Origin of the sequence: Longimicrobium sp. (assembly GCA_036389135.1) — a bacterium.
GTDB lineage: Bacteria > Gemmatimonadota > Gemmatimonadetes > Longimicrobiales > Longimicrobiaceae > Longimicrobium.
In genome coordinates this window covers 1-57,179 of record DASVQP010000087.1, presented here as the reverse complement: position 1 = coordinate 57,179, position 57,179 = coordinate 1, and the positions used below count along the sequence as shown (strand labels likewise).

Sequence of the window (57,179 nt, the reverse complement as noted above, 5' to 3'; positions counted from 1 at the left end):
CGGCGGGCGCTTCTACGTGCTGCTCGGCTCGCACCAGTTCGGCACCGGCTTCGCCTGCGACGGGCCGCTGCCGACCGTGAACGTCGCCAGCCAGGCGAGCTGCCCGCGTGCGTCCGAGATGGTGGTCAGCCTCCACAGCGCCGAGCGGTTCGCAATGCCGCAGAACCAGAATGTGAGCTACGCGGCGGGGATGTTCCTTCACGAGTACGCCCACAACGCCTGCCAGCCGCCGCGACCGCACGGCCAGCATCCTGAGCGAGCGGGCTGGCCACGCTCGCTGATGGAGACGATCAGCCGCATCGGCTCGGGGAGACGGGCCACGCGGGATCTCGCTGGAGCTCGTGTCGATGGCGCCGGCGGCGCGCATCGTCCGGCTGACCCGGCTGCGCTGAGCGGCTGCCCCGGCGGCTACCGGCGGCGCAGCGTGGTCGAATTGACAGAGGCAGGAGTTGCGCGGCGGCTGGAGAAAATCATTCACCAGGCAGGATCGTATGAAGAAGCTTCCGATCATACCGGTTCTGGCGGCTGTGCTGTTTGCCGCCGCATGCGACGGCGATCCGTCCGGCGCGCCGGTGCCTGTCGGCAGCATCACCCTGCAACCCGCGCCATTGCTTCTCGTAGCCGGGAGCACCGGCCAGCTCACGGCGATCTTTCGCGACGCGAGCGGCGCCGTGCTCACCGGCCGCGAGGTCTCCTGGTCCACCAGCGCGCCTAACATCGCCACCGTGAACCAGGGGTCGATATCAGCGATGACGCCGGGCGTGGCCACCGTCAGCGCGACGAGTGACGGGATCACGGCACGGGTGGAGGTCACCGTCACGCTGCCCGTGGCCACGGAGCTGTTCACGCGCCCATTCTCGGGAAACTTCCCCGTGAGCAGCCCTTTCGATCACGACGTGCCGCTGCAGTTCCAGACGCAGTACAACAACGGGATACTGCGGGCGTTCTGGGGCGAGGACGTGAGCGGAATCGACGGGCACAACGGCTACGACTGGGCCCTGCCCACAGGTACGCCGCTGCGCGCCGTGGCGCCGGGTCAGGTGCTGTTCGCCGGCAGCGAGACTCCCTTCTTCTGCCCGCTGCTCAACTCCACCGTCGCGGGGCTGTGGGTGCAGCTCGAGCACCTGCTGCCCAGTGGCGAAACGGTCCGCACGCAATACGGCCACTTCAGCCAGCTGAGCGTCTCGAGTGGCCAGATGGTGACGGCGGGGCAGGTGATCGGGCAGTCTGGGAATACGGGGTGCAGCACCGCGCCCCACCTGCACTTCACGACGCTGCGCAAGCGTGCGAGTGGAGCCTGGAGCGCCACGGACCCGTACGGATGGACCGCTCCGTTCACCGATCCGTGGAGCACGCACTCGCTTGGCGTGCCGAGTCAGGAGCTGTGGGGCGCAGGGAGCCGCGTCCAGCTCTATCGCGAGATCGGGTTGCCCCCGTTCAATGGGAATGGAGAGCAGTGGCCCGTCGGGATCGCACGCATCCGCTTCATGGGTGAGAACGATGCGTCGAATCCGAACAACGAGTTCGTCGAGATCGTCTCCGACGCGCGCTACGCAGGGTCGTCGCACGACGTGAGCGGCTACCGGCTCCGCAACAACGCGGGAGACGAGTTCAGCTTTCCGGCAGGCTTCCGCATCGAGGCGGGGAGGAACGTGCGCATCTTCAGCGGCTCTGGCGTCGGCACGCCGACCGAGCTGTACTGGGGTCGCGCCGCGCCCGCCTGGGGCAACCGCGGTGACTGCGTGCGCGTTCTGTACCCGGGCGGCACGCGGTGGACCTGGCGGTATGGCAACTCGAACGGCTGCCCCGAGCCCTTCGACGGCACCCTGGCACGCGCGGTCGGCTCGGCACCGGCGCCGATGCCGCTGGACTGGTCGCCGCGTGGCGCCCCGCAGCACTAGTCGCCCCGGGCGAAGGGCGGATCGGGCGGTTTCCGGCTGATCGGCTTTCCGCGCTGCTCCCGACGCGCGCCGCCGTGTTGATGAAACGCGCAGGAGCGTTGATGACTCGGTTGTTCGCCGCTGCACTCCACCCACCAAACACACGGGGATCCATGCGTGAACGTGTATCCTTTTGCCTGCGTCGTCCCGTGAGACGCGCGCGCGGCGGCTCCGGCAGATCGATTACCATCACGGCCGCAAGGATCGCCTGCCTCGCGGGTCTGCTTTCCTGCAGCGATGAGCCGACTGCGCCGCCCGTCACTCCTCCGGTTACGCCTCCCGCGGAACAGGAGATCCCGATCAGCGGCGCCGCGGTGCCGGGAATGGGATCCTACGATCAGGCGATCGCCGGTTTCATGCGGAAGTACGCCATTCCCGGGGGCGCGGTCGCCGTGCTGCGCGACGGCAAGCTGATCTATGCGCGAGGCTTTGGCTACGCGGATGTCGCGGCCAAGACGCCGGTGCAGCCCGACGCGCTCTTCCGGATCGCCAGCGTGTCCAAGCCGATCACCAGCGCCGCCGTCATGACGCTGGTGGAAGAAGGCAAGCTCAAGCTCGACGATCGCGTGGCGCCACTCATCGCGCACCTCACCCCTGCGCCGGGAGCGACGGTCGATCCGCGGTGGGAGCAGATCACCATTCGGCATCTGCTCAACCACACCGGGGGCTGGGATCGCGCCAAACCGAATGGCGGATTCGATCCCATGGATCGGCCGGGGATCGCCGCGGCCGCGGTCAACGCGCCGGCTCCCGCTTCCGGTGAAACGATCATCCGCTACATGAAGGGAATGCCGCTCGACTTCAATCCGGGCGAAAGGTACGTCTACTCGAATTTCGGCTACGCCATTCTCGGCCGCGTGATCGAGCGTTTGAGCGGCATGCGGTACGAGGATTACGTGCGCGCACGCGTGCTGCTGCCGGTGGGCGCCAATCGCACGCGGTCGGGCAAGACGCGCATGGGCCACGCGCTCGCAGGCGAGGTGAAGTACTATCTGCCGGGGGAACCCGGGCTGGGCATGACCGCGCCGATGGTGCCGTCCGTGTTCCCGGGCGAAGGCACGGCGCCCATTCCGTACGGCGGCTTCCACATCGAATCGTTCGATGCAAGCGGCGCCTGGGTCTCGTCGACCGTCGATCTCCTGCGATTCCTTGCCGGCGTCGACGGCCGCGCCAATCGCCCGGACATCCTCAGCGCCGCAATCGTCTCGGAGATGACCAGCAGTGGCCCCACGGTCTGTGCCAGTGGCGCGTGCTACTACGCATTCGGATGGCTGGTTCGCCCAGCCCAGGGCGACGCCACCTGGTCGCACGGGGGAGCGCTGCCCGGCACCACGAGCATTCTCGTGCGCTCGTACCACAACTTCTCGTGGGTCGCGCTGTTCAACGCCCGCTCCTGGACGCCCAACTTCGACAACGAGCTCAACGCCGCGCTATGGGATGCGCTCGCGGGCGCCACATCGTTTCCGGCGCACGACCTGTTTTCGACCTTCCCGTGACGTGAGCCGCGGAGCCGTCTGAGAGCGCAGCGTACCAGCCACTTTGGAGAGTGTGGATGAAACCGGCAAAGGCAATCGTCGCCGTGACGCTGGCGGCAGCGGCGTTCCTGGCGTGCGGCGATAACCCGGTCGAACAGGCCGGCGATCCGCAGCTCACGCTTTCCCCGGACAGCGTGGTCGTGGGCGTATACGAATCGTCCGCGCTGAACGCCACGGTGCGCAACGCCGGCGGGGCGATCCAGTACGTCTCTCGCGATCAGAGTGTGGCTACCGTGAACGCCAGCGGCGCCATCAGCGCCGTGGCGGCAGGGTCCACTTACGTCGTCGCCGCGCTCCTGGACCGCCCGGAGGTGCGTGACTCCGTCCGGGTTCGCGTGCACGCCGACTCGTGTACGGGCGCACGCCCCGACTTCGGCGGGATGGCCACCGCGGAAGACCGAAAGCTGTTCAGCTACGACGTCGATGCACCGCTGAATCTGCAGAAGACGGCCGAATCCACGATCAATGGCGTGGAGGTCAGCAACATTTCCTTCAGCAGTCCGGACGGCGGTCTGGTGAGCGGAAAGATGTGGGACCCGGTCACGCGCGCGGGTCTCCGCCCCGGCATGGTGCTGATGCACGGGCTGCCCGGCGATGCGAGCTCCGTTACGTTCCAGGCGCAGAGCTACGCACAATACGGTGCGGTAGTAATCGCGATCGATGCGCCCTGGAATCGCCGCGCGACACCGCCCTACCTGACGATAACCGAGCAGGATCGGACCGAGCAGATCCAGGTGATCAAGGACCTGCAACGCGCCGTGGACGTGCTGCGCTCACGTCCCAATGTAGACGATGACCGCATCGCCTTCGTGGGCTTCAGCTGGGGCGGCGCGACGGGTGCGCTGTTCGCCGGCATCGAACGGCGCCTCAAAACGGCGGCGCTCGTGGTGGGGCACGGCGGCCAGGTCTCGCACGCCACCGGCCCCGAAGGCTTCAAGCTCATCTCCGGTTTCCCGTGTGCCAGACGCGTCGCCTGGATTCGAGCGATGGCACCCATAGAGCCGATCCGGTTCGTCGGGCACGCCAACGTCCCGTTGCTGCTGCAGAACGGGACGGCGGACCCCTTCATACCCGCTGCCGACGCGGCGGAGCTGCACGCAGCCGCGCCGCAGCCCAAAACGGTTCGCTGGTATACGGCGGGACACAACCTCAGCCAACAAGCCTTGTACGACAGGCATGATTGGCTGGTGGAAACGATTGGTATCGACCCCAGACAGCCCGCACCCACGGCTAGCAAAGCGGTTCGATGAAGCATCACACAGAGACACAGAGGGAACGGAAAGGCCACAGGAGGTTCCTTCTGCTTTTCTCTCGGTTGCCTCTGTGGCTCTGCGTGAGGCCATCTGTTCACTTTTTCTTCGACACGGAGGACGCGATGCGGATCGTTGCTGCCCTTGCCCTGCTGGCCTGCGCCGCGTGCGGCGCCGGCGAGCCCAACGTACTCGGACCGGACACCGCCCAGGCGTCGCCCGACTCGGCCTTCGTTGCCGCGCTCCGCGCGCACCTCGAGACCGTCACGCAGGCGGGCCAGTTTTCCGGCGCCGTGCTCGTCGCCCGCAACGGACAAACGGTGTTCGAGGGCGCCTACGGCCTCGCCGACCGGGAGCGGAACATCCCGAACACGCCGCTCACGCAGTTCCGCGCCGGGTCTATGTACAAGATGCTGACCGCGGTCTCCGCGATGCAGCTCGTGCAGGCCGGAAAGCTGCGCCTGGACGTGCCGCTGGGCACCTACCTCACGGACTACCCGAACGCGGACGTGGCGTCCAAGGTCACGCTGCACCACCTGCTCACCCACACCGGCGGCACGGGCGACATCTTCGGGCCGCAGTTCGTGGCGAACCGCACCCAGCTTCGCAACACGTCGGACTACCTCCAGCTTTACGGCACGCGCGGCCTGCAGTTCGAGCCGGGGGCGCAGCACGTGTACAGCAACTACGGCTTCATGCTTCTCGGCGCCGTCGTCGAGCGGGTGGGCGGAATGGGCTACGACGACTACGTCGCCTCACGCGTGCTCGCGCCGGCGGGGATGACGGCCACCGGCACGGCACCGGAGGACTCGCTCGTGCCGGGGCGGTCGGTCGGCTACATGCGGCAGGGGGGGGCGTCCGGCCCGCTCGTGTCGAACGCGCCGACGCTGCCCTACCGCGGCACGCCCGCGGGGGGCGGGTACTCCACCGTGGGGGACTTCGCGCGCTTCGCCGTCGCGGTTCGCGAGCGCCGGCTCCTGGACTCGGCGCACACGGCGCAGCTCCTTGCCGGCAAGGTTCCGGTCAACCCGACGATTCAGTACGCCTATGGGTTCATGGACCGCATGGTGGGCGGCCGGCGGTTCGTGGGGCACGGCGGGGGCGCGCCGGGGATGAACGGGGACCTCGTGTTCGAGCCGAACGGCGGGTACGTGGTCGTCGTTCTGTCGAACTTCGACCCGCCGGCCGCGACACAAGTGGTGGGCTTCATCCTCAACCGCCTTCCGGCCACGCCCGCCGGGGGCTGACGAGGCGCAGAGAGAACTGCAACTGCATGGCTCACACAGAGCCACAGAGGAACAGAGAGAACCGCAAAAGTTTTTTCTGAAGCTTTCAGTTCCTTCTGTGGCCCCCGTGTGATGCTTTTCTCCGTTGTTCTCTCACTGCTTCGATGACCCTCTCTGGAGAGTGCTCATGAAACCGGTGATCGCGATGCTCGCTTTGTTCGTTTCCGCATGCACGGGGTCCTCGGCCACGGAGCCGGGCCCCACCGCCGATTCCTGTGCGGTCGCACGTCCTGACTTCGGAGGCGTGGCGACCGCCGCGGAGCGGGACCTGTTCGCGTACGACGCCAACGCGCCACTGAACCTGCAAAAGGCGGTCGAATCCACGAACAGGGGCGTGGAGGTCAGCACCATCTCCTGGCAGTCCGGACGGCGGATCGGCGACCGGATTGATGTTCGATCCGGTGAATCGCTCGGGTCTGCGCCCCGGCATCGTGCTCATGCACGGCATGCCCGGGACTGCGCGCGGCATGGCGAACACCGCGCAGATGCTCGCGGAGCACGGTGCGGTGGTGATCGCGATCGATGCGCCGTTTGCCCGCCGCGCCGGACAGCCCGTCCGGTTCAGCACCGCGGATCGGGCCGAGCAGATCCAGCTGATCAAGGATCTGCAACGCGCCGTCGACGTGTTGCGCGCGCGGCCCAACGTCGACGATGATCGCATCGCCTACGTGGGCATCAGCTACGGCGGCGCGATGGGTGCGCTGTTCGCCGGCATCGAACGGCGCCTCAAAGCCGCGGTACTCGTGGTGGGAGACGGCGGTCTCGTCTCGCACTTCACCGGTCCGGAAGATTCCAACTTCATGGCCAGCCTGCCCTGCGCGACACGCGCCGACTGGTTCCGGGAGATGGTACCCATCGAGCCGATCCGGTTCATTCCGCACGCATCCACCGCGCTGCTGCTGCAAAACGGACGAACGGACACCCTGGTGCCCCCGGCCGATGCGGAGGCGTTGCACACCGCCGTGCCGGAGCCCAGGACGATCCGCTGGTACGACGCGGGACACGGACTCAATCTACAGGCCGCGCAGGATCGGCATGATTGGCTGCACGCGCAGATTGGTCTCGATGCCCGGCAGTAGCCCTGTCGCTGTGTACGTCTGATGGCGTGGAGATCGGGCGGCGCCGCTCAGCCGGTTAGGCCGCGGGCCGAGGCGGGTGTGTGGTGCTGCGCCGACGAGAATCCGCTCAGGAACCCGGCTTCGCCCACCCGTTCTACGATCTTCGCGAGCCGGTCGGCGCCATTGAACCAGTTGGTACGCACCGCACGCTCCGCGACCTCCGCGTGCCCCGACTCGATCGCCGCAACGATCGCGTCGTGCTCCTCGAAGGTTTCCTCGAAGCCCTCCGAGCCGTGGAGCGGACCGTAGAAGTACTCGTACCGATCGAGGTGCGAACGCAGCCCGTCCAGCAGCAGGCAGAGGCGCGGCCCGGCGAGCCTGGCCCTCAGCAGCCCGTGAAACGCGTGGTGCAGCTCGAACAGCCGGTCCCAGTCAGGTGTGCGTTTCGTAGCCTCGCGCCGGAATGCCGCCTGCGCCTTCGCCAGCTCCGCCGCAAGCGCAAGCCGCTCGTCCGCATCGCAATCCTTCACGTTGCGGACGATGACGCCCTCCAGCGCGCCCGCCGCGGTGCCCAGCTCGCGCGCCTCGCCGGCCGTCATCGGCGCCACGGCGAGGCGCACCTTGGCGCCGTCGCTCGCCCCCGTCGGCACGAGCAGCCGCTCCTGTTGCAGGCGCCGCAGCGCTTCGCGGGCGGGCGTGCGGCTGACCCCCAGCTCCTTTGCGACGTCCGCCTCAGTGACTCGCGTACCCGGCAGGATCCGGCCGCACACGATAAGGGCGCGGACCTCGTCGTAGATCGCGAGCGAGACGGTCGCGGGAGCGTCGGTGCGGGGCATTCGGCTCGGGGAGGGGGGTGAGAGGTTGCCGGAAATTATCGGCGCCGAACGCCGCCCGCCATACCGGTGCAGTGACGGCGTCGGCGTCCTGAACGGCGCGTCACACAGAGCCACAGAGGGAAACGGAAAGAACGGAAGGAGCTCCGTGTGAGGCCATCCGTTCTCGTCCTGATGTACCAGGTGCGCGAAGTAAGCGGTGGGGTGGAAATATTGCCAGACGGTATGTATCTTGTTGTGGTGCCTGCACTAAAGTCGTCCTGGATACTGTGGCGCGCCGCGTCCCGGGGAGCTTCATCCATGGGCGGCCTCCATTCTTCCGACACGCGTGTAATGTCTTTGGGAACCAGACCGCGGCGTCAGTGCGCCGCGGCGCTTCTGTTGGCGGCGACTGCCGCATGCTCCGGGGATTCCACCGGGACGCCGGAGCCGGGCCAGCCCGGAGTCAACATCATATCGGGTGCGGCGCTGACGGACACGATCCTCGCCGTTCCGGCGTCGCCCCTGCGCGTGCGTGTGCGCGGAGCGGACGGCAAAGCACGTCCCGGGCTCGAGGTTCGGTTCCGCGGCGGATTAGACCTGGGGATGACCCTGGTAGACGGCGCAGGGCGGATGCTGGGGTTCGGGGTGGATACCACCGATGCGCAGGGCTACGCATCGGCCCTGGTGCGGTTTGGAACGCGCGCGGGTCCGGCGCACGTGATCGTAACCGTGCCCGCGCTGAGCGCCGAGGACACCGCGTCCTACACGGTGCTGCCCGGTGCTCCGGCCATCGTGTCCGTGGGGCCGGCCGACAGCGTGGTGTACGTGGGCGGCAGCTACCGTCTTCGGGCGGCCGTGACCGACCAGTCGTTGAACCCGCTCAACATGCAGCCGGTGTTCACCGCGCTTTCGGGCGCGGTAGCCGTGCGCGATGGCATCGTCAGCGGGGAACAGTTCGGCCGCGCGCGGGTGGTGGCCCGTTCTGGAACGCTCACCGACACGGTGGATGTGAGCGTGGTGCCGCGGGGAGTGCTCGCCGTGCGTACGTACAACGGCATCAACGGCACCGCGACGGACGTGGCGACCTTTCAGCTCGACGGGTCGCAGATGCGCGCGATCGCTCCCGGGCTCAACCGAACCGGGCGGCCGGCGCAGGGTGTGGCGTGGTCGCCCAACGGCGCGGAGGTGCTCCTCTCGCAAGCCACGGGTCTCACGCTGGTCGATCCCGCGGGCGCCGGATCGCGCATGGTCCTGGGGCAAGTGACTCGCGGTGCCCGTTTCTCCCGCGACGGGCAGTGGATCTACTTCAGCAACATGACCATCCTCTTCCGCGTGCGGCCGGACGGTTCGGGGCTGGAGCGGGTCAACCCGGCCCACGACACTCCTTACAACGCCACCTACAACTACGCGCCTTCTCCTTCGCCGGATGGACGGTACCTCGCCTACGTCGCGAACCCGAACTATACGGATGGTGAGACCTTTGTCCGGATCCTGGACCTGGCGACGCTCACGCGGGTGGGGTTTTCGCTGTCGGGGTCCAGCATCGGGTGGTCGCCGGCTGGTGACCTGGTCTACCACGACCGCAACGAGGTGCTGCGCCTCATTCGCCCGGACGGCACGCTGATCCGTGACCTGGGCGCATACGGCGGGCGCGTCGCGTGGTTCGACTGGAGCCCGGACGGGCGGTGGCTTCTGGTCGCGGCGGAGTGGGGCCCGCCGGTGATCCTGATCGACGTCACGACGGGGATGCGGCTGCCGCTCGCGTGGACGTCATCGATGAGCGAATCCGCCTGGCGCCCGTGAAGCGCCGACCGAGACACGCGGGGGCAGGTGAGGAAAGAAGGAGGGAGCCCCGCACCGGGGCTCCCTCCTCTTCGTTGGTCTTTCGGTTTTCCTCTGTGGCTCTGTGTGAGGCCCGTTGTTGTCGTTGTTACCTCTCCTCAGTCCGCTCGCAGCGCCTCGCTGGGCTGCACGCGGAGCGCGCGGCGGGTGGGCACCACGCAGGCGAGCATGCAGATGGCCAGCATGACCAGCGCGTTGGCCACGAGCAGCGCGATGTTCCCCAGCGTGAGGGCCGCGTCGGGGTCCCTCGGCGCGCCGTCGGGGCGGTGGCCGACCGCGACGTACGCCGCGGCCGTCACCAGGATGAACCCGATCATGATCCCGGCACCCACCTGCGTGAGCGGCTTGCGGAAGATGGCGGCGACGACGCGGGCGCGCGGGGCGCCCAGCGCCACGCGCACGCCGATCTCGCGGGTCCGCCGCGCCACGGTGAACGACAGCACCGCGTAGATGCCGGCGAGCGAGAGCAGGAGCACCACACCCGTCAGCAGGAGCGTGATCTTGAACCACATGCCGAGGAGCCAGAGCATCGCGCTGGTGACTTGGTCCAGGGGCTGGAGCTCCGTAAGCCGCAGCATGGGATCCACCTCGGCCGCGATCTCGCGGATGCGCGGGGCCAGCGACATCGGGTCGCCCGGCACGTGGACGATCATGTTGAGCGGGAGATCGCCGCCCGGTGCGGCCGGCAGGTACACCCCCGCCGCGCGCTCTTCGTCCAACGCGGAGGTCATCCCGAGATCCCTTACGACGCCGACGATCTCGTACCAGGGGGCAGAGGGGTCCGGGGTCTGCTCGCCGCGCTTAAGGAAGCGCACGTGCCGGCCGACCGGGCTGCGCCCCTGCAGCATGCGGTCGACGAACCCCTGGTCCACGATCACCACGTGCGCGTCCAGTCCGAGATCGGCGGCGCCGAAGCCGCGGCCGGCCAGGACCGGCGCCTTCAGCACGTCGAAGTACGAGGGATCGATGGACGCGGTGCGCACCAGAGGATTGGCCAGCGGCGGGCCGGCCGCCGCCGCGGGGCCGGAGGGGGCGTCCAGCTCGATCCGCCGCCCCCTGTGGTGGTCGAGCGGCACGACGTCCACAAAGGTGGCCCCCGCGACACCGGGCTCCGACTCCAGGCGCCGGCGCAGCGTCTCCACCGTCGCCGCGAAGCGGGCCATCCGCGCGGCCGAGTCCGCGCCCATCTCGGTGTCGAGCTGCACCCTCAGGTACTCCTGCGACGCGAACCCCGCGTCGAGCGAGCGCACCCGCACCGCCTCGCGCTGCACCGTGAAGGTGACCGCGGGGAAGGCGACCGTGAGGGCGACCTGCATGACGATCACCGCCGTCCACACCCCTCCAAACCGCACCCCGCCGCCACCGCCCGTGCCCTGCTTGAGGCTCGAGCCCAGGCCGCGGGTGATCTTGCGCGCGGGCACCATGCCGGCGATGGCGGCGCCGAGCAGGGTGAGCACGCAGGCGTAGAGCACGGCGGCGGGCGACAGGTTCACGTCGAACCAGAAGGGGAGCGCCCCCAGGTTGCGCTCCAGGAACTCGATGCCCCAATCGCGGAGCGCGAGCTGCGCCAGGGCCAGCCCCACCACGGCCGCCACGGCCCCCAGCACGAGCGCCTCGGCCACGAGCTGCGCCACGATGCGGCCGCGGCTGGCGCCCAGCGCGCTGCGCACCACCAGCTCGGACTCGCGCCCGGCCGCGCGCGCAAAGAGCAGCAGCGCCACGTTGGAGCAGATGACGACCAGGAGCATGATGGCGAACACGTTGAACGAGCCCATGAGGGCCATGTCCGCCTGCGACACGGGGAACGGGTCCGTGTATCCCGTGAGGTGCGGCTGCAGGTGGCGGTGCGTGTCTGGCCACTCGGCGGCGGCGCGGCGGCCCATGGCGGCCAGCTCCGTTCTCGCCTGCTGCATGGTGACGCCCGGCGCCAGGCGGCCGAAGACCTCGATGCCCGGCCCCTCGCGCGGTGCCGGGACGATGGCGTCCGGCTTGAACGGCGTCCACAGCTCGTGCGATACGGGAAACCCGAATCCTTTCGGCATCACGCCGACCACCGTCGCCTGCGTGTCGCCGAGCCGCACGGTGCGCCCCACGACGCCCGCGTCGCCCGCGAAGCGCGTCCGCCACACCTCGTAGCCCAGCACGGCCACCGGCGGCGCACCCGTCCGCTCGTCTCCCGGCACCAGGGCGCGGCCCAGGAGCGGCGGCGCGGGGGCGATGCGGAACGCCGAAGCGCTGATCTCCGCCGCGCGCAGCGGGCGGTCCGCGTCTCCGCCGGCAATCAGGTTGAGCGAGACGTCGCGGTAGGCGCCGAGATCGGTCACCGAGCGCAGGCCGCCGCGCCATGCGAGGAAGTCGCTCAGGGCACGCGGCTCCTCCTCGTTCGCCGAGGCGTCCCAGGTCCGGATGCGCACGATCCGCTCGGCGTCGGGAAGGGGGAGCGCCGGGTTCAGGAACTGGCCCACCAGCACAAAGGTGACGGAGCCGGCCCAGATTGCGAACGCCATCGCCAGCCCGCCGACTACCGTGAGCCCGGGATACTTCACCAGCATCCTGAAGCCGAGCTTGAAGTCGAGCGACAGCCCGCTGAGCCACGCCAGCCCCCGCCCGTCGCGCAGCGCCTCCTTGTGCCCCTCCACCCCACCGAACGCGATCAGCGCCCGCCGCCGCGCCTCCACCGGCTCCAGCCCCTCCTCGCGGACGAGCCGCTCCGTCTCCATCTCGATGTGGAAGCCGATCTCCTCGTCCATCCGCTCCTCGGCCGCGCGCCCGCCGAAGAGCAGGCCGAGGCGCGCGCGGATTCCGTCGATCCATCTCATTGGGGTGCTCCGGAGGTGGCGTTTGCGGGGGCGTCGGTCAGGAGGTGCGGAGGACGGCTTCGAGGCCGGCGGCGAACTTCCGCCAGCTCTCCAGCTCCGTGCCGAGCGCGTTGCTGCCGGCGGCGGTGAGGCGGTAGTAGCGGGCGCGGCGGTTGTTCTCCGTCACGCCCCACTCGCTCGTGATGAAGCCGTCCTTTTCCAGCCGCTGCAGCGCCGGGTAGAGCGACCCCTGGTTCACCTCGAGCACTCCCTGTGTGATCTGCTGCACGCGCTGGCTGATCCCCCACCCGTGCATCGGCGCCAGGGAGAGCGTCTTGAGGACGAGCAGGTCGAGCGAGCCCCTGAGGGCGTCGATGTGCGGGCGTGGGTTCACGGTCGGCTCGGCGGGTGGGTTCCTATAGGCGTCTACAGTAAAGTGAGGGATGTTCCTGTCGGTGTCAACAGAAACGATTCCGGCGTATGCGGGCGGCTCGAAACCGCGCGTCACACAGAGCCGCGGAGGGAAACGGAGAGAAAGGAAGGAGGGGTTAGACGGTCGCGCCTGTCGCGGAGAGGACGGGGCGCATTTCGGCGGCGGAGGGGGCGAAGAGGGAGAGCTGGTCCGGGCCCGCGAAGAGGGTGGAGAAGTCCTCGGGAGTGAGGGCGCGGGCGAGGCGGGCGGCGAAGTGGGTGCGGAGCACGCGCGCGTAATGCTCCGCATCGTAGTCGCGCGGCGCGGCCCGCGCGGCTTCGTCCTGCGGCAGCACGGCGGCGCCGCCGTTCTGGGTGCGGTACACGTCCACGCGCTCGCCCACGCGCCACGAGGTGCGGCCGCTGGCGAGGAGCGCCTCGTACGCCAGCTCGCGGCGGCTGGAGCGCGTGGCGGCGTACGCGTCGGGCGACTTCGTCAGCCGGATGCGCGACGCGACGTGGGCGGCGGGGAGCTCGCGGCGGCGCAGGGCGCGCACCGTGGCGAGGTACGCCTCGCGCACGCCGGCCAGGTCGCCCGCGAAGAGGCGTTCGAGGGCGCGGCGCAGAAAGGCTTCCCCGAACGCCTCCGAGCGGCTGCTGCGGAAGGCGACGCCGCGGAGCGTCAGTGTGCCGTCGTAGCCCAGCAGCGCGTAGTTCTTGGGCTCGTGCGAGAGCATCGCCGCGTAGCGCCCCTCGAACTCCAGCTGCACGAGCGGCGGGAGGAGCGCCCCCACCTCCGCCACCACGCGCCGCTCGTCCGCCTCGCTCCACCCCTCGGGGACGGCGAAGTACACGCCGTCCGTGTCCGCCTCCAGCAGCGTGACTCCGCGCGCGGCCAGCTCGCGGCACATCAGCGCCAGAGTGTCGCGGCCGCGTCGCGTCACCTCGTTGGCGGCGTGCACGTCGGCGAAGCGCGTCAGGCCGGGGGCCGCCAGGTAGCCGTACGCGGAGTTGACGACCACCTTCATCGCCGCCGAGACCGCCTCGTGCGTGTGCCGCTCCGCCGAGTTGGGGGGCGCCGCCCGGGCGCTGGTCTTGGCGGCCAGGCGGTGCTCCACCAGCCGGTCCACCAGCGCCAGCAGCGCGCCCAGATGGTCATGCTCCGGGCCGATGCGGTAGGCGCGCATCAGCGACGGGTACAGGCTGGCCACGTCCGCCTTGACCACACGCCACGCGACGCCGGTGGCGAAGAGGTGCAGCGCCGCCCCCCGGTGTGGGGTGTGGTCGCCCGGCCGGTGCGCCGGGAGCGCCGCGCCCGCGCGCAGGTAGGCCCGCACCAGGAGCGGGTCGATCACCCCCGTGGCCGGTCCCGCGTCGGCCAGGCGCTCGTAGCGGCGCGGTGCCATGCGCGCCAGCGCGAACGCCGCGCCCCCCAGCAGCCGCGCCAGCGCCGCGACCTCCTCCACGTCGTCGGACGCGTACCGCCGCACGCGCTCCGGGTGGCGGCGGTAGACGGCGTACACCTGGCTCCCGGGCACGTACTCCCGCTCCGGCGCCGCCACCCCGAAGTGCCGCGCGACCGCTTTGAGGCCGTGCCCCGGCAGCTCGCGCGCCGAGAAGTCGTAGCGGATCACCGCGTCCATCGTGTCGATCAGCTCGCGCCCGGGTGCCAGCAGCCGCACGCGCCGCCCCTCGTCGCCGCGCACGGTGCCGCGGCGGGCGGCGCGCTCGCGCAGGCCCACGCCCGCCAGGCGCCCCAGCGGGAGCGGCACGCCCAGCCTGCGCGCGCGCTCGGCCAGGAAGGGGAGGTCGAAGCCGTGCAGGTTGTGGTTCTCGATCACGTCCGGGTCGGCCGCGCGCACCGTCGCCACCAGCCGCCGGATCAGCTCCGCCTCGGCCGCGTCGCCGCTGCCATCCGCCTCCAGCACGTGCGTCTCGCCCGCCGGATCGCGCACGGCGACCATGAAGATGCGGTCGCGCGTGGCATCCAGCCCCGTCGTCTCCAGGTCGAACTGCAGCCGGTGCAGGTCGTCGAAGGCGAGGCCGCGGAAGTACGTGCGCCCGGTGGCCACCAGGTACTGCTCTTCTGGCGGCAGCGCGAGCACATGGTCCGCGCCCAGCGCTCGCAGGTGGTCAACCGGTCGGTTGAGGCGGCGGGAGGCTCCGTGCAGCACCGCCCTGGCCAGCTCCGCGCCGCTCCGTGCGGAGACCAGGAAGCGCAGCTCGCCCGGCCCCTCCAGCGCGCGGTACCAGACGCGCGCGTCCGGCGTGCCCTCGGGCCCGAGCCGCGGGCCGAGGTGTCGCAGGTCGTCCAATCCGTCGAGCAGGATCCAGGGCCGGAACCGCTCCTCCTCCTGCACCAGCGCGCCCGTTTCCTTGAGCCGCCGCCAGACGAACGCGCGCCCGTTCGCATCCGCCCACACGGAGACGATGCCGGGTGTGGTATCCCAGCCCCACAGCCATTCGTCTTCGCGGGTGGTGCTCATGCCGTTTCTCACGAATCCGCGGGCATCGGAGGAAAAGGTCTCACGCGAAGGCGCAAAGGCGCAAAGAAAGAGGTTCCGTGTCTTTCCTTCGCGTCTTTGCGCCTTTGCGTGACATTCTTGTTCCTTCTGGTGCGGGATGCGTGAATGTTGAAGGTAAGGCGCTGGCGGAAGTTGCGGGAGCGGCGCGGGCAGGACACCAGGCCGCGCTGTTGACGTACTTTGTATTGTAGAGTACTTTGATTGTGAGCTGTAGCCAATTCCCCATGAGCCGGAGCGCGACTGTTGCGCCACCCTGACAAGCGCTGGCTGGTGATCCTGTTCGGAGTCGTCTCCGTCCTGGTCGTGTTCCTCGTCACGAACTGGAAGGAGAGCTCGGATCGTGGCGGGCAGAAGTACGCCAAGCCGTTCCGCATCGCCGGCAACTTCTACTACGTCGGGGCGAACGACATCGCGGCGTTTCTGATCGCGGGGCCGGAGGGGCACGTAGTGATCGACGGCGGCTATCCCGGGACAGCGACGATGATCGCGGCGAGCATCAAGGAGCTCGGCTTCGACATCAAGGACGTAAAGGTGCTGCTGAACTCGGAGCCGCACGGCGATCACGCGGGCGGGCTCGCGGAGCTGCAGCGGATGTCCGGCGCCGAGCTGTGGGCCAGCGATGCCAGCGCGGAAGTCATCGAATCCGGCGGCGACGACCGGGCCCTGTTCCTGCCGCTGCGAGCGCTCATGTGGAGCGGCCTGATCGGTTATCCGGCCGCGCGCGTCGACCACCGCTTCAACGACGGCGATACGATCCGCGTGGGCTCGCTCGCGCTCACGGCGCACATCACGGGCGGGCACACACGCGGCTGCACCTCCTGGTCGTTCTCCGTGCGCGACGGCGGGCGCGTGCTGAACGTGGTGAGCGCGTGCAGCCTCAAGGTGCTGGGCGGAATGCGGTACCCGGAGCAGCGGGCGGACCTGGAGCGCAGCTTCCGCGTGCTGCGCGGCCTCCCCGCGGACGTCTGGGTGACGTCGCACGGGAGGCTGTGGGGGAGGTACCGCAAGTTCGCCGCGCGCGACACGGCAATGGACCCGGCGGCGCCGTTCATCGACCCCGCGGGCTACCGCGCCTACATCGACTCCGCCCAGGCGCAGGTCCGCCGGGGCGTCGTGCACTGAGCAGCATCAACCGGGGGCAACGTGGCTGATTTCGTGGATCGAGGTTCCATCGTGCGGCGGATCTGGGGAGATGGAGACATGGTGCTCCTCGCCTTCGCCGGCTCCGCGGCCGAGTTCGCGCTCAACCGCGCGATCGACTGGCTGTTCTTTACCGGGAAGCTGCCGAGCGATCCCATCAACCGGCTCTTTTCCACGGCCGGCTACGCGCAGGGGATCGTCTTCGCGGACGCGCTGACCGCGGCGCGCACCCTGGACCGAATCGTGGCCGTTCACCAGGCGGTGGAGCACGAGCGTGGCGAATCCATCCCCGATTGGGCGCACCGCGACGTGCTCTACATGCTCATCGACTACTCCGAGCGGGCGCACGAGCTGCTCGCGCGGCCCCTGACCGCGGACGAGCGGGAGGAGCTCTTCGACGTGTTCCGCCGGGTGGGCATCGGCCTCCAGATTCCCGATCTACCGGCGACGTACGCGGATTGGAGAGCCGATCGCGACCTCCACCTGCGCCGCGATCTGGTCAGGGGCGATGGCACCGATGCGCTGTACGCGCAGTACCGGAAGCACCTCGGCCCCTGGCGGTACCATCTCCTGCTGCGGGTGCAGGCGATCCTGGCTCCGGCGCACGTGCGTGGCCTGCTGCGGCTGAAGCCCGCCGAGTGGCTGCGCCCCCTGATCCGCTTCTATCCCCTCCTGGTGCGCGCCGGCCTGCGCTCGTTCGTCCAGCGGCTGCTTATGCCGCCCGCATACCTTCCGGCCATCCGGGCGCTGGACCACGTCCCGGCGAGCCGTCCCGAGTTGCGCACTCTGAAGCCGATCCACGCCTCCAGCTGACGGCGGTGCCCCTCGCTTGACGCTCTCCCGCGCCATCCATACTCTTTCAAGCAATGAGAACGGATGGCCTCACACAGAGCCACAGAGTAAACCGAAAGAACAACGTGAGGGGTTCTCTGTGCCCTCGCCTTTCGCTCTGTGTCTCTGTGTGAGGCTTTTTTTGCTCGGAGATACGATGAGCGACGCCATGCAGCCGCACGCCGCCGACCGCCACGACCTGATCCGCGTGCACGGCGCGCGCGTGAACAACCTCAAGGACGTCAGCGTCCAGCTGCCGAAGCGCCGGCTGACGGTGTTCACCGGCGTCTCGGGCTCCGGCAAGAGCTCGCTGGTGTTCGGGACGATCGCCGCGGAGTCGCAGCGGATGATCAACGAGACGTACAGCGCCTTCGTGCAGGGCTTCATGCCCACCCTGGCGCGGCCGGACGCCGACGTGCTCGACGGTCTGACGACGGCCATCATCATCGACCAGGAGCGGATGGGGGCCAACGCCCGCTCCACGGTGGGCACCGCCACCGATGCGAACGCGATGCTGCGCATCCTCTTCAGCCGCCTGGGGCAGCCGCACATCGGCTCGCCGCAGGCGTTCTCGTTCAACGTCGCCTCCATCAGCGGAACGGGCGCGGTGACGCTCGAGCGCGGCGGAGAGACGGTCAAGGAGCGCCGCAGCTTCAGCATCACCGGCGGGATGTGCCCGCGCTGCGAGGGGCGCGGTGCGGTCAACGACATCGACCTGACGGCGCTGTACGACGACAGCAAGTCGCTCAGCGGGGGCGCGCTCACCATCCCGGGCTTCAGCATGGAAGGGTGGTACGGGCGCATCTTCACCGGCTGCGGCTTCTTCGATCCCGACAAGCCGATCCGCGACTTCAACAAGAAGGAGCTGCACGCGCTCCTCCACAAGGAGCCCACCAGGATCAAGGTCGACGGCATCAACCTCACCTACGAGGGGCTGATCCCCAAGATCCAGAAGTCGATGCTCTCCAAGGACATCGACTCGCTGCAGCCGCACCTCCGCGCCTTCGTGGAGCGGGCCGTCACCTTCACCACCTGCCCGGGCTGCGGCGGCACTCGGCTCAGCGAGGCGGCGCGCTCTTCGAAGATCAGGGGGATCAGCATCGCCGACGCGTGCGCGATGCAGATCAGCGACCTGGCCGAGTGGGTGCGCGGGCTGGACGAGCCGTCCGTGGCGCCGCTGCTCGCCACGCTGCAGCAGACGCTCGATTCGTTCGTGGAGATCGGGCTGGGCTACCTCTCGCTGGACCGGCCGTCGGGCACGCTGTCGGGCGGCGAGGGGCAGCGCGTCAAGATGATCCGCCACCTGGGGTCATCGCTCACCGACGTCACCTACGTCTTCGACGAGCCCACCACCGGCCTGCACCCCCACGACGTGCGGCGGATGAACGACCTGCTGCTGCGGCTGCGCGACAAGGGGAACACGGTGCTCGTGGTGGAGCACGAGCCGGAGACGATCGCCATCGCCGACCACGTCGTGGATCTCGGCCCCCGCGCGGGGTCGGCCGGCGGCGAGGTGGTGTTCGAGGGGTCCGTCGAGGGGCTGCGGGCGAGCGGCACCCTCACCGGCCGCCATCTGGACGACCGGACGTCGCTCAAGGAGAAGGTCCGCACCCCCACCGGCAAGCTGCAGATCCGCGGCGCCACCCGTCACAACCTGCGGGGCGTGGACGTCGACGTCCCGCTCGGGGTGCTCTGCGTGGTCACGGGCGTGGCGGGCTCGGGAAAGAGCTCGCTGATCCACGGCTCCATCCCCGCATCGGCCGGGGTGGTGTCGGTCGATCAGACGCCCATCCGCGGCTCGCGGCGCAGCAACCCGGCCACGTACACGGACCTGCTGGAGCCGATCCGAAAGGCGTTCGCAAAGGAGAACGGGGTGAAGCCGGCGCTCTTCAGCCCGAACTCCGAGGGCGCCTGCCCTACCTGCAACGGCGCCGGCGTCATCTACACCGACCTGGCGATGATGGCCGGCGTCGCCACGGTGTGCGAGGAGTGCGAAGGGAAGCGGTTCCAGGCCGCGGTGCTCGAGTACAGGCTCGGCGGCAAGGACATCAGCCAGGTGCTCGCCATGTCCGTGGCCGAGGCGCGGGAGTTCTTTGGCGCCGGCCCGGCGAAGACCCCGGCCGCCCACGCGATCCTCTCCCGCATGGAGGACGTGGGGCTCGGCTACCTCTCGCTCGGCCAGCCGCTCACCACCCTCTCCGGCGGCGAGCGGCAGCGGCTCAAGCTCGCCACCCACATGGGCGGCAAGGGCGGCATCTACGTGCTCGACGAGCCCACCACCGGCCTCCACCTCGCCGACGTCGAGCACCTCCTCGCCCTCCTCGACCGCCTGGTGGACGCCGGCAAGTCCGTCATCGTCATCGAGCACCACCAGGCCGTGATGGCCCACGCCGACTGGATCATCGACCTGGGCCCCGGCGCCGGCCACGATGGCGGCCGCATCGTCTTCGAAGGCACCCCCGCCGACCTCGTCGCCGCGCGGTCCACGCTGACCGGCGAGCACCTGGCGGCGTACGTGGGCAGCCCTGCGGAGGTGGCCCCGTCTCGCTGAATGCGCCTGCGCTCCCCACCCAAAGAGTATTTGCCGCAGTACGCTAAAGAAGGGTCGTGTAGCTCGCGAGTAACCCGCGGCTTACGGCCAGTGCGGCGGCCCGTTGAAGAGGTTGTGGGGCATGAGCATGAACCCCGTCCACATCACCGGGGTCACGCCGGTGAACGTGTTGTCGGTAGGCGTGTCCGGATCGCCCTCGCTGGCCATTCCGTCCTCGTCGCGGGGATGATGATGCACCGAGCCCATGTACCAGAGGATCACGTCGGCATCATTCACCGGCTGCGCGTTGGCATAGCAGGGGAGGTCCCACAGGATCTCCGGCACCCCGCCGCAGTTGGAGGCGCTGGCGTGGTTATACAGCGTTACCCAGAGGTTCTGGTGCGTAAAAGGCTCCTGGTGCTTCGCCGTTCCCGTGCGCAACGGGACGAGCACGTATCCCGTGGAGTGGGAGCGGGCATTCTGGCGCACGCCGTCCTCGACGAGCATACCCGTGAACGCGGACGCCTGCCACGTGAACCCCGCCTCGTGAGTGACGGTCTGCTCCAGGTCTGTCGCGGTGAGCCCCCCCGTCTCCGAGTGCGTCTTGAGCGCGGCGCGGTCATGGTCACTGCCAGCCACGTCCACATCCAGGCGCCAGAGCACGTTGTGCATGTGTGCCACCCACGGGTAGGTGGGCGAATTGATACCCGTAGCGCCGGCGCGCCCCACGAGGACGCCGTCCTCCCGAAAGCTCCACTCCATGATCATCTTGTAGTTTCCCATGTCGTAGAGGCCCCACAGCACCAACTCGCTGCCGCGCCGAACCCCGGTCGCATCACGCCACGCCACACCGGTGGAACGGATTTCCTCGCATACCCGCGGACTCGTTTCGTTGGGGAACGTGCGCAGCGTGCCGCCCTCGCTGGCGGGGCAGTCGGCCGCCGTGAGCGGGAGCAGATAACCCCACTGCAGGTCGTGAAAGCGAAAGGTGGGGTCGCCGTTGTGATAGGGAACGAACACGTCGGCGAACCGTCCTTCCCACAGGACCGTCACGGGGGTCGCGTTTGCCGAGGGCTGGAAAATGGCGCCGGTGATCCCCAGCCCCTGTACGCCCAGGTCACTGAAGCAGACGGACCAATGCGTCTGCTGGCCCCCCCCGCTGGTAACGGTCTGCGAGGCGAAGCTGGAGTTGGAGCACATCACCGGGCGGGGCTGCGCCGCGGGGGGCAAGACCTTGCAGCTCGCGAAGAGCAGCGGCGCCGCGATTGCCAGGGTGCACAGCGCGCGTTTCACTGGACACCGTCCCGGAAGGCGACCGTGGAGGTCTCCAGGTTTACGAGCGCGTAGGAACGCAGGTAGGTGCGGTCGCGCCGGAATAGCACGGCCACGCACCGATTTCGGAAGCAGGGTTGGCCAAGATCGCCGCCTCCCACCGGACGGTACTCGAGCACCCATCCCGCGGCGTCCGCGCCGAGCCGCCGGCGGCCTTCCTCGCTGGCCCGCACCAGTGCTCCGGCCCGCTCCACCTCACGTGGCGCGAACGGCACCCGGATCGACCCGCCGACGGAGTCCGCCGTGAGCTGGCGAACGTCCTCGACACGGCCCGCGCGTGTGTCCACACGCACCCATACGCCGACGTGCGGCCCCTCCAGCGTACTCAACACCAGGTCCGCGCTACGGCCCATTCCGTTCACATGAGCCGTCAGCGGTCGGCCGTCATCGGGAGGCTTGGGGACGAAGAGCTGAATGGTGGCGATGTCCGCGGGCCGGCCGCCGAGCAGGCGATGGACGCCCGAATCACTGCGCGCGATCCGCTCGGCCGCGGCGCGCTCGGCGGGGGTGAGTGGATCAAACGGGCGTGTCGGCGCCTGGCCGTGGAGCGAAGCGCTGGACAGCACCAGCAGCCATGCCATGACGAAGAGCGGTCCGCCGTGAGCGCGCGCCCGGTTCCCAGGTGTGCCCGGAGGCACGGGATGGGTCGACCGACCTCGGGGGAATGGACGTACGGCGAATAGTGACGGTGTGCGCATGATGGATCCTCCGGGAATAGTCCAACCGGGGCGGAGAAGGAGGGCGCCAAGGGGATTACGATGATGCGCCCGCGCTCGCACGACGCCAGGCACGTGCCGCAGATACTGCGCCCGTACCATGGCGGCAAATGCGGGAGACGACAGAGTTTACGTGGTGTGCTCTCCGGCATCGCATCATCGGAGTGGGACACTATTGGGACGAAAAATAAAATCGTGTCCCTACCCGCCACTGCCTGTGGGGTTGGTCGCCAGGGGCAGCGAGGTGGTACGCCGGCGGACCCTGGCGTTCCCTCCCGACTCCTACATCAGCGAGTTCGACATGCTCCAAAACGACGCGGCTACGCCTGCAACGAATAACCCAGGTGGGCGTACGAGGGTCGACCTGCTCCTTCCGGCGAGCACCTGGAGGGCTACGTCGCGGGTGATCGTTAGTGGGCCCAACGACCTAAGGGCCGATCTCGACTCGGGAAATCGCTAGAGGAAAATACCGCCGCTTCCCATCGGCTTGAAGTTTGCCGCAGAAGGAGCGGGCGGGCTGCGAGTAGCTTTTCGCCTCCACAACCCTTTCCTTCAGGTACGCACATGACCTGGCTGCGATCTCCGTTCTGCGTGAGGCGTTGGTCTGCGCTTGCGGCGGTACTGGGCGTGTTCAGTGGCGGCTGCGTAGTGGCCGGTGGGTACTGGAGCCCTGGTGAAAGGGGTGGCACGACGGTAACGCCCTCCGCTCCTCGCGGGGGGAGCACCGATGCGCAGTCCACTCGGCCTCGCGGGGCTATTCCGCTGACGGGCTGCTCGCCGGTGGGACTCCAGCTGATCGGGATGGTGAACGCCTATCGCGCGGAGAACGGTCTCCCGGCCATCCCCGCCTCGCCGTCGCTATGCACGGTCGCCGCGACGCACACGCGCGACCTGGCTCAGAACGCGCCGCATGCCGCGCCCGGGTGCAACTTGCATAGTTGGAGCGCCCGCGGGCAGTGGACACCCTGCTGCTACACCCCAAATCACGCCCGAGCGGCATGCATGTGGAACAAGCCGCGCGAGCTCACCCGATACCCTGGCCAGGGGTACGAGAACTCGGCAGTAGGAGTCACCAGTCCCGATGAGGCACTCCAGAGCTGGCGTTCGAGCCCCGCGCACAACGACGTGATCCTGAGCCGCGATATCTGGACGTCCCCCTGGCGGGCGATCGGCGCCGACGTGCATGAGGGGTTCGCAATGCTCTGGTTTGGCAAAGAGCCCGATCCCGGGGAGTGAGTATACAACGCGGTCGCGCGGCAGAATAAGATGAAAGGGCCGAATCCCATCCTCCCGGGGTTCGGCCCTTTCCGTTGCCGCGCGCGGATCAGCCGGTGCGCGCCGCGGCAACGGGGGCGGGTTCGGCTAGCACGCCGTCCAGCTGTCCGAAAGCCGAGCGCAGCCCCTCCTCCATCCCATCTCCACGAGCTGCTGCATCGCTTCGGCGCTGGGGAAGGTGGTGACGCTGGTGAAGCGGGAGCCGGTGGGGGTCGGCTCGAAGGTGAAGACCATGCGCATGCTTGACTGGGGCGAGTTGACGTAAACGCGATCACCCGTGTAGGTTACCCCACACACGTACAGAGCGGGGACGGCCCCGTCTCTCCCGATACGCACGTGGGGACGGCCCCACACCAGGCTCGAGGGCGAGTCGTGGCGTGGGGCTTTTTGCTTCTCGCTGGTTTCGCGCAATGGCTCGTCCCGTCTGTGAGGAAGGAATGGAGAAGCACCCAATTGGAGTCAAGCCGGAATCGTGGCTCGTCTCGGCGGGGCGCGGGGCCGAGCCCGGCGCTCCGCTGAACGTGCCGCTGGTGCCGGCGTCGAACTTCATCATCGGTAGCGGGCGCGACTACTCGCGTGATGACGGCACGCCGACCTGGGAAGCGCTCGAAGAGGTGATCGGCGGGCTGGAGGCCGGGAGGGCGGTTGCGTTTTCCTCCGGCATGGCGGCAATCGCCGCGGTGTTCGACCAGCTTTCGGCGGGCGCCGTCGTGGTGCTGCCGGATGATTGCTACCAGGGCGTCGGGGGGCTGGTGGCCGCGGGCGCTGAACGCGGGCGCTGGTCGGTGCAGCGCGTGGCGGTGGAAGACACGGCCGGGTGGATCCGCGCCTGCGGGGAGGCCGACCTGATCTGGCTGGAATCGCCCTCGAACCCGCTGCTGACCGTCGCGGACTTGGAAGCGGTCTGCGCGGCGCCGCGCAAGCCGTGGGCGATCGTAGCGGTGGACAATACCTTCGCCACGCCTCTCAATCAGCAGCCGCTGGAGCTCGGTGCCACGGTGTCTCTGCAGTCGGCGACCAAGTTCATCGGCGGGCACTCCGACCTGCTGGCCGGGGTCGCCACGACGCGGGAAGATGCGTTGTGGCACGCGCTCAGGAGGTCTCGCGAGCTGAACGGCGCGACACCCGGAACGCTCGAAGCTTATCTGGCCGTTCGCGGCGCGAGGACGCTCGCGATTCGCCTGCAACGGGCGCAGCAGACGGCCATGTTGCTCGCGGAGCGGCTTGCCGCGCATCCGCTGGTTGCGCGTGTGCGGTACCCGGGCCTGCCGTCCCATCCGACGCATGCGACCGCCAGGCGCGTGCTCAAGGGGTTTGGGACCATCATCGCGTTCGACGTGGATGGCGGGGCCGAGTTTGCCGATGCCGTCTGCCAGCGCGTCAGGCTCATCCGCCATGCGACGAGTCTCGGGGCGGTGGAGTCGACCATGGAGCGACGAGCCGCGATCCCGGGGCAGGGACACCTTCCGCCTTCGCTCCTGCGGCTCAGCGTGGGGATCGAGGATGCGGAGGACCTCTGGGCCGATCTGAATTCTGCGATACGCTACGCCGCAACGTGAGCCGGGCTGCTGAAATGAGAGAAAGGGCCGAACCCCCTCCCGGGGCTCGGCCCTTTCCGTTGCCGGGCGGGTCAGTCGGCGTGCTCCGCCTCGAAAGGAGCGTGCCCTGCCAGCACGGCGGATGCCGGGAAACGGCTTTGCCGCGGCCGACCAAGGCTCTACTGCAGGGTCCAATCCGACATCCGATAATCCAGGAGTCACAATGCGCAGACGAATCCGCGTCATCCCGCTGCTCGCCACGATCCTGCTCACCAGCGGCGCCCCGCTCGCAACGGCCTGCGCGGGCGGGGACGGGCCCACCAGCTCCTCCGGGTGCTGCAGGGTGTGCAAGCAGGGGAAGGCGTGCGGCGACTCCTGCATCAGCAAGAGCTCGACTTGCACGAAAGGGCGCGGCTGCGCCTGCAATGGATGACCTGGAGGGCGTACGAGTGGAGTTGCTCCTTCCGGCGAGCACATGGCGGGGGCGCTGCACGTCACGCAAGCGGCGCGGCAGAGGATGAGGTGGGAAAAGGGCCGAGCCCATCCGGGGGCTCGGCCCTTTCTGTTGCCGAGCGCCGAGCGCAGACCCTCCTCCATCCCCATCTCAGCCCCGCTCCTTCCAGTACAGCGACGTGCTTCTGCACCGCCGCGAACGAGAACTTCAATCAGGTGCTCGCCATGTCAGTCGCCGAGGCGAGGGAGTTCTTTGGCTCCGACCTGCCAAGAACCCCGGCCGCCCACGCGATCCTCTCCCGCATGGCGGACGTGGGGCTCGGCTACCTCTCGCTCGGCCAACCGCTCACCACCCTCTCCGGCGGGCGAGCGGCAGCGGCTCAAGCTCGCCACCCACATGGGCGGCAAGGGCGGCATCTACGTTCTCGACGAGCCCACCACCGGCCTCCACCTCGCCCGCTCATTCATCCGCTTTGCTACGGCCTCGGAAGCGTCTCGTAGATCATGACGAGATCTCTGTCCTTTGTGGTGCTCGCGAGCCTGGGGAAGGTGCGCGATCCCAAGGGCGAGCTGGTGTGCGTGACGATCAACAAGTGCGGCGCGGCCGAGGTAGCACGCCGGCGCAGCCTGACTGAGGCACAAGCGCAGCAGCCGTGGTGAAGCTTGCCACGGCTGCTGCGCCACGGGCGCCGGCAATGCAAGAGACGGCACCGCGGACCCAAGTGGACCCGGATTATGCCTGCATGAGTTGATAGTCCGCCGGCATCTTCTCCAGGGTGGCGATGCTGATATGCGGCCAGGAGACCCGGCCCGGGAGTTCATCCTCGCGGGGACGGAAGAAGTGCAGCATGACCACCTGCGAGTATTGCAGCCGCAGCCTTGGCTTCCCGTGGGCATCCTTCTCTTTGAGCTCCTGAATCCAGAACGTCGACTTCATGCTGACCGGCTCCGCTTCTCGAACCGAGAAGGGGATATTCGAAATCCCGCCGCTCTTCACATCGGTGTCCACGGTCAACGTCGTGGTCCTGACGATGTTCACGCCCTTGTTCGCGAAACGGAGAATCTCGTTCATGTCGGCCGGGCTGAATCCGGGAAATCCGGGCACCGTGACATTTCCCATGAACGGATGGTCGATGTAGTGCTTGTACGGCTCGAGATACGGGTCGGTCTTGAAGTCGTAGTCTGGAGAAAGGACGTCCTCGAAGCGACCCGATGGCAATCCACTCACGGGCGGGATCGGCGGCATTCCCTTGTGACGCCCTGAGCTGCCGAGGGCAAGAACGGAGTTTCCGTGCGGGATTGAAGCAAGCCGCGCGACGTCGAGCTCCACTTCCGATACTACGTCACCCTTGATCTGATCCTCCCTGGCCCTGCGATTCTTCTCGTACAGCCACAATCCGGGTTCGTGATGGATCGGCAGTCCAGGCTTGCCCGCGAGGCCCCCGCTGTCAGGCCGGTCTTCCGCAAAGACCTGGGCGATCTTCTGCTGGTAATCGAGTGTGGCGATGAACTGGTCAGAGTCGGGGCTGCCGGGTCTTTTCAGCCCTCGGTTGGGAACGTCGTCGTCGACGAAAGTGAAGCGAAGATCTTCATCGTACTGGTTCATCAGCAACCGGAACTTGAATCCCGCGGGAGCCGCGGGAGCCTTTTGAAATGGCAGTGCGATCATGTTCCACCCCGTGCCCCGTGCGGTCCAGACTCCCAACAGTTGTTCGAGCGGCCCCAGGTTTGGCGGCGGCGGCGCACCGCGATTGCTCAGCATTTCCAGCGGCATGGGCTGCGGCGTGACGGCCTCAGCAAACTGGCGGGTCCTGCGGTCGGGTTGCTCGTCGCTGGCCATGGTGGTTTTCCTTTGCAATGAGGGAGGAACGAGGGCCGACCAGGGTGTGGCGGTCGGGGCGAGGCCGAAGCGGTACGCCGGCGCGTAGCGCGACGGGGAAGGCCCCGCGCCCCTCGCCGGGCAGCGGGGTTTTTGCGCGTGGGGTGTTACGAGTCCGCTGCCCGGCGCGCGGGGCGCACGGCCATGCCCCACAGGCCGCCCGCGCGCTGGCGGCCGTGGGTGGGGGGCGTCGAGGGCGCAACGCACCTCGGCTCCGTCTCGACGAGCGGGCGGATCTTCAGCTTCTGCAGCACCAGGTCGGCCGAGCGCAGCGTCCCATTGACCCAGCCCTGCATGTCGGAATACGCCTCGTTGCACGTGTAGATGTTCTTGAACGGCTGAACCAGACGCGGGATCACCTGGTCGTCCCTGGCATCCAGCCCCCACTGGTGCACGGCATACCCGAAGTCGCTCTGCCCATCCCACAGGCGGTAGCTGGTGAGGATGGGCTGCGGGACGTGACGCGTGCCGTACAGCTCGCTGAACAGCCGCAGCGCCTCGGCCACCACCGCGTTGGATGCGGCGAACATCGTCTGCGGTTTCGCCGCGTTGTGCTTGCGCTGCTCCGGCGAATCAAACAGCTCGCCCACGGACTGCAGCCCCTGCCAGAAGTTGGTGTTGTTCCAGTCGCAGTAGATGGTCAATGCCGCCGGGAGAGCCGGGGACGGAGGGTCCGTGGCTTCGCGGTCCTCGTTCACCCCGCGCAGCGAATAGAAGGGATAGACCGCGTTCACCGGCAGGTCGGTGAACGAGGGGCCGTACGCCACGGGGACGTCCAGTTCCTGCCACCAGGAACGCTCGAAGTACACGTTGATCTTCAGCAGCCGCTGCTCGGTGGTGGTCTGCAGATCTTTCCAGAGCTGGTCGGCCCGCTGCTGGTTCTTCTTGTTCGTGCTGTGGCGCTGGTTCAGCACCGGGGATGTCGCGAAGAGCGTCTCCAGTGACCGGCGGGCCACGGCCAGGATGATCCGCGGCGCATGGATGGTGGCCCTGGTGCCGCCGGGGGTGGTCGCAGACGCGGCGACGCGTTCCGGGGCCAGGGTAAGCTGCGCCTGGAAGCCACCTCCCTCGTGCTCCATGAGGGCGTCGACGTTCGTACTCAGGAAGATCTGCCCCTTCCGTGCCTCGATCCGCCGCACCAGGGCGTCGGTCAGAATGCCGTAGCCTTTTTCGAAGGTGAAGTAGGTGGGATTCTGGGGAAAGTCTTCCATGAGCTGGAATGCTTCACCGGCATTCATGGTGGACCAGAACGGCCCTTCGAAGCCCATGGTTTGCGCGAGCATCACGCAGCACTCTTCGCTGTGGCCCATGTCGCGCAGCAGCCCCCACAGCTGCCACCGGTAGAGCGGCGTGCCGTTCCAGGTGAACTCGATACGCAGCTTCTGCCAGAACTCTGGTGTGGGGTGCTCCGGGGGTTCCGCCTTGTTGGCCTGCAGCACGCGGTGATACGCCTCCTCCAGCAGCTTCACCGGCTGCCGATTCCGCTCCTCAGGGGCCAGGCGGAACAGCTCGCTCCACAGCTGGGGCCGCTCCATCGCCTCTTCGTACGTGAAGCCCCGGCCGCGGAAAAGGTAGCGGTTGTTGTTGCCGGACATGGGGAACGGGACGATCTGATCACACAGTTCCAACCTGTGGAATAGCGCCATCAGCTCCGCCATGTCGTAGTTGAAGCGCATCCCGCCCTCCTCGTCGCGCACTACGATGGACTTGCCAGCGGTTGCCTCCAGCTCCACCAGATCCGTCTGCAGGCGTCCGCCTGCCCGGTTCAGCCGCTCGACGATGACCACGCGGTGCCCGGGGTGCTTCTCCAGATATCGCCAGGCGCAGTACAGGCCCGCGATTCCGGCACCTACGATGAGGAGGTCCGCGTGGTGGGGAACCGATTGTTTGTGTCGCTTGGGCATGATGATCTCGGCCTTCGTTATGATTGGACGCATGCCGCGGGCAGGCAGGCTCAGTGATGGATGGGCTGTTGTAGCGGTGAGACCGGACGGCCGCCCTCAGGGTCGTGGGAGGAAGTCCACGAGAATGCCGCGAACAGCGCGGCGGATGAGGCGTGTGAATCCTGATGCCCTGCACGGTGAACCAGGATGCCAAGCTACACACGGCCCGCGGCACATGCAAGGAAATTATGTCGGCTCTGGAGCGCGCGCCGGGGAAGACGTGAGGACCGTGGAACTCTGATTATCGAGAAATCCTGGCGGGGGAACACCTTGGCAAAAAGGGCATGCTCTCCCGGAGGGTGAAAGAGACCGCGGCTGCCGCGGCCCTCCACGATGGCGCACGCCGCGCCATGCTCCAGCCTTGCTTCGGGATTGTTGACGCCTCCGGCCGGGGACAGCCGGATCGCGCACCTCGCGGCGTCCGGCGGGCTGCGCGGCATGGGCCGAACCCGTGCCGGGCGCGGCCCTTCCGCCTGCCGTCGATCAGACGGCGCGCTCCGTCGGGGCGGGTTCGGCCAGCACGCCGTCCAGCTGTCCGAGCGCCGAGCGCAGACCCTCCTCCATCCCCATCTCCACCAACTGCTGCATCGCCTCTGCGCTGGGGAAGGTGGTGACGCTGGTGAAGCGGGAGCCGGTGGCGGTCGGCTCAAAGGTGAAGACCATGCGCATGCTCGGCATCGCGTCGTTCGGGGTGCCGTCGTCGTGCGCGAAGCCGTCTTCGAGCTCGATGCGGCGCACCGGCTCCACCGCGACGAAGCGCCACCAGCCGCGCGGAGTGCTCCCATCCGGCCCCGTCATGTAGTACTCGGAGCGGCCGCCGACCTCCATGTCGTGCCGGGTAAAGGTGGCGGGCCACGTCTCCGGCCCCCAGAACCGTTCCAGCTGCCGCGGGTCCGCGTAGGCCGCCCAGAGGCGCTCTACCGGCACGGGATAGTCGCCGATGACGGTGAGGGTGAGGGCGTTCGCGTCGGAGGAGACGGAGGTGACGGGCATGGGTTACTCCTGGGAAGGGGTGTCGGAGAACAGGGCGTCGATCTGGCTGAAGCGGGCCTTCCACAACTCCTCGAGCTGGGCGAGCAGCTCGCGCGCACGCGCGATCCGCTCCGGGTTGCCGCGGACGATGCGCTCGCGGCCCTGCGCCTGCTTCGTCACCAGCCCCGCTCCTTCCAGGACGGCGACGTGCTTCTGCACCGCCGCGAACGACATCTCGTAGCGGCCCGCGAGCGCGGAGATCGACGCCTGCTCCCCCGCCAGCACCCGCGCGACGATGTCCCGGCGCGTCGCATCGGCGAGGGCGTGAAAGACGCGGTCGGTCTCCGCGTCACTGAGCGAATGATGTGAAACCATATGGTTGTATATAAGCCCGTGATGCGCGGGACGCAAGCGGCTCGCATGGTGATTCCACACGCCTGACTAATTTCGCCGGCGCCGATCAGCGAGCACCTGGCCGCGTTTGTCACGGGAGGCTGTCGCATCGGGCCGAGCGAGTCCACATTGTGGTCAACCATCAACGCCTGAAACCGAGCCCCTGACGATGTCGAACGATCCGACCCCCTACGGACTCCTCACGCGCAGGGAGATGCTGGCCGCACTGGCATCCGTCGCCGCGCTGCCGCTCGTCTCCGCGTGCGGCGGCGCCCGCACGCCGCCGGCTGCCGCGGCAATCCCCGCGACCGACGCCGACCGGAACGCGATCGTGCTCCTCGACCGCATCGGCAACGACCTCCTGAACCTCTTCCCGGAGTCGGCGACCTCGCTCGGTCTGGATGTCGGCGCGCGGGCCGAGCTCCGGGCCCGGCTGGCCGATCGCTCCCCGGCGGGGCAGCGGCGCGTGGCGCAGCAGCTGCGCGCGGACCTGGGCCAGCTCGCGGCCGTCGATGCCAGCCGCCTCTCGCACGCCGTGCGGACCAGCGTGGAAGTCGTCCGCAGCGCCTACACGACGGCGCTCGAGGGATTCGCGCTCCCCTACGGCGACATCACCGTCGGCGGCTGGCGCAACACGCCGTACGTGGTCATCCAGAACGTCGGCGCGTACCTGGACGTCCCCCGCTTCCTGGACAGCGACCACACCGTCGAGAACGCCGCCGACGCCGAGGCGTACCTCGCGCGGCTTCAGTCGTACGCGCGGCAGCTGGACGGCGAGCTGGAGCGCGTGCGGGAGGCGCGCGCGGTCGGCCTAGTGCCGCCCGCCTTCCTGCTGGACAAGGCGCTGCCGCAGATGCGCCTCTCCGCGCAGGGCGCGCGCGCTGGCGGGATGCTCGTGGAGTCGCTGGAGCGGCGGACGCGCAACATCCCCGGCGACTGGGCCGGGCGCGCGCGACGCATCGCCGCGCAGGAGATCGCGCCGGCGCTGGACCGCCAGATCCGGGAGCTGGAGGCACAGCGCGCCGTCGCCACGAACGATCCGGGCATCGGGACGCGGCCGCACGGCGCGGAGTTCTACCGCTGGGCCCTCAAGGCGTCGACCACCACCACGATGTCGCCGGACGAGGTACACGAGCTGGGCCGCGGCGAGCTGGCGCGGCTGCATGCGCGAATGGACACGATCCTGAAGGAAGCCGGCTACACGCAGGGCACCGTGGGCGCGCGGATGAACGCACTGGCGAACGATCCGCGCTACAAGTTCGCCGAGGGGGACGCGGGACGCGCCGAGATCAGGCGCTTCATCGACGAGCGGCTGGCGTGGATCCGCGCGCAGATGCCGCGGGCGTTCAACACCGTCGTCAACCCGAACATGGAGGTGAAGCGCCTGCCGCCAGAGGAGGAGCCGGGCGCGCCGGCCGCGTACGGCGGCGCCGGGTCGGTGGACGGCAAGATCCCCGGCCGCTTCTGGATCAACCTCCGCACCACGGACCTGCACAGCAGGTACAGCCTGGCGGACCTTGCCTTCCACGAGGCGATCCCCGGCCACATCTGGCAGGGCGAGTACACGCACGACATGCCGCTGGTGCGCCAGATGCTGGCGTTCAACGCGTACTCCGAGGGCTGGGCGCTCTACGCCGAGCAGCTCGCCGACGAGCTGGGCGCGTACGACCGCGATCCCGTCGGCCGGCTGGGGTACCTGCAGTCGATCGCGTTCCGGGCGTGCCGCCTGGTGGTGGATACCGGACTGCACGCCAAGGGGTGGACGCGCGAGCAGGGCGTGCGGTTCTTCGTGGACGTGAACGGCTCCAACCCGCTGGAGGTGGCCAGCGAGGTGGATCGCTACTGCTCGTGGCCGGGACAGGCGTGCGGCTACAAGGTGGGCCACAGCGAGATCAACCGGCAGCGCGAGCGTGCGCAGGCCGCGCTCGGGGCGAGGTACGACCTCAAGGCGTTCAACGATACCGTGGTCCTGGGCGGCAACGTGCCGCTCGACGTGCTCGCGAGGAACGTGGACGAGTATCTGCGGCGGTAGGGCAGTCCGTGGCGGTCCTCGGCTCCCACGATCCGGGCCTGCCGACGCGATCGAGAACAGCCGAGGCACACCGCTCCTTCAGCACTCCGCCAGCGAAAGTCCGGCTGAAGAACTCCGTTGTAAGCCCGCTCCGTGGTCCAGTTTCGCGGCGGACAGGCGTGGCGATGCACGGCATCTCACCTCATCAGGCCGTCGGTCGCAGCACGGTGGGGTTCTTGCCTGTCCGGGTCGCCCGGCGCGTACCATGCGGCCGGACAACCCGGGAAGGAGATGCTCCATGCGACCGCCGCGGTACCACTTTCCAGACGAAGTGCGCTCGGCCACCCGCGAGATGGCCGCCCGAACGGTACGTGCCGGGACGGTAGCGCGGACGCCGGAGGAGCTCGAAGCCTGGATTTCCCAGGCGCCGGATCTCCGCGAGCCGCTGGAACACGGCGGGTACACGAACGATTTCACCGCGAGCGACCTGTTTCCGCTGTACGAGGTGATGGTGGTACATGCCGGCGGCCCGGCCCGGGCTGAGGCCGCCGCCCCCGCGCGCACCCGGTGGAGGGTGGGGAAGCTCGCCGCGATCGCCCTCGCGACCGCCGTGGTCGTCGCGCTGGTGCTCGCGCTGGGCTGATGCCCCCGGTCGGGAGGCGGATACGCCCATCCACCGCGAGCTGTTCCGCGTGCGCCAGCCGTCCGAGTCAATGATTCATCCCGCAGCAGGAACTACTCGCACCAGGCGGCTGCTTCCTCTGCCGCTGTGCGCCGCCGTCCGTACGGCGGACGTGGCGCCGGCAGCCCAGGCCGAATCTGCATGGCGACACGAACTGTTGACGGCGCAGGGGTAGCGAGGTACGCTTGACGGGCAGGCACACCCTGCGCGTCGAATCTTCCGCTGATGTCGTTGCGTGCGACGGCATAGCCACGGGTCCTCACTCTATCCCACCCGACCCCACACTGCCGTACCGCGCGGCCGAGCGATCGCTCGCGCTCTGTTTCTTCGTCCCCGGTACCCTTGGGGTACTCCGGCCGGGCAATTTGCCCCTGCCACGCGCCGATCGGTGCTCTGGCTCTCCACGATCGTTCAGGACGAGTACACGTCCTGAACGGCCCGCCGATGGATGCCTGAAGTGACTACACAGCGAAATCGTCACGCCGGACCGGTCTGTCTCCAGGCATCCACGCCTTTTTGGAGGGTGACGCGCACCCGAACGCTTCCCGCCGCCGCGGTGGGCCTCCCGGCGATCCTTGTGCTCCTGACCAGTTGCGCCTCTGCAGGTCGGGTTGGAGTGTTGCCCGCGGGTGACGTCGAGCGCGTGCGGCCCAACGAGAATGTGCAGGCGGGCGGCACAATGCGGGGCGGCGTACTCGGACTGAGGCTGGAGGCGCGAGTAGCCATGTGGCATCCCGACGGGGACGACAGGCCTGGGGCGCCCATGCCGGCGTTCGCCGAGGAAGGAGGTGCCGCCCAGATCCCAGGTCCCCTCGTGCGCGTGCGGGCCGGTACCGAGGCGGAAGTCAACGTGAGAAACACGTTGCGGGATACGCTGCAAGTGCACGGCTTGCACGCGCGTCCCCAGTCAGGTCCGGTGGATGCGACGCCGCTCGTCCTGGCCCCGGGGGAGCAGCGGACGGTGCGCATCCGCCTGGACGCGCCGGGCACCTACTACTACTGGGGCACGACCATGCGCCGCCCCTTCAACTTCCGCACGCGCGAGGACGCGCAGCTCACCGGCGCCATCGTCGTGGACGACCCCGGCGCGGGCCGGCAGCGCGACCGCGTGATCGTCATCGGCATGTGGACGGATACCATCCACCGCGCGCGGACGCACCGCCAGCGCGTGCTCGGCGTGATCAACGGGCGCTCGTGGCCGCACACCGAGCGCATGGAGCACACGGTGGGCGACACGGTGCGCTGGCGCGTGATCAACGCGTCGGCAGACCTTCACCCGATGCACCTGCACGGCTTCTACTTCCGGGTGGACAGCCGCGGAGACGGCCAGGCTGATACCGTGTACACGGCGGGCGCGGGCGGCATGGCAGTGACGGAGAGCATGCTTGCCGGCAGCACGATGAGCCTTACGTGGGTGCCCGAGCGACCGGGCAACTGGCTCTTCCACTGCCACATCCCCGAGCACATTGGTCCTCGCGGCTCGCTGGGCCTGGCGCGGCAGGCCGGGCCCGGAGCGGCGCATGGGGAGGCGGACGCACAGGCGCACGCCGACCATGCGAGGGGCGGCATGAACGGGCTAGTCATGGGCGTCGCGGTGCGTCCAGCACGCACAACGGCGCAAGCGGCCGCCGTCGCAGGAGACGAGCGACGCATGCGCCTGCTCATCCGCCCCAATGAGGGCAGCTCGGCCGCGACGCCGTTCTATGGCTATGCGATTCACGAGGGGGGCCCCGAACCGATTCCCCGCTCGGGGCTGGGTGTGGGTCCGACGCTCGATCTCGTGCGCGGGCAGCCCGTTCGGATCACCGTCGTCAACCGCCTGCCCGAGGCGACGGCGGTGCACTGGCACGGGATCGAGCTGGAAAGCTACTTCGACGGGGTCCCTGGCTTCAGTGGGGCCGGCCAGCGGGTGGCGCCGCTGATCGCGCCGGGAGACTCGTTCGAGGTGCGCTTCACGCCGCCGCGCGCGGGGACGTTCATCTATCACACCCATGCCGACGAGGAGCGCCAGCAGCTGGCCGGGCTCGCGGGTGCCCTGGTCGTGACCGAACCGGGGGAGCGGCGGGATCCCACGATCGACATTCCGATCCTGATCACCGCGCCTACCGATTTCGCCGAGCAGGGGCGCAGCGCACTGGTCAACGGGAGCGCGGCACCGGGGCCGATCGACATGAAAGTCGGCACCACGTATCGGCTGCGGTTCATCCAGATGAGCGTAACCCGCGCCGCGCTTCGCGTGGAACTCTGGCGAGACAGCACACATGCCGCGTGGCGCCCGGTGGCCAAGGACGGAGCAGATTTGCCCGCGACCGAGCAAGGGGCCCGGCCGGGACGGGCGTTCATGGGCATCGGCGAAACCTATGACGTCGAGGTCACACCCGAGACCGTCGGAGACCTGCGGCTGGAGGTGCGCCTCGGACCGCCGTGGCCGGCGCCCAGCGCGCTCATGACGACGCTGCCGATCAGGGTTACGCTCCCGGAGAGTCCGCGGAGATAAATCGACCACCCGGCCCTCCCTCCCTCCCGCCGCAGGAACCCACTCGCATGAAAGTGCTGCTCCCCCTGCTGCTGTGCGCGGCCGGCTGCACGGCCCACGTGGCGCCGGCAGGCCAGCCCGCCCCCGAATCCGCGCCCGCCCGCTACCTGTACGTTTGGGCTGGCGACACCGACGAGATGCACCAGGACTTCCTGGCCGTGGTAGACGTTCAGCCCGGCAGCGCCACCTACGCCCAGGTGATCGCCACCGAGCCCGTGGGGCTGACGGGCTCCATGCCGCACCACCTGGAGTACGAGCTTCCTGGATCCGACCGGCTGCTGTTCGCCAATGCGCACCACCACGAGCAGATCCTGCTCTTCGACACCCGGCAGGCGGAGCGGCCGCGGCTGGCACGCACGCTGCCCCCGGTGGCGCCGCTGCGTTATCCGCACGACTTCTACCGCCTGCCCAACGGCAACGTGCTCGTGGGCTACCTGCGCAGCGAGGGCCCCAGCCCGGAGCCTGGCGATACCACCATGCCGGGCGGGCACGGCGGAATCGCGGAGCTCGACCCGGAGGGCCGCCCGCTCCGCACCGCCAGCGCGGCGGACCCGGCCTGGACTGTGCCCATCCGCCCCTACGCCTTTGCGGTGCTCCCCGAGTCGGACCGCGTGGTCACCACCAGTGCCGGGATGATGGAGCACAGCAGCGCGGACGTGGTGCAGGTCTGGCGGCTCTCGGACCTCACACTGCTCCACACACTTGCCATGCCCCCCGCCCGGCGAAGGGACGGCGGCGTGCTGCGGAACGGGCATGAGCTTCCCTTTGAGCCCCGCGTGATGCCGGACGGAAGCGTGCTGCTGAACGCGTTCGGGTGCGGCCTGTATCACCTGACGCGCATCGCCACGGAGGCGCCGCGGCTCCGGCACGTCTACACGGTCGAGGTCACCGGCGTGCCGGCGGACCGCAGGGCAGGCTGCGGCATCCCGGTCGTGGTCGGCGGCTACTGGGTGATGCCGGTGGGCCGGATGAACATGCTCGTGACCCTGGACGTGCGGGAGCCCGCACGGCCCGTGGAGGTTTCGCGGCTGGTGGCGGATACCCTCTTCAGGCCGCACTGGCTGGCAAAGGATCCGGGCTCGCAGCGGCTGATCGTGGGCGCGGAGACCAGCGGTGAGGAGCGCATGCTCATGGCGCGGGTGGATCCCGCCACCGGGCGCCTGTCGTGGGACGAGTCGTTCCGGTCGCCGGACGGCAGCCTGGGAGTGAGCTTCCGCCGAGAGCGCTGGCCGCACGGCAACACGGGCGAGGCCTTTGGGCACGCGGCGCTCTTCCGGCCCTGAGTCACGATCTCGAGCACTCGTCCGGGGGCACAGCACCAGCCACTACGACGTGAGCGGGCCCGCGGCGAGCGTGCTCGTCCCTGGCAGTGCGAGGGGCCGCGGCCGATCACCCGGTCGTCGCCCTGGCTTCAGCTGCCGCCATAAGATCGCCGACTCCTGCGAAGGGCCGGCTGTCCCCTCCCCCTCGCACCCGCGAGACCCGTCCGCCCTACCGGACACTCCCTTGACCCCCTCTCGGATCCCAGCGTGGCTGGCGCTCTCAGGCGCTCGCCATCCGCGGCGAGCGCATCGTGGCGGTGGGCACCAGCGAGCAGGTGGAGCGGCTCGCCGGCCGGGCCACGCGCCGCATCGCGCTGGGCGGACGCGTGGTCCTCCCCGGTATCAACGACGCGCCCGAGCACGTGCCGGACGGGATCAACTGGCCGGGCATGCCGCCTTGCGCTGGCCGCCGTCGGCGTGCTTGTTTATCGGTTCCCGCCCGTCCCTCTTCATCGTCCACGTCTCACCCATCCATGCCCTCACCCGCACGCACAAGCTTTTTCCCACGCTGGACGCCCGTGGCCGGCGGGGTGATCGGGCCCGAGGAGCGGCTGCCGTGGGGGCAGACGCTGGTGGTGGGGCTGCAGCACGTGTTCGCCATGTTCGGCGCCACGGTGCTGGTGCCCATCCTCATGGGGTTCGATCCCAATACCTCCGTGTTCTTTTCGGGGATCGGGACGCTGCTCTTCTTCGTGGTGGTGGGCGGACGGGTGCCGAGCTACCTGGGGAGCAGCTTCGCCTTCGTGGCGGTTACGCTGGCGGCCACCGGGTACGCGGGGAAGGGGCCCAACCCCAACATCGGCGTGGCGCTGGGCGGGATCATCGCGGCGGGTGCGCTGTACGCCGCCATCGGGCTGATCGTGATGGCGACGGGGTACCGGTGGATCGAGCGGCTGATGCCTCCCGTCGTCACCGGCTCGGTGGTGGCGGTGATCGGGCTGAACCTGGCGCCGGTGGCGGTGCGCGCCATCAGCGGCAGCGGCTTCGCCACGGGCGTGGGGCTGGCGACGGTGCTGGCGACGTGCGCGGTGGCCGTCTACGCCCCTGGGCTGCTGCGCCGCGTGCCGATCCTGCTGGGCGGGGTCATCGGCTACCTGCTGTACCTGGTGCTCGCCAACGGGATGGGGATGGGGCCCGCGGTCGACTTCGCGCCGCTGCGCGATGCGGCGTGGATCGGGCTGCCCAACTTCTCGCGCCCCGTCTTCCGCTGGGACGTGGCGCTGCTCTTCGCGCCGGCGGCGCTGGTGCTGGTGGCGGAGAACCTGGGGCACGTCAAGGCGGTGGGCGCCATGACGGGGGAGTCGCTGGACCGCTACCTGGGCCGCGCGTTTCTGGGCGACGGGCTGGCGTGCATGGTGGCCGGGGCTGGAGGAGGCACCGGCGTAACGACGTACGCCGAGAACATCGGGGTGATGGCGGTGACGCGGATCTACTCCACGCTCATCTTCCTGGTGGCGGCCGGGGCGGCGGTGGTGATGGGGCTGTCGCCCAAGTTCGGGGCGCTGGTGGGGACGATTCCGGGGCCAGTGCTGGGCGGGCTTTCGGTGGTGCTGTTCGGGTTGATCGCGGCCACCGGCGGGCGCATCTGGGTGCAGAACCGGGTGGACTTCTCCAACAGCCGCAACCTGGTGACGGCCGCGGTGACGCTGACGGTGGGGGCGGGCGACCTGGTGCTCAAGCTGGGCGGGTTCTCCGTCGGCGGCATCGGCACCGCGACGTTCGGGGCGATCATCATCTACCAGCTTCTGCGGGAGCCCGCCGAGCGCCACGACGCCCTGGGCACCGCGGACTCAGGTGTGGATCTCGAGGCTGTGCCGCGTGCCGAGGTTCACTGAAGTCCAGCCCGGCGGGATTGCGCTCGGCTGGTCACCTTGAATGAGGAGTGACGATCATGAGGCTCTTTACAGTGTCGGCGCGGACGTTTGCCCTGGCAGCGTTGGTGGTCGCGTGCGGTCGCGGCGAGCGGCTCGCGGCACAGGGCAATGCGCGTGTCCGTGATGACGGCGGAGAGAGGCCTATCGTCCATATCGGCTCGGGCAACAAAGCGATGAACGCCGCGATTCACCGCGCGCGCGCCACGGTACCGCAGCTCATCGAACGCCTGAGACACGCACCGCCCGGGCTGTCCTATCTGGGCGTGAAGGTGCGGCTGGGCGAGCCAGGCCAGGCGGGGGAGCACATTTGGCTGTACGACGTGACGTACACGGATGGAAAGTTCGTGGGGAAACTGGCGGCTGACGCGCGGATGTTCCCCGCGTTCCAGGCGGGACACGTGGTGCACGTGGAGCCGCGGGAGATAACCGATTGGATGACGGTGGAGAACGGCCGCGCCTGCGGCGGCTTCACGAGCCGCATCGTGGTGGCGGAGCTGACCGGTGAACAGCGCGCTGCATACATGAAGGAAGTGGGCGTCACGCGGCTCCCCCTTGGCGGCACCGTCTGCGATGACGGTTCGACCGGCGGTTCTCGCTGAGGGGTGGTGAGGTACGGCCGGACGGCGGGTTCCGAGACGGTGCGGGCCGCCTGCACTGAGCTCCCGCGGCGCCCAGCCGGCGCTTACCGAATCAGGCGGTTGAAGGCGGCGGCCTGCTTGGCCGCTTTTGCCTGCCGTCCCTGGTCCACGGCGGCGGCGGCTTCACCCGCCGCCGCGATCAGCTGCTGGAAGCGGCGCAGGTCCTCCTCGCGCTGGAAGCGCAGCTCGCGGCCCCCGGCGTACTCCACCCGCGCGTCGATGCGGACCAGGTGACGGTGGATCTCCAGCAGCGCCTCCACCAGCCGCACCTCGCCTGGTGGCGGGCGCACGGGCTCGGGCGGGATGATGTCGCGGATCTCGCTGGCGGGCAGCGCCGACTCCCGCGCCAGCGCCGCGATGTGCTCATCCGTCCAGGCGGCCGCGGTCTTCTCGAGTTCCGTGATCGCCGCGAGGCGCGCTTCCAGGTGCCTCCCCACCTCGGGGTGGGCGCGCGCGTTCGCCTGGTACTGCCCAGTCTCCCAGGCCGCGATCATCTTCTCGCTCGTCAGGCCGTGCCGCTTCATCACGTCCCGCCTCCAGAGCGTGCCGTCTACCGCCATCCGGTTCATCACCCAGATCCGCTTCGCGCGGACGGTGGTGGGGACGGGGCGGGCGGCGCTCTCCGGCGGCTGGGCCTTGCCCGTGGTGTCCTGCCCCCACACGCCCAGATCGATCAGGTGCTCGATCTCCCGCGCCACCTCCGCCTTTTCCGTGGCGGCCTGGTCGCTGCCCACGGACAGACGGTAGAAAAAGGTTCCTACGAGGGCGCACACGGCCACGAGGACCGCCCAGTCGAAGGCGGTACGCCATCCCGGGCGCTCCGGCTTCGGCACGGGGCGGGGCGGCAGGGGGCGTTGCACGGGGAGGGGAGGCATTCCGGCCCCGCACGTGGCGCATGCGTTGGAGCCGTCCGGCATGGCGGCGCCGCACTCGCGGCAGGCGGTCGAGGACATGGTAGGTGAGGGAAGGGGTTGTGGATACCGGCTTCTGTGCACCGTTCTGGATCAAGATGTCACGCAAAGGCGCAAAGACGCGAAGGTAAGGCACGAACTACTTTCTTTGCGCCTTCGCGCCTTCGCGTGAGATCTCCGATGCACACGGCCCACTTCAGGGGCTCTTGGTTGCGAGCAGCGCTTGCAGGCGGTCGAGGTTCTGCTCGTTGGCGGGCTCGCAGATGTGGCGAAGCCGTTCGGCGATCTCGGGACTCTCGAACTCCTGGACCCAGGTGAGATGCGTCTGGCCGCCGCGGGGGGCCAGGGTCACCGTCAGCGTGAACCACGGCTCGACGACGTGCTCGATCACGATCCGGGTGTCGGGCTCGATCTCGCGGAAGACGCTCTCGTTGGGATAGTCGGCGCCGTCGGGGCCGTGCATCACGAAGACCCACCGCCCGCCGGGTTCGAACTCGAACCGCTCAAAGGTGTTCGTGAAGCCGGTCGGCCCCCACCAGCGGGCGAGACGATCCGGCTGCTCGAAGGCGGCGAATACCGCTCGCGGGCTGGCGGACAACAGGCGCTCGGTGCTGAGGGCGGCGCTCGGGGCGTTCGCTTCGGACATCGGCAGCTCCACCGGAGGTTGGACGGATCACGCCGCACGCCGCGATTCCGACGACGGTGCACAAGCCTTGCGAGCGCAGCCGCTCGAAGCAAGGGTCGCCGTCCCTCTTCTCACCCTCCACGGAGGCCACGTGCCGCTCTCTCTCGCTCGGATCCGCACATACGCGGCTGCACTCGTCTTCGGGGTCATGCTCCTTGCGCCAGCGGGTGCACAGGGGCAGTGGCGCGCCGCATCGCCAGCGGAATACGGCACCGCGCGGCCTCTGTTCGAATCTCGCCACACGCTTCCAACGCTCACACCATCGGAGAGGATCGCGCAGGCGGGTCCGCTCTACGGCACCAGCACCGATCTGCAGCTGATCGCCTTCGGTGCCGCGCTCCTCTACGGCGGGTACCGGCTGAAGGAGGCCGATCACCCGTATCTGGGAGTCTCCGTCGGGCTCTTTGGCCTGTTCAGCTTCGTCTTCGGCTTCACCGACCTGATCGATCCGCACCGGTACCCCGCACCCGCTCCGCGCGACACCGCACGAGCACCCTGACGACGGTTTACATGCGAAAGGCGCCCCGCTCACGCGGGGCGCCTTGCCGTTCCGGTTCAGCGTGCCGGATGGCTCAGAGCCGGCAGGCGGCGTGACGGGCGATGCGAATCTCCATGCCATCGGTGGCGAAGCCGAGCAGAGCTCCGGTACTCCGCTCGACCCAGTAGACGGATTCCGTACCGTTCCCGTCCACCGTCTCCACCCGCCACGCCTCGCAGCGCGCGCCGTCGCCGGCCTGCACCGTCTCCGCGCGCGCCACTCGGGTGGATACCACTCCGGCGCGTCCGCCCGGGGTCCACGTCGGCAGGCCGAACGAGCGGCCCGGAGCCAGCGGCAGCGACGCGAGCACGAGGTCGATGGAGTTGGCGTAGAACGCGGGCTCGCTCAGCGCTTCGGAGATGCGGCGTTCCGCTCCGCTAGCGGGGGTGTAGCTCCCCTCCGCGCGGCCGGGCGGAAAGGTCAGGCGGGCGACCGCCTCGACGCTCCGGTTCTCGGCGAACAGCGGCGCGAGCCCGCGGATGCGCACCGCGAACGAGTCCACGCCGAGCTCCCTCCCTTCGAACGACATCCGCTCCACGCGCAGTAGAGCCGTGTCGCCGAGCGCGGTCGTGGTGATCACGAGCTGGATCGGGTCGGTCCCGTCCGCTCGCAGCTCAAAGGTGTCGGTGCGCGCGGCGATGCGGGATGCGTCGAGCAGAGGGCTTCCCGGGGGCACCTCCACCGCCGCCGAATCCTGTGCGCAGGCGGCGAAGGGGAGGAGGATGGATGCCGCGAGCGTGGCGGCCAAGATGAGGCGCATCAGGGATTCTCAGGCTGGGGCGGATGGGGGAGCGGAACGATGGGTGGAATCCCATCGCCGGGCAAGTCCGGCTCCCCGCCGCCCTCAGTCGGTCCGCAGCGCCAGCACCGGGTCGATGGTGCTGGCGCGATGCGCGGGGATCCACACGGCGACGGACGCGACCACGAACACCAGCGCACCGACCGCAACGCCGAGCAGGGGCGAGCTGGCCAGCGGCACGTTCAGCTTCGCGTCGATGAGGCGCGTGGCGAGCAGGCTGAGCGGCAGCCCCAGGAGGAGGCCGAGCGCGCTCAGGGCGAGTCCTTTCGCAAAGAACATCCGCACCACCTGGCGGCGCTGCGCACCCAGCGCGGTGCGGATGCCGATCTCGCGCGTGCGCTGGCCGACCGCGAACGACACCACGGCGTAGAGCCCGATGGCGGAGAGGAGCAGGGCGAGCACCCCGCCCACCGCCACGGCCCCGCCTGCGCGCATCGCGGAGCGCCGCGCCTCCGCCTCGCGCTGTTCCAGCGTCTGCGCACGGCTGATGGGCATCTGGGGCGCTTCGGCGGCGACGGCCTCGCGCATGGCGTTCAGCATGGGGAGCGCGGGGCCCGCCGTGCGCGCGATCACGCCCATGTTCATGGACGAATACGGCACGTACACGCGGACCTGGCCGTTGACCTCGCTCGGGCCCGCGGCCGCCTCGTCCACGACGCCCACCACGATCATCGCGGCGGCCCGCGGGCGGTTCGGCTGTCCGATGACGAGGCGCCGGCCGAGCGGGTCGGCGCCGCCCCACAGCCGCCGCGCGAGGTCGCGGCCGATGATCGCCCGGTCGTATGACGGTGCGCGCGCCACGCCGTCGGCCGGATGCGCGTACTCGCCGGCGTCGAAGTCGCGCCCGCGCACGACCGGGATGCCGAATGCGCCGAAGTAGCCCCGGGGCGCGGCGGTCAGCTGCGACTCCATGACGGCATCGTAGTTGATCCCCGCGACGCGGTCGGCGGGGTGCACCGAGAGCGGCGCGTTGACGGTACCCATCTGCATCGGCATCGCGGCGACCACGCCGGGCATCGCGGCCACGCGCTCCGCGGCCGCGGCGATGCGGGATTCGCGCTCCGCCCCGGCCACCCTGCCGGACCACGCGTCGAGCTCGATCTCGGCGATCTGGCCGGCCACGCTGGACGCGGCGCCGCGGCCGATGTCGGAGAGCATCGTCGCGACCACCACGCCCAGCCCCACGAGCAGCGGCTGCGTGAGGGTGATCTGCGCCACGACCAGCGCCCGCTGCAGCCACGACCGGGTCGCGGCGACGGACCACGACGAGCTCTTCAGCACCTCGCCCACGGAGACGCGCGTGGCGTGCAGCGCCGGCGAGAGGCCGAGGAGGACACCGGTGACGAGGGCGACCGTGCACGTGGCGACGGTAACGCGCCAGTCCACCACGAGCTGCACGCCCTCCAGCATCGCGCCGAGGACGCGAATCCCACCCGCCGTCACCGCGAGGCCGGTCGCCGCGGCGGCGAGAGCCAGCAGGACGCTTTCGGTGAGGAGCTGGCGGATCAGCCGCTTGCGGGGCGCGCCCAGCGACAGCCGCACGCCGATCTCGCGCCGCCGCGCGACGGCCATCCCCACCATGAGCGCGCTGACGTTGGTGCACGTGATGAGCAGCACGAGCAGCGCGAATCCGCCGGCCGCCACCCCGGAGACGAGCAGGTCCGCACGCTGGCTGATCCGGCTGTTGCTGGCGAGCATCGGCACGACGTCGGCGCCGGGCGTCTCGCTCCGGGCCGCCCCCGCGTCACCATCCTGCGGGGAGAGCGTCGCGCGCCCCGCGATGCCGGCGACCACGGGGGCCGCGCTTTTGGCCGTGACTCCCGCGCGCAGCCGGGCGGCCGCGCCCAGGAACTGGCTGTCGCGGCTCATGAACGCCGCCGGTGTGCGCTTCTGGAGCAGGGGATACGAGGCGAGCGGCACCCACATCGTCATCCCGCCGCCCCCGTCCGTGCCGGTGAAGCGCGGCGGCGCCACGCCCACGACCTCGACCGGGAAGCCGTTGACGCGAATCGTGCGGCCGATCACGTCGCGCTCGCCCCCGAACCGCTGCCGCCACATCGCGTGGCTGATCATCGCGGTGGGCGGCGACGTCATGCGCACGGCGTCGCTCTCCGCGGCCGGCGCGGTGCCGAGCGCCGGGTGCACGCCCAGGATGCCGAAGTAGTTGGGCGTCGCGTAGATCAGCCGGACGGTCACCGAAGCCGCATCGCCCAGGTTCACGAGGGCGGACTCGTCGGCGTACGCGGCCACCCCGCCGAACAGCTCCCTGCGGCCGGCATACTCCTGCACCTCCGGCCACGACAGCAGGCGCGGCTGCGCGTCCCCCATCCCCTCCGCGCGCATGGTGCCGCGGATGCGCACCAGCGATGCGTCGCGCGCGATTCCCGGCGCGGGCATCGTCGCGATCGAGTTGAGAAAGGTGAACAGCACGACGTTGGTGCCGATCCCCAGCGACAGCACCAGGACGATGGTGAGAGTGGAGAGCGGCGTGCGGCGGTAGTGGCGGACGGCGTAGCGGAGGTCGGCCGCGAGGCCCTCGATCCAGGGAAGGCCGCGCTGCTCGCGCACGCTCTCCACCGCCTGCGTGAGCCCGCCCGACGCGATCAGCGCCCGGCGCCGCGCCTCGGCGGGCGGCATGCCGCGGCGGACGTTTTCGTCGATCTCCATCTGGAGGTGCGCCTCCATCTCCGCGCGAAGATCGTCATCGGCGCTCGTGTGGCCCCGGAAGACGGCGCTCATGCGCGCCAGCACCCTGCGGATCGCTTTCATGCGGGCTCCCGCTTCAGTGCGAAAAAGGTTGCGATCAGCTCCGCCGTCTGCTGCCATTCGTGGAGCTCGCGCGCCAGCTCCTTTCGTCCCGCGGGCGTGAGCGAGTAGAACTTGGCGCGGCGGTTGTTCTCCGACTGTCCCCACTCCGCCGTCACGAAGCCCTCCTGCTCCAGCTTCAGCAGGGCGGGGTAGAGGGTGCCGTAGTTCAGCTCCAGCTGGTGCCTGCTCGTCTCCTCGATCCGCCGCGCCACGCCGTAGCCGTGCAGCGGCCCCAGCACGTCGAGCGTCTTCAGGATCATGAGCGCGAGCGTCCCCGGCTGAACGTCTCGTTTCTCCATCGTCTCTCCTATGGGTTACCCATACGCACAGGGCGCGATTCGGGTTTCATCTCCCTATGGCTACCCCATAGGATGCTGCAAACCCCGGCTGCGCGCAAGCATCTCGATCGCCACGCAGAGTCTACCCACCCGCCGTTGCTCGCATCCGGCCCTCCCTGACAGCCGAATCTCCGGCCGCATTACTGGATATTTCAGCAATAGACACCCCGAGAGGGATGATGACGCTACGCATTTGCCTGTCGGCATTGCTCGTGGTTTGGGCCAGCGGCCCCCTTGCTGGCCAGCGCCGCAACGAGCCGTGGGTGGCGGCCGCCGCTCCTGAATGGAGGTTCCCGGCGGATCCGCATCGAGTGCTCCTGCCGACGGCGGGGGAGTACGGGTGTCCAGCCGGGCCGCCGCGGTTCACGCCGGCAATCGGTATGGTCGTAGGTGGAGTGGCGGGCGCGGCGCTGGGGATCGGTCTTTCACGCGCCACCTGCGATCCGAGCCGTTGCGACGGGATGGCGGATGTCGCGGCGTTCTTCCTCGGAGGCCTGACTGGCGCGGCGCTCGGTTACATGATCGCTGGCGGAAAGAACCTGCCGGGGGCACGCCCGCCCGCCTCGCCGCCGGTACGCCGGTCCCGCTGATCCTGCCCCCGAGGTTCAACAGAAGCGAAGAAGCCCCACACCAGCCCTGGCGTGGGGCTTCCGTGCGATCCCCCGGCGGCTCACCCCGTCGCGGGCGGATCGCCGTCCATGATGGCGGCGGCGCGGGCGGCGATGAAGTCCATCTGCTTCCGCCGCGTGTCGGCCCAGCGGGGGAGGCGGAGGAAGTTGGCGCCGACCGCCACGATTCCCGACGCGGCGATCATCCAGGGTACGATCACGTCCTGGGGCGCACCGCCGATGACTGCCGAGATCGTCCCGGCGGCACCCGCGAACAGGGTGATGCCGCCGAATGCGTTCAGGGTACGTGCGTCCCCTTTCACCGTCCCCAGCCGGAGGCGGTAGCCGTTCCCGCTCGGCTCCACGCAGGCGTGAAGGTTCCCGTTGGTCCACCCCGCAGCCCTCCCTGCGCTGCCACCCGCCCGCGGGCCCGGAACGTCGTCCTCAGCTCGCCCACGAGCTGCTCCCACTCCGCGTCCCTGGGGGCGCGCGGCAGGGGGACGACGCGGATCACCTCGATCGGCATCCCCAGCGAGGTGCGCGCGGGAGCATCAAGGGCACGAACCTCGAGCGCCGCCGCGGCACGAGCCACCTCCCCCACGTCCAGCCCGGCCTCGCGCCCGATCTCCTGGAGCTCCGCGAGGGTCAGCCCCGGCGCGGCCGTCGGCTGCGGATTCGCCAGCTCCCGGCGCGCGGCCACCGCGAAAATCTCCCGGACTTCATCGTCGTCGTAGGTGCGCTGCGGTGACATGGGTTTTCTCTCGTGCGGCTCGGCGTGATGGCGGTGGCTGCCTGTATGATATACGATCCGCGCCCCGGCCGCTCGGGTGTACGAGGCCAGGGGCTCCGCGGGTTCACCGTGCGCGAAGGGGCGGCGCTCCATGAGCGCCGCCCCCGTTTCTTTGTGAGTCGGCCGCAGCGGGCCCGGGGGACAGGTTTCAGCCCGGCAGCGGAACGGCGGGTTGGGCGTTGCGCCCCTCCGCGGTCGTCGGGTCGATGATCTCGATCACCTCCTGGACGGAGTCCGCGGGGAAGCCGCCCTGCTGCGCGTGCTCGCGGATCATCGCCTCGTTCGGCGCGATGTAGAGACAGGTGATCCGGTCGCCGGTCACGTAGCTCTGCACCCATTGGATCTGCGGCCCCAGACCCTGCAGCACTTCGCAGGACTTCTGCGCGATCGCGGTGAGATCCTGCGGCGAGAGACGGCCAGCGCCTGGAATGTTGCGTTCGATCAGGTATTTCGGCATGAGTCCATCGCTCCGGATTTGCGGGTAAGGGAGCAGGCGGGGTCAAGAGTATGCGCGCGTGGTGCCGGCAGAACAAGGATGGTGTGCGGCCGGGCATTCGAGCGGGAAGTCGAGCGCGCCTCCGCGTTAGAAGTCAGAGGATGTAAGCAACGAATTTCGATAACCTACTTGATGTTTATCGATATGTAGATTATTGATTAGTGGTAAGCTGCTTCTCGTGGCTGGAGATCGCTCACCTCAATCCAAGGCGAGTCCATGCGGATCGCGTTGCTCATCCACATCCTCGCCGGCGCAGTGGGGCTCATCTCGGGATACGTGGCGCTCTACTCCAAAAAGGGCGCGGCGACCCACCGCGGGAGCGGGATGGTGTTCGTGTACTCCATGGTTACGATGGCGCTCACCGGGGCGCTGGTGGCCGCGCTCCTGAAGATCGAGATCTCCGTCATCGCCTCCCTCGCCACGGCGTACCTGGTGGTGACGGCGCTCATGGCCGTCCGGCCGCCGACCCCGCGCCTGCGGCGGGTGGAGGTGGGCGCACTGTTCCTGGGGCTCGTCGTCGGGATCGCGGGCGTGGGGCTGGGGATCGCGACGCTCGGGATGCCGGGTGGCGAGCGGGATGGGAACTCCGCCGGGTCGTTCTTCGTCGTAAGCATCCCCGCGCTGGCCGGGAGCCTCGGCGATCTGCGGATGATGCGCCTGTCCACTCTCACGGGCGTGTTCCGCCTGAGACGGCACCTGTGGCGGATGACGTACGCGCTCTTCATCGCGGCGGCCTCGTTCTTCCTAGGCCAAGCGGACAACTTTCCGCACGCGCTGCAGATCCCGCCGCTGCTCGGGCTCCCGGTGCTCGCGACGCTGGTGACGATGGTGTACTGGCTCGTGCGGCTGCGCAGGCGGCGGCGCGGCGGACGGCCGGGCGCCGCAGGCCCCGGGAGACCGGTCCCCGTCGCTTGAAAGCGGCAGGGGATTCGGGTATGCTTCGCGACCCCATCCCACGCCCACTACGCGCTGCTCCTCGATGAGATACCTTCCGACCTCGCCAGGGCGCCTCCGGATGCGGAGGGGAATCCGGCTGGCGATGGTCGTGGCGGGCGCGGTCTGGCTGGCGCTCGTGTCAACGACGCTGCCGATCCAGCAGGGCACCACGGTCGGGCCGTACACCCTGGCGCGCCGGTGGGCGCTGGCGGGGTGCCTGCTGGGGCTGGCGATCGGGTGGATGGTTCCGGCGCGCCGCCGCATGCGCACCCTCCTCGCGCTGGCGACGGTGACGAGCGGGGTGTTCGCCGCGGCATTCGCGCCCGTCCAGGCGGAGGGACCGGTTCAGAACTTCCTGGGCGGCGCCTTTGTGGGGCTGACGATGTTCGCGCTGCCCATCGTGCTGATCCTGTACGGATTGGGCGGGGGCGCCGCGCGGGAGCCCGAGCCGCCTCCGCTTCCCGTTGCCACGCCCGAGCCGGTGGCACCGCACGCCCCAGTGCTGCCGGGGCTGCGCGAGGACGAGGAGCGGATCCGCGCGCGGCTGCGGGAGATCGCGGCGCAGCGCCAGCGCGTGGATGCGGCCGATGCCCTGCTCTCGCGTGAGCTGGACGCGGCCACGCGCGCGCCCATCCGCGCCCGGCTGGACCACGCGCGCGGCGTGCTCGGCGAGCAGGAGGCGCGGCACGAGGCCCGTCTCTGGTCCATCGACCTGGTGCACTGGCAGCACCGCCTGGCGCCGCTGGCCGAAACGCGCGGCCGCGCCGGCGCCGATCCACGGGCGCGGCTGGACGCGCTCGCCGCCATCGAGCGCGACGGCAAGGCGCTCCTGAGCAGGTGGCGCGCGAACTCGGACGCGGCGGCCACCCACGAGGGCGAGCGCTGCATCACCCACATGCGCGACCTGCTGGAGCGGTGCTCTGAGCTGCGCCAGCAGATCGCGGTGGAGCAGGCGATGCTCGCGCTGCGCGGCATCAACCCAGACGACGACGAGCGGCGCACCACCGCCCTCTCCACCGAGCCGCTGGAGAGCCTTCGGACGGGGCGGGGCCTCGCCGCCGAGCTCGCCGCGCTGGAGATGGAGCACGCGCGCCTCGTGGAAGACCACGACGAGGCGCGCGACGTGGAGCGCTTCCTCCGCGAGCTGGAAGGGGAGGCGGGCGAGCAGATCCAGCGTGTGAAAGGCGCGTCGGGACGTCCGCGCCGGGAGCGCTGAGGAGCAGGGAGAGAGAACAACAGAGAAAAGCTCACACAGAGGCCACAGAAGGAACTGAAAGCCACAGAGGAAACCCTTTGCGGTTCTCTCTGTGGCTCTGTGTCTCTGCGTGAGCCAAGCCGTTGCAGTTCTCTGGTTACCCGGGCTTCCGCAGCAGCGCCAGCGAAAAGAACCCGCCGAGCCCCGCCGTCTCCCGGTGCTCGACCACGAGCGACGTCTGCGCGACGAGCGGGCCGAGCTGGCGGGTGATGTCGGTGGCCACGATGCGCGCGACTCCGTTGGCGGCGCGGCGCAGGAGCGAGGGACGTGCGCCCTCGGGAACCCACTTGTCCAGCACGGTGGCGCGGCCGCCGGGGCGCAGCACGCGCTCCGCCTCGCGCAGCGCCGCCAGCGGGTCGGGGACGACGGCGAGGATCAGGTGCAGGAGGACGGCATCGTACGACGCATCCGGCAGATCCAGCGCCTGCGCGTCCATCACCCGCGCATCGGCGGGGCGGCCGAGGGCGGCGGCGCGGCGGCGGGTGCGCTCGACCATGGCGGGGGTAAGGTCCGTAGCCGTGACGTGCACGCCGGGCGGAAGGTGGTCCAGGTCGGCGCCGGTGCCGCACCCGTCCACCAGCACCCGCTCACCCGCCCGCAGGTCTAGCAGCGCCGCCGCCCGCCGGCGATGCGCGTCCATCCGCACCACCGCGTCGTAGACGGGCGCGATCAGCGTGTAGCGGATGCGGTTCCAGGCGAGCGCGTCCACCGGTGCCTCAGCGCCCCGGACGCTCCTTGAACTCCGGGCGCATGTCCCAGAGCACGTTCAGGATCTTCCACTCGCCATTCCAGCGGACCAGGTGCATGTAGTCCACCAGCCGTGTGGAGTTGAGGCGCACGGAGGCGAGGTCGCCGTAGATGTCCAGAATCCGCGCTTCGGTGCGGCGCTCGGCCGGAGGCACGTCGGTACCGAAGCCGCGCTGCGTCTGGTGGATGAGCGTCTCGGCAGGGGTGTCACCGGCCCAGCTCTCCCCCTTCTCGTCCGTGCGCACGTACCGCTTGGCCAGCTGCGGATGCACGGCACGCCGCATGCGCGCCGCGTCGCCCGTGTACCATCCCTCGATGTAGTCCAGCGCCGCTCGCCGGATCGCCGCGGAATCGGCCGCGGTGGCGGGGGCGGGGTCGCGCGGCGCGGTCGCGGGCGTGGAGGTCTGAGCCTGGAGCGCCGCGGGGATGAGGAGGGCGGCGACGACAAGAGCTGTTTTCATGGAGGCGCGGGGGTGCGGGATTCAAAGGTGCGTGCGATTCGTAAGCTATCCACCAGCCTCACCGCGCGGGACGCCGGATCCAGCGCTCCCCCGCGCAATTAACCCTACGCTAACGCCCCCCGCCCCCCTCTCTCGATAACCGCGAGGGCGCAGCCCTCTCCTGTTATCGGCAGAGGGGGCAAGCGAGTGTAACGAGCCGGGGGTGAGGGCCCCTCACGCCAGCTCCCGGAACAACCCGTCGCGCGCCTCGCCGATCATGGCGCGCACCCGGTCGCGCAGCGCGGGCACGTCCGCCAGCGTCAGCCCCGTCGTCTCGACCGGGGGAAGGACGTGGGCGACGGCGCGGGCGCGGTTGATCACCCAGGTGCCCTTGGGGATGGCGTCGCGCGTGCCAGCCACGGCGATGGGGAGGATGGGGCACCCCAGCTCCACGGCCAGGCGAAAGGCGCCGTCGCGAAAGGGCTGAAGCTCGCCGGTGGCGGAGCGGGTGCCCTCGGGCATGATCATCACGCTGACGCCCTTGGCCAGCCGGTCGCGGCACTCCTCCAGCGCCGAGGCGCGGCTGCGCGCGTCGCCGCGTCGCACGGCGATGTCGCCGGCCATGCGCATCATCCACCCCATCATGGGGATCTTGAAGATGGCCTCCTTGGACAGCCACTTCATCTCCCACGGCAGATGCGAGATCAGAAAGATGTCCGCGAACGACTCGTGGTTCGCCACCGCCACGTAGGGTCGGCGGGGATCCTGGATGCGCACGCCGGTCGTGCGGAACTTCCACAGCGGGTTGAGCGCCACCAGCGTCACGGCCGCACGCCGGAACCAGCGGCCCACCGTGTAGCGCCCCGGGTCGCCTGGAACGGTGAACAGGTAGATGATTCCCAGCAGCGGCACCCACAGGATCACGATGAGCGCGCTGCAAAGCCACACCCAGACCGAAGCAAGACGCTGGATCACGAAAACAAATAGTCGAAGCGGGAGATGACCGGCCGCGGGCCGGGTCCGCACAGGACGGGCCAGGGCGTGCATACACCCCACCGGTGTCAGAGGTCGCCCGATTCGCGCGTTCCGCATCCGCCGTCGCCCGCACACCCTCGTCGTGCGACGCGGCCTACCAACCCGAACCGCGGGGATGACATGCTGCGACGCCTTCCGCCGGCCCCCTCCTGCTTCGTGCTCCTGGCGCTCGCCGCGTGCGGCGGCGGCAGGGAGGAGGCGCGCTCCCCCGCCGCGGCGCGCGCGGCCGAGGTGGTGGCGCTGATCAACTCCGGGGACCGTTCGGCGGCGCGCGAATACATCGACGAGAGTTACGCCACGTCGTTCCGCGACTTCGCGCCGACGCCGCAGCACCTCGGCATCCTTTCCGACCTGCACACGCAGAGAAAGGGGCTGCGGATCGAGCGCATGGCCGAGCCGAAGCCGGGAACGGCCGAGGTGCTGGCGCAGAGCGATCTTACCCAAGAGTGGCTGAAGATCGCGGTGGAGGTGGAGCCCACGCCTCCACACCGCATCACGGGGATGACCTTCCAGCCCGCGGAGGCCCCCGCCGGGCGCGCCGCCTCGACGCCGCGCACCGACCAGGAGCGGGTGAAGGCGCTCGGCGAGTTTGTCCGGCGCCAGGCGGAGGCGGACGCGTTCTCCGGCGTGGTGATGCTGGCAAAGGATGGCAAGCCGCTCTTTGCCGCGGCGTACGGAGAGGCTAACAAGGAGGCGCGGCGCAAGAACGGGCTGGAGACCGCGTTCAACCTGGCGTCGATGAACAAGATGATCACCGCCGTCGCCGTCGCGCAGCTCGTGGAGGCGGGGAAGCTCTCCTTCGACGATCCGCTCTCCAAGTTCGTCCCGGACTTCCCCAGCCCGCGCGCCGCACGGGAGATCCGCATCGGCCATCTGCTCTCCCACACGGCGGGGCTGGGGAGCTACCTGGGACCCGGCATCAGCAACTCGCGCGCGGCGACGGTGGACGAGATGCTGCGCTACGCAGAGGACTCGGAGCCGGCCTTCACCCCCGGGAGCCGCTGGGACTACAGCAACACGGGCTTCCTGGTGCTGGGCAAGGTCATCGAGCGGGCGAGCGGGCAGAGCTACTTCGACTACGTGCGGCAGCACATCCTGGCGCCCGCCGGTATGCGGAGCACGCACTGGTACGCCAAGGACCGCATCCCGCCCGTGGCGGCCATCGGCTACGACCGCGAGTACGAGCGCGGCCCCGGCGCCTACACCAGCCACGTCGGCGACCTTCCCTACCGCGGCGGGCCGGCCGGCGGCGGCTACTCCACCGCGCCAGACGTGCTGCGCTTCGCCGAGGCGTTCCGCACGGGAAAGCTGGTCTCCCCCGCGATGGTGCGCGTACTCACCACGCCCAAGCCCGCGTCGCCGGAGTACGGCTACGGCTTCTCGGTGGATGCGAAGCGCGGCATCGTGGGGCACAGCGGCGGCTTCCAGGGGACGAGCACCAACATGGATCTCTTCCTGGAGGACGGCTACACGGCCATCGTCCTCTCCAACTACGGCAGGTCGGGGATGTCCATCGTCGGCCGCATGCGCGAGCTGGTGCGCGCCCCCGCAGGCGAGCGGTAGAGCGATGCGCACTCCAGCCTACGCGGGATTGCTGCTGGTGGCGCTCGCCGGCTGCGGTGGAGGAGGCGCCGTCCATCCCGCCCGAGCACGCGCGCGCCTTCGCCGTGTGCCAGGGGACGATGCGCGAGCGGTACGAGGAGTGGCGAAAGATCCATCGCAGGGAGATGAGCCCGGCGGAGTTCGCCCGCCGCGTCCGGTTCGGCGAACTGGGGGGCGAGGGGACGGCGGTGCGCGCGCTGGGCGGGGGCGTGTACGAGGTGCAGGGCTGGGCCGACCGCCCCAACCAGTCGCGCCAGAAGGAGGGCACCTTTCGCGGCCGGTTCAGCTGCACGCTGCGGGAAAGCTGGACGGAGGCGGCGCCGACGGTCGTGATCGGCTGATGCGGGGCGGCGCACCGGCGCCGCCCCTGGAACGTTCACGGCCGGGCGAGCGCCGCGACCTGCGCCGGAAGCTCGTCCAGCGAGCTGTACTCGAAGCGGATCGTCCCCGCCCCGTCCACCACGAAGTACTCCGGCGTTCCCGCCGATCCGAATGCCGCGTGGCTGGAGCGCGACGGATCGAAGAGCACGGGGCCCGTGTAGCCGCGCCCGCCAAAGAACTTCTGGAGATCCTCGCTCGGTGCCTCGTCGGTGACCAGCACCGTGCGCACGCCCGATCGTGCGAGCTCGGCCGCCATGCGCTCCACCCGCGGCAGCGCGCGCAGGCTGAAGCCGCAGCCGCTCTTGGCGAAGACCACTACCGTCGGCCGGCCCGCCGCGCTCCCCCGCAGCGCGGCGGGCACACCGGCGCCGTCCACCAGGCGCAGCCCGCCCGCGAGCGCACGGCTGATCTCCGCGCGACGGATGCGGGCGGCGAATTCGGCGCGCGCCGCGGCCACGTCCGCCGCCCAGCGCTCCGCCACGAAGCGTGCACCGATCTCCTCGCGCACGCTGTCCGCCAGCGCAGTGCCCGCCCCGGCCCCTGCGGCGCGGGCCCAGCTGCCCGCGGCGCCCGCCGTGTCGCCCGCCGCGAGCTGCGCGGTGGCGATCTCGCGCAGGAGCGGGATCCGCGCGCTCCGCGAAGAGGCGGCGCGCAGGGAGTCGAGCGCGGCCGGGGCCGCGCCCGAGTAAGCGAGCGCGTGGCCGAGCGCGGCGAGCAGCTCCGCCTGGTGCTCGGCGTCGCGGTCGCGCTGCTGGGGCGCGGTGCGGAAGAGGTCGCGGTCCGCATCGCGCGCCTCGTGCAGGCGGGCGAGGATGCGGCGGATGTGGCGCATCCCTTCCGCGCGGGTCGCCGGCCGCTCCGCCACCGCGCGGGCCGCGCGGGACTGCGCCTCGATCAGCGGCACGTGCGCGAGCAGGCGGTCCGTCCAGCGCACCACCGCGGCCGGGTCGCCGCCGCTGAGCGCATTCTCGGTGCCGACCATCAGCAGGTAGTCGTCGGTGGTGCCCAGCTCGGCCCAGAGCGGCTCCAGCACGGCCAGCTTTCCTTCGATGCTGCTGGAGTGCGGGGCCATCGCCGCCTTCATCCGGACGGGAACGGCGTCGCGGTGGCGCGGATGCTCGCGCAGCAGGCGGGCTTCCCACGCGCTCGCGGCCTCCTCGTCGCGCAGCCCGCGCGCCAGGAGCATCATCGCGCCCACCTCGTCACCGGTGAGGCCCGCCTTCGCCTGCAGCGCCCTCGCGAGCTGCGCGAGCCGGGCACGGCGCGGCTGAAGCGATGCCGAGTCGGTTCCGCCGCGGCCCTGCGCGTACCCCTCGAACCACCAGAGCCGCAGCCAGCTCGCGGGATCGTCGGGGTTGAGCCGCGCGCCCTCGCGGGCGGTCTCCAGCCCCAGGAGCGGGTTGCGCAGTGTAAGGTCCCGCGCCCGCTGGTCGAGCGCCTCCGCCGTGGGCCGGCCCGCCGCGCCGCGGGCCATCAGCTCCCACCCCTGGTTGCCGTGCGTGTCGATGACGCCGCCGTCCGGCGCCTCGACGGCGAAGAGCGCGTACACCACCGAGTCCGGCCACTGGAAGCTGCCGCGCAGCACGCCGTCGTCGCCGCGCACCAGCTCCGCCACGCGCCGCGTCTCCGTGCCGATGGCGCCCAGGTACGCCTCCTGGTCGCCGGGCGTGCGCAGGCGGGCTCGCAGCACCAGCCGCGTGGCGCCCGCGAAGCGCGTATCCCCCTGGTAGCGCGCCTCCACCCGCGCTCCCGGCCCGTGCGCCGCCGGGGTGAGCGTGAGCTTGCCGGATGACGCCGTCTGGCCCATCGCCGGAGCGGCTGCGGCGAGGAGGAGGGCGAGCTGGATCGTTCGTGTGATGGGCATGGTGCAACCTCGAGCGAAAGTGGACGATGGTGACGCTAACCAGTATTCTACATAGATACTCGTACTGCTGGCCCTCGCCCAGCAGTGAGATGGGGTTCAATCGAGCGCGGCGCTCCGGCGCGCGCGGGGCCGGTGGCGCAGCGCGGCGAAAGTGGCGGCCGATGCGCACCACATCGCGAGACACGCGAGGGCGGTGCGGGTTGGGAGATCCGCGGTGGCGAGGAAGGAGTGCGGCGCGGCGGCGCTCGCCGCGCGGGATGCGGCCAGCAGCGCCAGACAGAGTCCAAACATCCCTGGGGCGGCCATCATCCAGCGCGCATCGGGCCGCGTGCCGGACGGCAGCAGGCGGCGGGCGGCGATGGCGGAGCCCGCCACCAGGCCCACGCTCCACAATGCGCCGATCGCCAGGATGAAGGCGCGCGCGCCGGCGTCGATGCGGCTCCACGCGGGAGGTCCTCCCCCGGAAAGGAGCACGCTGGCCAGGGCGCACGCGAATGCCCCCGCCGACACCGCCAGCACGGCGCAGGCGAGCGCGGCGGCGTAGGCGGCCAGGCGGCGCCCGGTTCGCGCACCCTCCACCCACGGGTCCGCGGCGCCGTCGGGGCCGCAGAAGCGGAGGTCCAGCGCATCGACGTGCGATCCGAGGCTGCGCAGCAGGAGCCTTGCGGCCTCGGCGCGGCTCCAGCAGCCGTCGCGCTGCAGGCGCTGGGTGCGGTGCCAGAGCTCGGCGCGCCACTCGCCGCGCAGGCCGGCGCGCTCGGTGGCGGGTGCCAGGCGCGCGGCACCATCCACCACGCGCAACGCTGCACGCAGCGCCAGGGGAGTGCGGTTCGCGCTCATGGCGACACGGGGTGCGGGTGAAGCCCTGGACGGACGCCGTGCTCCAGCGCCGCGAACCGTCCGCGGGCGCGGGCCAGCAGCTCCAGGCCCTCGGCCGTGATGCGGTAGTACTTGCGCGCGGGACGCCCTTCGCCGGCGGCTGCGCCCTCGTCCTCCCAGCTCGCCTCCACGCACCCGATGCGCTCCAGCCGCCGCAGCAGCGGATAGATGGTGCCGCTGGGAAGCCCCGTGGCGTCCATGATGTCGAAGCCGTACGACTGCCCCATGGATAGCGCGTGCAGCACCAGCGCGGTCGGATACGTCAGGTTCGGTCTCGGCGGCATGCGTCAGCCCCTCGGGTGGATGCGTCTCCCACTAGAATACTACATAGGGTACTCCGAAGAAGCAAGGCTCCTGATGCCATCCGTCATCCGCCTGTGTGCAAAGCTGGTAAAGAAGTCTCACACAGATAGGACTTACGCAGTTGCCCCCAAAGTGAAGCTGGGCTGGGCGAGATAGGTACGCACGGCGTTGCGCGTGATACTCACCTTTGCTTCGACCCAGCTCATTCCGGTGGCGATGCGGTTCCTTTCGAGCCGCAG

At 69.8% G+C, this 57,179-nt stretch carries 51 protein-coding genes (1 of these 51 running past the window's edge); 24 read left to right on the top strand and 27 right to left on the bottom strand.

Annotated features, from left to right (window positions below; all coding sequences use genetic code 11):
- The 6 genes from VF584_20075 to VF584_20050 all read left to right on the top strand — a co-directional run.
- Positions 1–715: the 3' portion of a hypothetical protein gene (locus tag VF584_20075; GenBank protein ID HEX8212485.1), read on the top strand. The gene continues 344 nt to the left of window position 1, outside the view; only the last 715 of its 1,059 coding nucleotides appear in the window; its start codon lies off the left edge, out of view; its stop codon occupies positions 713–715.
- Positions 609–1,901 (top strand): peptidoglycan DD-metalloendopeptidase family protein, encoded by a 1,293-nt coding sequence (locus VF584_20070; GenBank protein HEX8212484.1) that lies wholly within the window; start codon positions 609–611, stop codon positions 1,899–1,901. Before VF584_20075 ends, VF584_20070 begins: the two co-directional genes overlap by 107 nt.
- A gap of 362 nt (positions 1,902–2,263) precedes the next feature.
- Positions 2,264–3,436, top strand: coding sequence for a serine hydrolase domain-containing protein (locus VF584_20065; GenBank protein HEX8212483.1), 1,173 nt, complete (start codon positions 2,264–2,266; stop codon positions 3,434–3,436).
- A gap of 56 nt (positions 3,437–3,492) precedes the next feature.
- Positions 3,493–4,725, top strand: a complete 1,233-nt coding sequence (locus VF584_20060; GenBank protein ID HEX8212482.1) for an acetylxylan esterase — start codon at positions 3,493–3,495, stop codon at positions 4,723–4,725.
- 125 nt (positions 4,726–4,850) lie between these two features.
- On the top strand, positions 4,851–5,972 hold the full coding sequence (locus VF584_20055; protein HEX8212481.1) for a serine hydrolase domain-containing protein: 1,122 nt from the start codon (positions 4,851–4,853) through the stop codon (positions 5,970–5,972).
- A 428-nt stretch (positions 5,973–6,400) separates the two neighbouring features.
- Positions 6,401–7,090, top strand: coding sequence for an alpha/beta fold hydrolase (locus tag VF584_20050; GenBank protein ID HEX8212480.1), 690 nt, complete (start codon positions 6,401–6,403; stop codon positions 7,088–7,090).
- A gap of 47 nt (positions 7,091–7,137) precedes the next feature.
- On the opposite strand, the gene VF584_20045 is transcribed toward VF584_20050, so the two are convergent.
- Positions 7,138–7,905: a GntR family transcriptional regulator gene (locus VF584_20045; GenBank protein ID HEX8212479.1), complete on the bottom strand. Its 768-nt coding sequence runs from the start codon at positions 7,903–7,905 to the stop codon at positions 7,138–7,140.
- A gap of 582 nt (positions 7,906–8,487) precedes the next feature.
- Between VF584_20045 and VF584_20040 the strand changes: the two genes are divergently transcribed.
- Entirely contained in the window at positions 8,488–9,687 is a 1,200-nt protein-coding gene (locus VF584_20040; protein ID HEX8212478.1) for a hypothetical protein, read from the top strand.
- A gap of 137 nt (positions 9,688–9,824) precedes the next feature.
- Here VF584_20040 and VF584_20035 read toward each other — a convergent pair whose 3' ends face one another.
- The 3 genes from VF584_20035 to VF584_20025 form a co-directional block, all read right to left on the bottom strand.
- The gene (locus tag VF584_20035) at positions 9,825–12,545 is read right to left on the bottom strand and encodes an ABC transporter permease (GenBank protein ID HEX8212477.1); all 2,721 of its coding nucleotides are present in this window, start codon (positions 12,543–12,545) and stop codon (positions 9,825–9,827) included.
- A 37-nt stretch (positions 12,546–12,582) separates the two neighbouring features.
- Positions 12,583–12,918: a PadR family transcriptional regulator gene (locus VF584_20030; protein ID HEX8212476.1), complete on the bottom strand. Its 336-nt coding sequence runs from the start codon at positions 12,916–12,918 to the stop codon at positions 12,583–12,585.
- Between the two features lie 154 nt (positions 12,919–13,072).
- A complete protein-coding gene (locus tag VF584_20025; protein ID HEX8212475.1) occupies positions 13,073–15,421 on the bottom strand; it encodes a ribonuclease H-like domain-containing protein in 2,349 nt (782 codons plus the stop codon).
- 282 nt (positions 15,422–15,703) lie between these two features.
- On the opposite strand from VF584_20025, the gene bla reads away from it, so the two are divergent.
- The 3 genes from bla to VF584_20010 all read left to right on the top strand — a co-directional run bounded on the left by bla (position 15,704) and on the right by VF584_20010 (position 19,982).
- Positions 15,704–16,582: a subclass B3 metallo-beta-lactamase gene (bla, locus tag VF584_20020; protein ID HEX8212474.1), complete on the top strand. Its 879-nt coding sequence runs from the start codon at positions 15,704–15,706 to the stop codon at positions 16,580–16,582.
- A gap of 21 nt (positions 16,583–16,603) precedes the next feature.
- The gene (locus tag VF584_20015) at positions 16,604–17,413 is read left to right on the top strand and encodes an oxygenase MpaB family protein (GenBank protein ID HEX8212473.1); all 810 of its coding nucleotides are present in this window, start codon (positions 16,604–16,606) and stop codon (positions 17,411–17,413) included.
- A gap of 175 nt (positions 17,414–17,588) precedes the next feature.
- The gene (locus VF584_20010; GenBank protein HEX8212472.1) at positions 17,589–19,982 is read left to right on the top strand and encodes an excinuclease ABC subunit UvrA; all 2,394 of its coding nucleotides are present in this window, start codon (positions 17,589–17,591) and stop codon (positions 19,980–19,982) included.
- A gap of 81 nt (positions 19,983–20,063) precedes the next feature.
- Here the strand turns inward: VF584_20010 and VF584_20005 are convergent, their stop codons facing one another.
- The 3 genes from VF584_20005 to VF584_19995 all read right to left on the bottom strand — a co-directional run bounded on the left by VF584_20005 (position 20,064) and on the right by VF584_19995 (position 23,524).
- Positions 20,064–21,254 (bottom strand): hypothetical protein, encoded by a 1,191-nt coding sequence (locus VF584_20005; protein ID HEX8212471.1) that lies wholly within the window; start codon positions 21,252–21,254, stop codon positions 20,064–20,066.
- Positions 21,251–21,874, bottom strand: a complete 624-nt coding sequence (locus VF584_20000) for a hypothetical protein (GenBank protein ID HEX8212470.1) — start codon at positions 21,872–21,874, stop codon at positions 21,251–21,253. The genes VF584_20005 and VF584_20000 overlap by 4 nt, the downstream gene beginning before the upstream one ends.
- 1,497 nt (positions 21,875–23,371) lie before the next feature.
- On the bottom strand, positions 23,372–23,524 hold the full coding sequence (locus VF584_19995) for a hypothetical protein (protein ID HEX8212469.1): 153 nt from the start codon (positions 23,522–23,524) through the stop codon (positions 23,372–23,374).
- Positions 23,525–23,721: 197 nt separating this feature from the next.
- Between VF584_19995 and VF584_19990 the strand changes: the two genes are divergently transcribed.
- From VF584_19990 to VF584_19980, 3 genes are all read left to right on the top strand, one after another.
- Positions 23,722–24,843, top strand: a complete 1,122-nt coding sequence (locus tag VF584_19990) for a PLP-dependent transferase (GenBank protein ID HEX8212468.1) — start codon at positions 23,722–23,724, stop codon at positions 24,841–24,843.
- A 202-nt stretch (positions 24,844–25,045) separates the two neighbouring features.
- Positions 25,046–25,255, top strand: coding sequence for a hypothetical protein (locus VF584_19985; protein HEX8212467.1), 210 nt, complete (start codon positions 25,046–25,048; stop codon positions 25,253–25,255).
- 524 nt (positions 25,256–25,779) lie between these two features.
- The gene (locus tag VF584_19980) at positions 25,780–25,935 is read left to right on the top strand and encodes a hypothetical protein (protein ID HEX8212466.1); all 156 of its coding nucleotides are present in this window, start codon (positions 25,780–25,782) and stop codon (positions 25,933–25,935) included.
- Between the two features lie 73 nt (positions 25,936–26,008).
- On the opposite strand, the gene VF584_19975 is transcribed toward VF584_19980, so the two are convergent.
- The 4 genes from VF584_19975 to VF584_19960 form a co-directional block, all read right to left on the bottom strand.
- On the bottom strand, positions 26,009–27,115 hold the full coding sequence (locus tag VF584_19975) for a heme-binding protein (protein HEX8212465.1): 1,107 nt from the start codon (positions 27,113–27,115) through the stop codon (positions 26,009–26,011).
- A 146-nt stretch (positions 27,116–27,261) separates the two neighbouring features.
- Complete coding sequence (locus VF584_19970; protein HEX8212464.1) at positions 27,262–29,058, bottom strand: FAD-dependent oxidoreductase; 1,797 nt, start codon at positions 29,056–29,058, stop codon at positions 27,262–27,264.
- A 522-nt stretch (positions 29,059–29,580) separates the two neighbouring features.
- On the bottom strand, positions 29,581–30,090 hold the full coding sequence (locus tag VF584_19965) for an SRPBCC domain-containing protein (GenBank protein HEX8212463.1): 510 nt from the start codon (positions 30,088–30,090) through the stop codon (positions 29,581–29,583).
- Between the two features lie 3 nt (positions 30,091–30,093).
- Positions 30,094–30,444 (bottom strand): metalloregulator ArsR/SmtB family transcription factor, encoded by a 351-nt coding sequence (locus VF584_19960; GenBank protein HEX8212462.1) that lies wholly within the window; start codon positions 30,442–30,444, stop codon positions 30,094–30,096.
- Between the two features lie 187 nt (positions 30,445–30,631).
- On the opposite strand from VF584_19960, the gene VF584_19955 reads away from it, so the two are divergent.
- The 4 genes from VF584_19955 to VF584_19940 all read left to right on the top strand — a co-directional run bounded on the left by VF584_19955 (position 30,632) and on the right by VF584_19940 (position 36,974).
- Positions 30,632–32,494, top strand: a complete 1,863-nt coding sequence (locus VF584_19955) for a DUF885 domain-containing protein (GenBank protein ID HEX8212461.1) — start codon at positions 30,632–30,634, stop codon at positions 32,492–32,494.
- A 277-nt stretch (positions 32,495–32,771) separates the two neighbouring features.
- Positions 32,772–33,116, top strand: a complete 345-nt coding sequence (locus VF584_19950; protein ID HEX8212460.1) for a hypothetical protein — start codon at positions 32,772–32,774, stop codon at positions 33,114–33,116.
- Between the two features lie 802 nt (positions 33,117–33,918).
- Positions 33,919–35,652 carry a multicopper oxidase domain-containing protein gene (locus tag VF584_19945; protein HEX8212459.1) on the top strand — a complete coding sequence of 578 codons (1,734 nt, stop codon included), beginning with the start codon at positions 33,919–33,921 and terminating at the stop codon, positions 35,650–35,652.
- A 47-nt stretch (positions 35,653–35,699) separates the two neighbouring features.
- Entirely contained in the window at positions 35,700–36,974 is a 1,275-nt protein-coding gene (locus VF584_19940) for a hypothetical protein (protein ID HEX8212458.1), read from the top strand.
- A 259-nt stretch (positions 36,975–37,233) separates the two neighbouring features.
- Here the strand turns inward: VF584_19940 and VF584_19935 are convergent, their stop codons facing one another.
- Complete coding sequence (locus VF584_19935) at positions 37,234–37,404, bottom strand: hypothetical protein (protein ID HEX8212457.1); 171 nt, start codon at positions 37,402–37,404, stop codon at positions 37,234–37,236.
- A gap of 139 nt (positions 37,405–37,543) precedes the next feature.
- On the opposite strand from VF584_19935, the gene VF584_19930 reads away from it, so the two are divergent.
- Together VF584_19930 and VF584_19925 are read left to right on the top strand one after the other, a co-directional pair.
- Entirely contained in the window at positions 37,544–38,848 is a 1,305-nt protein-coding gene (locus tag VF584_19930; protein HEX8212456.1) for a solute carrier family 23 protein, read from the top strand.
- Between the two features lie 56 nt (positions 38,849–38,904).
- Entirely contained in the window at positions 38,905–39,486 is a 582-nt protein-coding gene (locus VF584_19925) for a DUF2314 domain-containing protein (protein ID HEX8212455.1), read from the top strand.
- 83 nt (positions 39,487–39,569) lie between these two features.
- Here the strand turns inward: VF584_19925 and VF584_19920 are convergent, their stop codons facing one another.
- Together VF584_19920 and VF584_19915 are read right to left on the bottom strand one after the other, a co-directional pair.
- Complete coding sequence (locus VF584_19920; protein ID HEX8212454.1) at positions 39,570–40,478, bottom strand: hypothetical protein; 909 nt, start codon at positions 40,476–40,478, stop codon at positions 39,570–39,572.
- A gap of 154 nt (positions 40,479–40,632) precedes the next feature.
- On the bottom strand, positions 40,633–41,082 hold the full coding sequence (locus VF584_19915) for an SRPBCC family protein (GenBank protein ID HEX8212453.1): 450 nt from the start codon (positions 41,080–41,082) through the stop codon (positions 40,633–40,635).
- Positions 41,083–41,212: 130 nt separating this feature from the next.
- Here VF584_19915 and VF584_19910 point away from each other — a divergent pair, with 130 nt between their 5' ends.
- Positions 41,213–41,620 carry a hypothetical protein gene (locus VF584_19910; GenBank protein ID HEX8212452.1) on the top strand — a complete coding sequence of 136 codons (408 nt, stop codon included), beginning with the start codon at positions 41,213–41,215 and terminating at the stop codon, positions 41,618–41,620.
- A gap of 73 nt (positions 41,621–41,693) precedes the next feature.
- On the opposite strand, the gene VF584_19905 is transcribed toward VF584_19910, so the two are convergent.
- From VF584_19905 to VF584_19880, 6 genes are all read right to left on the bottom strand, one after another.
- Positions 41,694–42,419 (bottom strand): hypothetical protein, encoded by a 726-nt coding sequence (locus VF584_19905; protein HEX8212451.1) that lies wholly within the window; start codon positions 42,417–42,419, stop codon positions 41,694–41,696.
- An 84-nt stretch (positions 42,420–42,503) separates the two neighbouring features.
- Positions 42,504–45,227 (bottom strand): ABC transporter permease, encoded by a 2,724-nt coding sequence (locus tag VF584_19900; GenBank protein HEX8212450.1) that lies wholly within the window; start codon positions 45,225–45,227, stop codon positions 42,504–42,506.
- The gene (locus tag VF584_19895) at positions 45,224–45,565 is read right to left on the bottom strand and encodes a PadR family transcriptional regulator (GenBank protein HEX8212449.1); all 342 of its coding nucleotides are present in this window, start codon (positions 45,563–45,565) and stop codon (positions 45,224–45,226) included. Before VF584_19895 ends, VF584_19900 begins: the two co-directional genes overlap by 4 nt.
- A gap of 709 nt (positions 45,566–46,274) precedes the next feature.
- A complete protein-coding gene (locus VF584_19890; protein HEX8212448.1) occupies positions 46,275–46,535 on the bottom strand; it encodes a hypothetical protein in 261 nt (86 codons plus the stop codon).
- Entirely contained in the window at positions 46,532–46,963 is a 432-nt protein-coding gene (locus VF584_19885; GenBank protein HEX8212447.1) for a hypothetical protein, read from the bottom strand. Before VF584_19885 ends, VF584_19890 begins: the two co-directional genes overlap by 4 nt.
- Before the next feature lie 187 nt (positions 46,964–47,150).
- Positions 47,151–47,459, bottom strand: a complete 309-nt coding sequence (locus VF584_19880; GenBank protein HEX8212446.1) for a DUF4242 domain-containing protein — start codon at positions 47,457–47,459, stop codon at positions 47,151–47,153.
- A gap of 255 nt (positions 47,460–47,714) precedes the next feature.
- Here VF584_19880 and VF584_19875 point away from each other — a divergent pair, with 255 nt between their 5' ends.
- A complete protein-coding gene (locus VF584_19875) occupies positions 47,715–48,413 on the top strand; it encodes a hypothetical protein (GenBank protein HEX8212445.1) in 699 nt (232 codons plus the stop codon).
- A 100-nt stretch (positions 48,414–48,513) separates the two neighbouring features.
- Complete coding sequence (locus VF584_19870; GenBank protein HEX8212444.1) at positions 48,514–49,650, top strand: hypothetical protein; 1,137 nt, start codon at positions 48,514–48,516, stop codon at positions 49,648–49,650.
- A gap of 136 nt (positions 49,651–49,786) precedes the next feature.
- Here the strand turns inward: VF584_19870 and VF584_19865 are convergent, their stop codons facing one another.
- The 3 genes from VF584_19865 to VF584_19855 form a co-directional block, all read right to left on the bottom strand.
- Positions 49,787–50,398 (bottom strand): methyltransferase domain-containing protein, encoded by a 612-nt coding sequence (locus tag VF584_19865; protein ID HEX8212443.1) that lies wholly within the window; start codon positions 50,396–50,398, stop codon positions 49,787–49,789.
- A gap of 7 nt (positions 50,399–50,405) precedes the next feature.
- Entirely contained in the window at positions 50,406–50,897 is a 492-nt protein-coding gene (locus VF584_19860) for a nuclear transport factor 2 family protein (GenBank protein ID HEX8212442.1), read from the bottom strand.
- A gap of 213 nt (positions 50,898–51,110) precedes the next feature.
- Positions 51,111–51,851 carry a lysophospholipid acyltransferase family protein gene (locus VF584_19855; protein ID HEX8212441.1) on the bottom strand — a complete coding sequence of 247 codons (741 nt, stop codon included), beginning with the start codon at positions 51,849–51,851 and terminating at the stop codon, positions 51,111–51,113.
- 180 nt (positions 51,852–52,031) lie between these two features.
- Here VF584_19855 and VF584_19850 point away from each other — a divergent pair, with 180 nt between their 5' ends.
- Both VF584_19850 and VF584_19845 read left to right on the top strand, forming a co-directional pair.
- On the top strand, positions 52,032–53,474 hold the full coding sequence (locus VF584_19850) for a serine hydrolase domain-containing protein (GenBank protein ID HEX8212440.1): 1,443 nt from the start codon (positions 52,032–52,034) through the stop codon (positions 53,472–53,474).
- Positions 53,475–53,530: 56 nt separating this feature from the next.
- Positions 53,531–53,854, top strand: a complete 324-nt coding sequence (locus VF584_19845; protein ID HEX8212439.1) for a hypothetical protein — start codon at positions 53,531–53,533, stop codon at positions 53,852–53,854.
- 35 nt (positions 53,855–53,889) lie between these two features.
- Here the strand turns inward: VF584_19845 and VF584_19840 are convergent, their stop codons facing one another.
- From VF584_19840 to VF584_19825, 4 genes are all read right to left on the bottom strand, one after another.
- A complete protein-coding gene (locus tag VF584_19840; protein HEX8212438.1) occupies positions 53,890–55,758 on the bottom strand; it encodes a TlpA disulfide reductase family protein in 1,869 nt (622 codons plus the stop codon).
- Between the two features lie 96 nt (positions 55,759–55,854).
- Positions 55,855–56,598 carry a hypothetical protein gene (locus VF584_19835; protein ID HEX8212437.1) on the bottom strand — a complete coding sequence of 248 codons (744 nt, stop codon included), beginning with the start codon at positions 56,596–56,598 and terminating at the stop codon, positions 55,855–55,857.
- A complete protein-coding gene (locus VF584_19830; GenBank protein HEX8212436.1) occupies positions 56,595–56,921 on the bottom strand; it encodes a PadR family transcriptional regulator in 327 nt (108 codons plus the stop codon). Before VF584_19830 ends, VF584_19835 begins: the two co-directional genes overlap by 4 nt.
- Before the next feature lie 132 nt (positions 56,922–57,053).
- Positions 57,054–57,179, bottom strand: a 126-nt coding sequence (locus VF584_19825; GenBank protein ID HEX8212435.1) for an IS701 family transposase, incomplete at its 5' end; no start/stop codon positions are given.

What these genes read in the sequence shown, in the direction of transcription:
- VF584_20010 (HEX8212472.1), top strand. Translation starts at nt 17,589, where the DNA reads ATGAGCGACGCCATGCAGCCGCACGCCGCCGACCGCCACGACCTGATC.
- VF584_19975 (HEX8212465.1), bottom strand. Translation starts at nt 27,115, where the DNA reads ATGGCCAGCGACGAGCAACCCGACCGCAGGACCCGCCAGTTTGCTGAG.
- VF584_19880 (HEX8212446.1), bottom strand. Translation starts at nt 47,459, where the DNA reads ATGCCGAAATACCTGATCGAACGCAACATTCCAGGCGCTGGCCGTCTC.
- VF584_19870 (HEX8212444.1), top strand. Translation starts at nt 48,514, where the DNA reads ATGCGGAGGGGAATCCGGCTGGCGATGGTCGTGGCGGGCGCGGTCTGG.
- VF584_19970 (HEX8212464.1), bottom strand. Translation starts at nt 29,058, where the DNA reads ATGCCCAAGCGACACAAACAATCGGTTCCCCACCACGCGGACCTCCTC.
- VF584_19985 (HEX8212467.1), top strand. Translation starts at nt 25,046, where the DNA reads ATGCGCAGACGAATCCGCGTCATCCCGCTGCTCGCCACGATCCTGCTC.
- VF584_19900 (HEX8212450.1), bottom strand. Translation starts at nt 45,227, where the DNA reads ATGAAAGCGATCCGCAGGGTGCTGGCGCGCATGAGCGCCGTCTTCCGG.
- VF584_19830 (HEX8212436.1), bottom strand. Translation starts at nt 56,921, where the DNA reads ATGCCGCCGAGACCGAACCTGACGTATCCGACCGCGCTGGTGCTGCAC.
- VF584_19920 (HEX8212454.1), bottom strand. Translation starts at nt 40,478, where the DNA reads ATGTCCTCGACCGCCTGCCGCGAGTGCGGCGCCGCCATGCCGGACGGC.
- VF584_19935 (HEX8212457.1), bottom strand. Translation starts at nt 37,404, where the DNA reads ATGCCCGGCCAGTTGATCCCGTCCGGCACGTGCTCGGGCGCGTCGTTG.
- VF584_20045 (HEX8212479.1), bottom strand. Translation starts at nt 7,905, where the DNA reads ATGCCCCGCACCGACGCTCCCGCGACCGTCTCGCTCGCGATCTACGAC.
- VF584_19875 (HEX8212445.1), top strand. Translation starts at nt 47,715, where the DNA reads ATGCGGATCGCGTTGCTCATCCACATCCTCGCCGGCGCAGTGGGGCTC.
- VF584_20050 (HEX8212480.1), top strand. Translation starts at nt 6,401, where the DNA reads ATGTTCGATCCGGTGAATCGCTCGGGTCTGCGCCCCGGCATCGTGCTC.
- VF584_19925 (HEX8212455.1), top strand. Translation starts at nt 38,905, where the DNA reads ATGAGGCTCTTTACAGTGTCGGCGCGGACGTTTGCCCTGGCAGCGTTG.
- VF584_20065 (HEX8212483.1), top strand. Translation starts at nt 2,264, where the DNA reads ATGGGATCCTACGATCAGGCGATCGCCGGTTTCATGCGGAAGTACGCC.
- VF584_19905 (HEX8212451.1), bottom strand. Translation starts at nt 42,419, where the DNA reads ATGCGCCTCATCTTGGCCGCCACGCTCGCGGCATCCATCCTCCTCCCC.
- VF584_19840 (HEX8212438.1), bottom strand. Translation starts at nt 55,758, where the DNA reads ATGCCCATCACACGAACGATCCAGCTCGCCCTCCTCCTCGCCGCAGCC.
- VF584_20000 (HEX8212470.1), bottom strand. Translation starts at nt 21,874, where the DNA reads ATGGCATGGCTGCTGGTGCTGTCCAGCGCTTCGCTCCACGGCCAGGCG.
- VF584_19955 (HEX8212461.1), top strand. Translation starts at nt 30,632, where the DNA reads ATGTCGAACGATCCGACCCCCTACGGACTCCTCACGCGCAGGGAGATG.
- VF584_20035 (HEX8212477.1), bottom strand. Translation starts at nt 12,545, where the DNA reads ATGAGATGGATCGACGGAATCCGCGCGCGCCTCGGCCTGCTCTTCGGC.
- VF584_19995 (HEX8212469.1), bottom strand. Translation starts at nt 23,524, where the DNA reads ATGCGCATGGTCTTCACCTTCGAGCCGACCCCCACCGGCTCCCGCTTC.
- VF584_19885 (HEX8212447.1), bottom strand. Translation starts at nt 46,963, where the DNA reads ATGTCACCGCAGCGCACCTACGACGACGATGAAGTCCGGGAGATTTTC.
- VF584_19940 (HEX8212458.1), top strand. Translation starts at nt 35,700, where the DNA reads ATGAAAGTGCTGCTCCCCCTGCTGCTGTGCGCGGCCGGCTGCACGGCC.
- VF584_19965 (HEX8212463.1), bottom strand. Translation starts at nt 30,090, where the DNA reads ATGCCCGTCACCTCCGTCTCCTCCGACGCGAACGCCCTCACCCTCACC.
- VF584_20060 (HEX8212482.1), top strand. Translation starts at nt 3,493, where the DNA reads ATGAAACCGGCAAAGGCAATCGTCGCCGTGACGCTGGCGGCAGCGGCG.
- VF584_19950 (HEX8212460.1), top strand. Translation starts at nt 32,772, where the DNA reads ATGCGACCGCCGCGGTACCACTTTCCAGACGAAGTGCGCTCGGCCACC.
- VF584_19895 (HEX8212449.1), bottom strand. Translation starts at nt 45,565, where the DNA reads ATGGAGAAACGAGACGTTCAGCCGGGGACGCTCGCGCTCATGATCCTG.
- VF584_19980 (HEX8212466.1), top strand. Translation starts at nt 25,780, where the DNA reads ATGACGAGATCTCTGTCCTTTGTGGTGCTCGCGAGCCTGGGGAAGGTG.
- VF584_20055 (HEX8212481.1), top strand. Translation starts at nt 4,851, where the DNA reads ATGCGGATCGTTGCTGCCCTTGCCCTGCTGGCCTGCGCCGCGTGCGGC.
- VF584_19960 (HEX8212462.1), bottom strand. Translation starts at nt 30,444, where the DNA reads ATGGTTTCACATCATTCGCTCAGTGACGCGGAGACCGACCGCGTCTTT.
- VF584_19860 (HEX8212442.1), bottom strand. Translation starts at nt 50,897, where the DNA reads ATGAAAACAGCTCTTGTCGTCGCCGCCCTCCTCATCCCCGCGGCGCTC.
- VF584_19850 (HEX8212440.1), top strand. Translation starts at nt 52,032, where the DNA reads ATGCTGCGACGCCTTCCGCCGGCCCCCTCCTGCTTCGTGCTCCTGGCG.
- VF584_20025 (HEX8212475.1), bottom strand. Translation starts at nt 15,421, where the DNA reads ATGAGCACCACCCGCGAAGACGAATGGCTGTGGGGCTGGGATACCACA.
- VF584_20040 (HEX8212478.1), top strand. Translation starts at nt 8,488, where the DNA reads ATGACCCTGGTAGACGGCGCAGGGCGGATGCTGGGGTTCGGGGTGGAT.
- VF584_19945 (HEX8212459.1), top strand. Translation starts at nt 33,919, where the DNA reads ATGCCGGCGTTCGCCGAGGAAGGAGGTGCCGCCCAGATCCCAGGTCCC.
- VF584_19990 (HEX8212468.1), top strand. Translation starts at nt 23,722, where the DNA reads ATGGAGAAGCACCCAATTGGAGTCAAGCCGGAATCGTGGCTCGTCTCG.
- VF584_19835 (HEX8212437.1), bottom strand. Translation starts at nt 56,598, where the DNA reads ATGAGCGCGAACCGCACTCCCCTGGCGCTGCGTGCAGCGTTGCGCGTG.
- VF584_19915 (HEX8212453.1), bottom strand. Translation starts at nt 41,082, where the DNA reads ATGTCCGAAGCGAACGCCCCGAGCGCCGCCCTCAGCACCGAGCGCCTG.